Genomic DNA, 56424 nt, shown 5'->3' with positions numbered 1-56424 from the left:
CGTGAACATGGTGCGGCGCGGACCGACGTGTTCGAGCCATTTGCCCGCGAATGCCGCCGACAAACCGAGGAACACGATCGCCAGCGAAAAGATCCAGCCTAGCGCGGTCAGCGACCAGTCATCGGGCGCGGACTGCGTGATGCCGATCACTTTGGTCAGCGGTCCGTTGAATACCGAGAACGCATAGGCCTGACCGATGCACAGATGCACGGCCAGCGCTGCGGGAGGCACCATCCAGCGCGAAAAGCCGGGCTGTGCGATGGTGGCCTGCTTGGAAAAGAACGGGGCTGAACCGCGTTGGCTGCCCGGCTCGCTGATGCTGCTCATAAGTGGGTCTCCTTACAGTTGTTCTGTTTATCGGCGCTTCGTGCATTTACCTGAGGCGGCGGAGTGTAACTTGCGCAGACCGGTCCGTCGTCGCTATATGTATTTTTATTTCATATGATTCGGTCCCGCGCACCCGGAATCGTGCCTGGCTCGACAATAGGACGTGGACGATGGCTTCGCAATATGAAGCGCGCGGACATAAGGTGTGATCCTGGTCGAACGCGGGTTGTTCTTCACACGATCGAGCACCTCGTGGGAAGCGCCGGGCTCATTGCTTCGAACTTCCGACTAGAGGCACTATACAAAGCCAGCAATAAACAAGCCGCGCACGACGCGCGGACACAAAAAAACGGGCCGGCGCGGCTTCTTCGCCGCGTCGGCCCGTCGTGTATGGACGGCGAATCCCGCTGGTGTCAATCGATCTTGCGTCCGGTCTTCATGCGTGCCGCGACGAGCACCGAAATCAGACAGCCGATCGCCAGATATGCCGCCACCGGATGCCACGAGCCGCCGGCGAAGCTGACCAGCGCGACCGCGATGAACGGCGTGAAGCCGCCGCCGACCACGCTCGCCACCTGATAGCCGACGCCCGCGCCGCTATAGCGGTACTCGGTGCCGAACAGCTCGGTGAACATCGGCTGCTGCACGCTGACGACCATGTCGTGCGCGATGTTCGCGAGCAGCACCGCGAACACGACGATCCAGACCGTCGAACGCGCTTCGAGCGCGAGGAAGAACGGCACCGCGCTGAACACGCCGACCAGCGCGCCGATCATATAGATGCGACGGCGGCCGAAGCGATCCGCGAGCCACGCGAAGCACGGAATCGTCACGCAGCTGAGCGCGCCGACGACGAAGCCGATCGTCAGGAAGAACTCGCGCGGCATGTGCAGGTTCGCGGTCGAGTAGCTCAGCGCGAACGCGGTCACGATGTACATCGTGAACAGCTCGGCGAGCCGCAGCGCGATGATCAGCAGGAAGGCCTTCGGATGACGCAGCAGCGCTTCGACGATCGGCAGGCGCACGCGGCGCTCGCCATGCTGGCCAACTTTTTCGACGAACTCCTGCGATTCCTCCATGCTCGAGCGGATCCACAACGCGATCAGCACCAGCACGACGCTGAACAGGAACGGCAGACGCCAGCCCCAGCTAAGGAACGCGGCGTTATCCATCGAGCGGCTGATCAGCGCGACGAGTCCTGTCGACAATACGAGCCCGACGCCGTAGCCGACCTGCACGCCGCTGCTGTAGAAGGCCTTCTTTTTCGCGGGCGCGCTTTCGACGGCCATCAACGCCGCGCCGCCCCATTCGCCGCCGACCGCGAAGCCCTGGATCGCGCGCAGCGTGACGAGCAGCACCGGCGCCAGCCAGCCGATCGTCGAAAACGCCGGCAGCAGACCGATCGCGGCCGTCGACAGACCCATCATCATCACGGTGAGCACGAGCATGCGCTTGCGTCCGAGCCGGTCGCCGTAGTGGCCGAACACGAAGCCGCCGAGCGGGCGGAACAGGAAGCCGACGCCGAAGGTCGCGAACGCGGCGAGCGTGCCCATCGCCGGGCCGACGTTCGGGAAGAACTCGGCGTTGAACACGAGCGCGGCGACGATGCCGTACAGCAGGAAGTCGTACCAGTCGACCACGGCGCCGATAAAGCTGCCGAGCGCGGCCTTGCGAGCCTGACTGCGCGCATTGCGGTGAGTGGCCACGGTGGCCTGCGGGTGGGTGGTGCTCATCGAGTCTCCTTCAATGTGGCGGGTGCTTTAGCCGATCGCGCCGCGCCGGCTGGGCATTCGACGCGGTCGATCCGCGGCAGGATGTCCGGAAGATTAATGACGCGAGCGGGATTTCACAATCCGCGAGACGGTGAAAATGCGCGATCATCGCACGCAGATGCGCGAATAGCGCGCGTTTTGCGTGTTTACACCGAGCGCGTTCGGCGATCATCGCGAGCAATGTCGTGGGTGAACCCACGCAGCCCGCGGCGTGCTAACGTGAAAGTAATCTTGAAAACAACAGGTATTGATATACTACATACCGAATATTGAAAAATGCGGCGTTGCAGCATATGATTGAGGAATTCATCTCCTCAATCGTTCGGAGTTACACGTGGAATTCGTGCCTCTCGCGCTGTTCGCCGTTGCCGTCGTAGGGTTGGGCTGTGCCGCCACCGTTCTGCTGACCGACTGGATTCCCGAATCGGTCGCGGCGCTTGCATCGCAACATGGCCGCTTCGTGGGTCTGGGCGAGCAGCGCGGCAAAACGGCGGCGCCGAATCGCGCGCGTGTTCAAGCAGAGGCGATGAATGTCGTCAGAACTTCCAACTGAGACAGTGGCCACCCCGTTGACCCTGTCGTTGCAGCCCATCGGCGCGAGCGCGAGCTTGCGCGATCAGGCGTATGCGATGCTGCGTCAGGCCATCGCCGACGCGGATATCTACCAGAATCGCGAAGAAATCCGTCTCGACGAGCGCGTGCTCAGCGAATCGCTCGGCGTGAGCCGCACGCCGGTGCGCGAGGCGATGACGCTGCTCGAGCAGGAGGGTTTCCTGCGCATGGTGCCGCGGCGCGGCATCTACATCGTGCGCAAGAGCAAGCGCGAAATCGTCGAGATGATCCAGATGTGGGCCGCGCTCGAAAGCATGGCCGCGCGGCTCGCAACGCTGCATGCGACCGACGAGGAAATCGGCCGCCTGCGCCATATGTTCGACAATTTCCGCGACTCGACGCCGGCCGAGCATATCGCCGAGTATTCGGACGCGAACATCGCGTTTCATCAGGCGATCGTCGAGCTGTCGAAGTCGCAGATCATTCTCGACACGATCAAGAACATCTTCATCCACGTGCGCGCGATCCGGCGCATGACCATCTCGCAGAGCGACCGGGCCGCGCGCTCGATCGTCGATCATCTGCGCATCATCGAGGCGCTCGAGAAGCGCGATACCGAACTCGCCGAGCGGCTCACTCGCCAGCATTCGCTCGATCTCGCGGCGTTCGTCGAAGCCAATTGCGATTTCCTCGATTGATGGCGGCGTAGACGCCTGATTGCCTGCTGATTTCGAAAAGCCCGCGGTGTGCAAGCACCGCGGGCTTTTTTGCGCGCGCGCGGCCCGCGGGGTGCTGTGCTCGCGCGTCGGCGAATAGAAGAAAACGAGGTCGCCGCCGCGCTGCGGGATAAACCGTGCTTGACGGTCTCAAAAATATGGTATGTGATATATCAACAATGACCGTCGCGCGCTGCGACTCGGTGTTTTCCCTTGAAACAACTGCCGCAAAGCCTTGCAGATTCGGCGCAAAGCTGCGACTGGCAAGCTCGAGCAGCACGAACTTCGCGCCGTTTACGTCTCGAAATTGGCCTTGAATGAATGTGATATATCACATACGGTATCTTCGAAGCCGTGAGACGTCGGTGCAGCCGGACGTATATCGAAGCGCAAGCGTCCGTCGATAACCCGTTGCACATCCGATAGATGAGGAGATGACCATGTCTGCAGTTGTTTCATCCCTGAGTCCGGCCACGGCCACCGCCACCACGACCGCCGACGACACCCTCAAGCAGAAGACCCGCGACGCGGGCGTCGTGTCGGGCGGCCATCTGGTCGCGAAGGCGCTGAAAAACGAGGGGGTCGACACGATCTTCACGCTGTGCGGCGGTCACATCATCGATATCTACGACGGCTGCGTCGACGAAGGCATCCGCATCATCGACGTGCGCCACGAGCAGGTCGCCGCGCATGCGGCCGACGGCTACGCGCGCCAGACCGGCAAGCTCGGCTGCGTGGTCACGACCGCCGGCCCCGGCTGCACGAACGCGGTGACGGGCATCGCCACCGCGTTCCGCTCGGAAAGCCCGATCCTGCACATCGGCGGGCAGGGCGCGCTGACGCAACACAAGATGGGTTCGCTGCAGGACCTGCCGCACGTCGACATCATGGCGCCGATCACGAAGTTCGCCGCGAGCGTGTCGAGCACCGAGCGCGTCGCCGACATGATCTCGATGGCCGCGCGCGAATGCTTCAACGGCGCGCCCGGTCCCGCCTACCTGGAGATTCCACGCGACGTGCTCGACCGCGAAGTCGACGCGACGCGCGCGATCGTGCCGCAGCCGGGCCGCTATCGCGCGTCGACGAAATCGATCGGCGATCCGCGCGACATCGAGAAACTCGCTGACCTGCTCGTCGATGCGCAACGCCCCGCGATCCTGTACGGCCAGCAGGTGTGGACCGCGCGCGGTCACGAGGAAGCGATCGCGCTGCTGCGCGGCATCGAGATTCCCGGCTATTTCAACGGCGCGAGCCGCGGACTGCTGCCGCCGGGCGATCCGCATCATTTCGATCGCACGCGTTCGCAGGCGTTCGCGAATGCCGACCTGCTGATCGTGGTCGGCACGCCGTTCGATTTCCGCATGGGTTACGGCCGACGCATCAGCAAGGAATTGACGCTGGTGCAGATCGATATGGACTACCGAACCGTCGGCAAGAATCGCGATATCGACCTTGGCCTCGTTGGCGATCCAGGCGCGATTCTCGCCGCGGTGCTGCAAGCCGCGAGCGGCCGTATCAAGGACGACAAGCGTCAGGCGCGCCGCAAATGGATGGCGCAGTTGCGCGACGCCGAGATCACCGCGACCGAGAAACTGATGCCGCTGTTCCGCTCGAACAGCACGCCGATTCATCCATATCGCGTCGCCTACGAACTCAACGAATTCCTGTCAGACGACACCGTCTATATCGGCGACGGCGGCGACGTCGTGACGATCTCCGCGCAAGCGGTGCGCCCGCGCCGCCCCGGCCAGTGGATGGACCCCGGCGCGCTCGGCTCGCTCGGCGTCGGCACCGGCTTCGCGCTCGCGGCGAAGCTCGCGCATCCGCACAAGGAAGTGCTCTGCTACTACGGCGACGGCTCGTTCGGCATGACCGCGTTCGACATGGAAACCGCGAACCGCTTCGGCGCGCCGTATCTTGCGGTGATCGGCAACAACTCCGCGATGAACCAGATCCGCTATGGCCAACTTGCCAAGTACGGCGAGGAGCGCGGCAACGTCGGCAATCTCCTCGGCGACGTGCCGTTCAGCAAATTCGCCGAAATGCTCGGCGGCTATGGCGAGGAAGTGCGCGATCCCGCGCAGATCGCAAGCGCGCTACAACGCGCGCGCGAAGCGATTCATCGCACCGGCCGCTCGGCGGTGGTCAACATCTGGGTCGACCCGCGCGAATACGCACCGGGCACGAAGAACCAGACCATGTACAAATAACCTTCATCGTTCAGGAGATACGACATGGCCAAGGCACTCGACGGTGTGCGCATCCTCGATTTCACGCATGTGCAATCGGGGCCGACCTGCACGCAATTGCTCGCATGGTTCGGCGCGGACGTGATCAAGGTGGAGCGGGCAGGCGCGGGCGACATCACGCGTGAGCAACTGCGCGATATTCCCGACGTGGATAGCCTGTACTTCACGATGCTCAATCACAACAAGCGCTCGGTCACGATCGACACCAAGCATCCGGAAGGCAAGCAGGTGCTCGAAACGTTGATCCAGAAATGCGACGTACTGGTCGAAAACTTCGCGCCGGGCGCGCTCGACCGGATGGGCTTCACGTGGGAGCGGATTCAGGAATTGAATCCGCGCATGATCGTCGCATCGGTGAAGGGCTTCGGTCCCGGTCCTTACGAGGACTGCAAAGTCTATGAAAACGTCGCGCAATGCGCGGGCGGCGCGGCGTCGACCACCGGCTTCGACGACGGGCCGCCAGTGGTGACCGGTGCGCAGATCGGCGATAGCGGCACGGGGTTGCATCTCGCGCTCGGCATCGTCACCGCGCTCTATCAACGCACGCATACCGGACGCGGCCAGCGCGTGCTCGCGGCGATGCAGGACGGCGTGCTCAATCTGTGCCGCGTCAAACTGCGCGACCAGCAGCGGCTCGACCGCACCGGCGTGATGAAAGAGTATCCGCAATACCCGAACGGCACGTTCGGCGAGGCGGTGCCGCGCGCGGGCAATGCGTCGGGCGGCGGGCAGCCGGGTTGGATTCTGAAGTGCAAGGGCTGGGAGACCGACCCCAACGCGTATATCTACTTCATCACACAGGCGCCCGTGTGGGCGAAGATCTGCAACGTGATCGGCAAGGAGGAGTGGGCCACGGACCCCGACTATGCGACGCCGCCCGCGCGCCTACCGCGACTGAAGGAGATCTTCGCCGAAATCGAACGCTGGACGATGACCAAGACCAAGTTCGAGGCGATGCAGATCCTGAACAAATACGACATTCCGTGCGGCCCGATCCTGTCGATGAAGGAAATCTCCGAGGAGCCGTCGCTGCGCAAAACCGGCACGATCGTCGAAGTCGATCATCCGCAGCGCGGCAAGTATCTGACGGTGGGCAATCCGATCAAGCTGTCCGACAGTCCGACCGACGTTAGACGCTCGCCGCTGCTTGGCGAACATACCGACGAGGTGATGGCCGAGCTCGGTTATTCGGCCGAGCAGATCACCGCGCTGCGCACGGCTGGCGCGATCTAGGAGCGAGGCATGCAAACGTGGATGCGGTTCATGTCGGGCGACGGCGGCATCGTGTTCGGCCGTGTCGAAGGCGCCTATCTGCACGAGTACGAAAGTCTCGCGCAGCCGGTGCCGACCGGCGCGGTACTGTCGCTGCGCGCATTGACGCCGTTGGCGCCATGCGCGCCGGGCAAGATCGTCGCGTTGTGGAATAACTATCACGCGCTCGCGGCGAAGCTCGACAAACCCGTGCCCACGCATCCGCTGTTTCTGATGAAGCCCGCGGAGTCGGTGATCGGCGCGGGCGAGCCGATCCGCCGGCCGCGTCATTACGCGGGCAAGATCGTCTACGAAGGCGAGCTCGGCATCGTGATCGGCCAGCGCTGCCGCGATGTGGATGTGCAGCAGGCGGAGGCGGCGATCTTCGGCTACACGCTCGTCAACGACGTCACCGCCGCCGATCTGCTCAACGAGAATCCGCATTTTCCGCAGTGGTGTCGCGCGAAGAGCTTCGATACTTTCTGTTGCCTGGGTCCGGTCATCGTCTCGGGTTTCGACTGGCGGGCGGCGCGTCTTTCGACGACGCTCGACGGCGTCGAGCGCCAGAACTATCCGCTCGCTGATATGGTTTTCTCGCCGGCCGAGCAGGTGAGCCTGATTTCGCAGGACCTGACGCTCGAACCTGGCGACGTGATTGCGTGTGGCACCTCGGTGGGCGTGGGGTCGATCAAGGACGGTGCAACGGTGTCGATCACGATCGATGGGATCGGCACGCTGACCAATACCTTGAGCGTGGCCGAGCGCGACGAGCCACAGCGATTGGGCGATGCCGCGAACGTAGGTTGACGAGGGCAGGCGTCGCCGCTCGTGCCTTTTCATCGCATCACGGAGGATCACGCATGCTGCAAGCCTGTGGGAGTGCCGTGTGGATGGACCTGTTGTTGCTGCTCGTCGTGACCGTCACCGCTGCGTCGATTGCGGCGCTGACGTTAGCGTTGGCCGCGCTCTTGCGACGGTTCGGCCGGCATTCGGTGCATCGACGCGCGTGTGTGCGCGAACGCGATCCGACACGCAGGTCAAGGCTCGTTGCATTGCTTGGCAGCGGCCTTGGTTTGACGGTCGCGTCGATAGGCTTTGCGCGCTACCTGTCGGCAGCGGCGCGCGAGAACACTGAACGCATCGAACTATTTGCAGCCGTGTTGATCGGCACGCTGCTCTTCGCGATCTCCGCGATTGCGTTCTGCAAGCTGCGCGGCGCATTGCAATCCGAGGCGGTCGCGCGGCCGGGTCATCGCGTCGTCATTCTGTTTGCGCTGCTGTTATGCGGATGGCTCGGTTATAACTTCGTCACTGAACAGGCACAGCCATTCGGACTCGCGGCATTGCTCGCGACGGGCGGGCTGGCGTTGGCAATGGGCGTGCATCTGATGCTGAGTCGCGAGTACTCGGACGATTTCGCTCGAGCGGCGAATCGCGACGGTTGCGTACCACGCATGCACTCCTTTGCCGCGCGTTGCGATGGCCTGGCGATCGGCAAGCCGGGCCTGCTCGCGAACATCGAGTGGCATGGCGGGGAAGAGCAGAGGTGGGCGCTTCGCGATGTCGCGCCGGCGATGATGCGCGTGAGCGCTTGTGCGGATCGTCGCGATGGGCGTGACGGTAGACGTGGCAATGGCCGCTACCGCGACTGCTCACGCAAATGCACGCCCCAGCGGCCGCTTCATTTCACTACGCGCCGCTAATCGATGACGCGCGCGCCGCTAATAGACCCGATCGCCAATAGCGAAGACGGCGGGACGATGATCCCGCCGCCCGAGTTTTTTTCAATGCTTCTATTCACCAACCACCGCGGCGAATTCGCTGTAGTACTGCGTCTTCCTATGCAGAATCAGTTGCGCGAGAAAATCGGCATCGTACGCGCGATGCAGATGGCTGTGATAACGCTCGATATAAGCGGTGATTCTCGCCTGCTCGCCATTGAACTCTTTGAGCATGTCGAGCGTCCCACGATCCCAACGAAACCGCAGCCCCAGATCGCTGAACGCGGCATTGTAGGCGCTCAGATGCGCATCGTCGCGATGGTCTTCGTGATCCGCCGCCGCTGTGCGAGCGTTGCGCGTACTGATACGGGATTCAACCGGAGCGTGGTTCATGATCGGCCTCCTCGGCTCGCAAGTGAAGGAACTCGCTTGCAGCATAGAAGTCGCGATCGATTTGCAATAGTTAAAGTTTTATTGGCTTTCCATAGCCTACGGCTTATGTACGCTCAGTTCCTTCACGCGCGTGATCTTTTCGATCAGATCGGCGCCTTCCTCCATCAGGAAGCGTTTGAAGGCGACGGCAACCGGCGGCAGACGCTTGTTCTTCCGATGCACGACGTACCAGTTGAGCATGACCGGAAAGCTCTCGACGTCGAGCACGACCAGATGACCCAGTTGCAATTCGAGGCTGATCGTATGGGCGGACAGAAACGCGATGCCCATTCCGGCAATGACCGCCTGCTTGATCGTTTCGGTGCTCTTGATCTCCATCGCGATCTTCAGATTGGACAGACGGCCTGCAAAACCCTCTTCCATCGAATTCCATGTATCCGAGCCGCGTTCGCGCACGATGAACGCCTCGTTCGCGAGTTGACTGAAGCGGATATTGCGCTTGTGCGCAAGCGGATGAGTGGGCGCCGCCACGATCACGTATGGATGCGGCGCGAACGGTTCATTGGTCGCGTCGGTTTCGTGCGGCGGACGTACCATGACCGCGAGGTCGGTCTGATTGGTCGCCAGTTGATGCAGCAGTTCTTCGCGGTTGTGCACCGCGAGATTCAGATCCACACCCGAATAGCGACGTGTGAATTCGGCGAGAAGGCGCGGAAAGAAATAGTCGCCGGCACTGATCACGGCGACATTCAGCTTGCCGCCGGAAACACCCTTCAGCTGACTCATCGCTTCGTCGACTTCATGGAACTGCTGCATGATCGCGCGGCTGTAGTGGAGCATTTCGGTGCCGGCCGGCGTCAGGTAGATCTTCTTGCCGAGTTGCTCGAACAGAGGCAGCCCCGCATGTTCCTCGAGTTGCCGGACCTGGGTGGAGACGGCCGGCTGAGTCAGATGCAATTCCTCGGCGGCGCGCGAAAAACTGAGGTGGCGCGCCACCGTTTCAAAGACCTTCAGTTGCCGCAGAGTTGCATTGCGCATCGTCATGGTCGATGTATAAGGAAACGTGAATCCACATAATAACAAACTTTAATTATGAGTAATTCAGCAATGACCCTAGCATGAAACGTATAACAAGCCGAATAGCCGCTCCTGCAATACGCGGGTTAACGCATAGATATGTGGTATGGCGGACTCAATAGTGGGAAATAAGCTGCAATGCTTACCGTCTCAAGCGTGGTTTCTGGTCGGAATAGAGCAAGAACTTTCATCGAAAAAGAAGTTCGGGGGAGTTGCGGAAAAGCACGAAAAGCATCGACTTCGAGATTTCCCGAATAGCGAAGTTCTCAGGCCATAACGATAAGGCGGTACGCATCCAGCACGGCGCGTAAGCCGGCTGCACTAAATAAATAGTGGAGACAAGGCTCATGGACGATATCACCCGGCAATCGACGGCCCGCATGTCCTGGCGTAACCGATGGGGGCAACTCGTCATCGGCATGGTGTGCATGGCGCTGGTGGCGAATCTGCAATATGCATGGACGTTATTCGTGGCCCCCATGCATGCGCGGCATAACTGGAGCGAGGCGTCGATCCAGCTCGCATTCTCGATCTTCATTCTGACCGAGACATGGCTCGTGCCGTTCGAGGGCTGGCTGGTCGATCGATTCGGGCCGCGCCCGGTGGTGGCAGCCGGCGCCGTATGTGCGGGTTTATCGTGGATACTCAATTCGTATGCGACGACGCTGGGCATGTTGTATTTCGCCGCAGTGATCGGCGGGATAGGCGCGGGCGGTGTGTATGGAACATGTGTCGGCAACGCGCTCAAATGGTTTCCCGACCGGCGTGGTCTCGCCGCGGGTTTGACGGCCGCGGGCTTTGGCGCCGGCGCGGCGCTGACGGTGATCCCGATTGCGAACATGATTGCGCGCCGCGGCTATGAAGAGACGTTCCTGTTCTTCGGCATCGTGCAAGGCGTCAGCATTCTGCTGCTCGCAATGCTATTGACGCGGCCGATCTTGCGTCAGCAAGGGGTACGCAAGAGCCGCTTCGCGGTGTCGAAAGTCGATTTCACCTCGCGCCAGATGATCCGATCGCCAGTGTTCTGGGTGATCTATGTGTCGTTCGTCGCGGTCGCGGCGGGCGGTTTGATGGCGACCGCGCAGATCGGCCCGATCGCGAAAGACTGGGGCATAGCGCGCATTCCGATGTCGGTCTTCGGCATGACGTTGCCGCTGTTGACCCTTACGCTGTCGATCGACAATATCTTCAACGGCTTGACGCGTCCGCTGTGCGGCTTCATCTCCGACAAGATCGGCCGTGAAAACACGATGTTCGTGATCTTCATCGGCGAGGGGCTCGCGTTGCTCGGCATGATGCAGTTCGGCAGCAATCCTTATGCGTTCATGGTGTTCGCCGCGCTGATCTTCCTGTTCTGGGGCGAGATCTTCTCGATCTTCCCGGCGATTTGCGCCGATACGTTCGGCAGCAAGTACGCGGCCGCCAATGCCGGCACGTTGTACACCGCGAAGGGCACGGCTTCGTTGCTGGTGCCGATCGCGTCGGTACTCGCGGCCACCGGCGGCTGGAACCTCGTGTTCATCGTCGCCGCGGTCGTCACGATCGCAGCCGGCATTTCCGCGAAGTTCATCCTCGAGCCGATGCGCGCGCGTTGGATCGAATCGCACAATCAACCTCAGGGCGCGCTGGCCGTTGCGGCCCATGGCAACGGCAACGCGTCGCGAATGAGTCACTGGCCCGAACAGAGCGGCGAATAACGTGAGCGTCGCGCGCCCGGAATCGACGCCATGAATGTTTCGCTGCAGCAGCTCAAGGTATTCGTCGCGGTCGCGCGCGAGCGGAGTTTCACCCGTGCTGCGCGCGAGTTCGATCTGACACAGTCGGCTGTGAGCCGTTGCGTGCGTGAGCTGGAAGACGCGGTCGAATTGAAGCTGTTCGATCGCACGACACGGCAGGTCGAACTGACGAATGCGGGGGCGAGTCTGGAGAGAAGAATTGGCCGTCTGCTGGACGAAATCGAATTGACGCTGCTCGAAGAGCGGGCTGCTTATGACGGACACACGGGCGTCGTCTTATTCGCGAGCAATCCGGTGTTGTCATCCAGCTGGGTGCCGCGGGCTTTATCGCAGTGCGCGTCGGTCTTTCCCGAGCTGGTCGTGTCGGTCAAGGATCAGCCTCAAAGCAGCGTGCTGGCCAGTGTCGAGCAGGGCGAGGTGGATTTCGGCGCAGTTTGCGTGACCGCACCCGTCGATAGTTCTGTATTGCATGCTCAGGTTCTTTTCACCACGCCACTGCATGTGGTGCTTCCAATCACCCATCCGCTGGCGCGGCACGACAGCATCGGATGGCACGCATTGCGCGAATGTCCGCTGATCACGCTGAATGCCGATGCTGGCGTGCGCGCCGCGCTCGAACCGGTACTCGCCGCGAACGAATTGACACGCCGGCCGTTGCAGGAACTCGGACACGTCGCGGCGGTAGCGCGCATGGTCGAATTGGGCCTTGGGGTCGGCGTCTTGCCTGTCGATGCGTATTGGCCTTCACCTGGCGCTTCGTTGGTGAGTCGTCCGCTGATGCCCGAAACGACATTGACGACCGTGCTCGTGCACCGCAGGAATCGCTCGCTTCGTCCCAATGCGGCTGCTGCGTGGGCGCAGTTCGTCGCGTCGACGACCGATCATTCCCGGATCGCGCACGCAGTACCGGCCGATGCGGCGGCGCAATCTTTCAACTTGCGATCCGTGCGGGAAAGCCTGTTGCCAGAACCTTAGATAGGGGGCGACCGAAAAGCTCGCGCAATGCGCGGAATTCGATCGATGCGCCACCCGTCAGCCACATCACGTCCTACTCAAGGAGCTTCATGATGGAAATCCAGACCGACCTCAGGCACCATGATCTGCTGATCGACGGCAAGCGCGTGCCGCCAGGCACCGGGGAATATTCCGTCGATATCAACCCCGCGACCGAAGAGCAGATTGCACTGGTCGCGCAGGGCAGCGCCGCCGACGTCGATGCGGCGGTGCGCGCCGCGCGCGGCGCGTTGAAAGTATGGAATTCGATTCGGGCCGCTGAACGCGGCCGCATCCTGCAGCGCCTCGCTGGCCTGATGCGCGAGAACATGGAAGAACTCGCCGCGCTCGAAAGCCTCGACGGCGGCAAGCCGATTGCCGCGGTGATGCGTCAGGACGTGCCCGCCGCGATCGATACCGTCGAGTACTACGCAGGCTGGTGCGACAAGATCAACGGCCAGGTGGTGCCGACACGTCCCGATGCATTGACCTATACGTTGCGCGAGCCGGTCGGCGTGGTCGCCGCAATCGTGCCGTGGAATTTCCCGCTGATGATCGGCATGTGGAAGATCGCGCCCGCGCTCGCATGCGGTTGCACGCTGATCGTCAAGCCTGCCGAGATCACACCGCTCACGGCGTTGCGCATCGGCGAACTGGCGCTCGAAGCTGGCGTGCCGCCGGGCGTGCTCAATATCGTCACCGGAAAGGGCAGTGTGGTGGGCGACGCGCTGGTGTCGCATCCTGGCATCGACAAGGTCACGTTCACCGGTTCGCCTTCGGTTGGACGGGGCATTCTGCAGGGCGCGGCGGGCAACTTCAAACGCGTGACGCTGGAGCTCGGCGGCAAGTCGGCCAACGTGATCTTTGCCGACGCGAATCTCGAGAATGCGGTGCGAGCCGCGGCGTCCGGCATATTCTTCAATACGGGCCAGGTGTGTTCCGCTGGCTCGCGGATACTCGCGCATCGCGACGTGTACGACGAAGTGGTCGAGCGTCTTGCCACGCGCGCGAAGTCGATCAAGGTCGGCGATCCGTCGCTGCGCGAAACGTCGATGGGACCGCTGATTTCGGCCGCGCAGATGAAGACCGTATTGAGTTATGTCGACACAGGACGCTCGGAAGGCGCATCGCTCGTGACCGGCGGCGCGCGGGTCGGCGATCGCGGCTTTTTCGTCGAGCCCACCGTGTTCGCGAATGTCGAGCACGAAATGCGCATTTCGCAGGAGGAGATCTTCGGTCCAGTGGCGAGCGTAATCCGGTTCGACGACGAAGCGGACGCGATCAGGATCGCCAACGGCACGTCGTATAGTCTCGCGGCCGGGGTGTGGAGCGCGGACCTGAGCCGCGTGCATCGCGTGGCGCGCGATCTGAAGGCGGGCACGGTGTGGATCAATACCTACGGCTATACCGACGTGCGTTTGCCTTGGGGTGGTGCCGGCGATTCGGGTTTCGGTCGCGAGCATGGCGATGTTGCGATCGAGAACTTCACGGAACCGAAGGCGGTGTGGGTGGCGATCGATCAATAGCCGCCAATGAGAAAAAGGATCGGATGCATGGCAGCCGATCCTTTTATTCATGTTGCAAGACGAAACAGGAGCTTGCCAGTACCTTCTCAATTGCCCTGCAAAGCCATCTTCTCGCGCAGTTTGATCAGCGCCAGCACGACGTCGATCGTCGGCGTCGGTTCCGCAACGAGTCGGCCCATTTCCTGCACGACGGTCAATAAAGGGTCGATTTCCATCGGCCGGCGGTTCTCCAGATCGACGAGCGTCGATGTCTTGTGCGCACCGACCGCACCCGCGCCATCAATCCGCTTTTCCACATCGACGCGAAAATGCACGCCGAATTGATCCGCGATGCGCTTTGCTTCGAGCATCATCGTGCGTGAGACCGCGCGCGTGCCCGGGTCGCTCGTGAGTACATCGAGCGTTGCATGCGTCAATGCGCTAATCGGGTTGAAGCACAGGTTGCCCCACAGCTTGAGCCAGATCTCGTCGCGAATGTTGTCGCGAATCGGGGCTTCGAATCCGGCTGCCTGCATGATCTCGTGCAATTGCTGAATGCGCGGGGTACGCTCGCCACTCGGTTCGCCAATCGGAAACTTCTTGCCGTACACGTGTTTGATCACACCCGGTTCGACGATTTCCGCGGCCGGATAGAGTACACAGCCAATCGCGCGTTCGGGTCCGAGCTTGGTCCATTGCGAACCGTCGGGGTCGACACTCGTGAGGCGAGTGCCGGCAAAGCGTCCCCCATGCTGATAGAAGTACCAATAGGGAATGCCGTTGACGCCGGTAACGATCGCCGTGTGCTTGCCGAGCAGCGGCTGGATCGTATCGACCACGCCAGGCAATGAATGCGCTTTCAGCGTGACGATGACGAAATCCTGGACGCCGAGTTCGCGTGGATCGGACGTGCAACGCACCGGCGCGCTAAAGGTTTCGCCGTCCATGATGAGGCGCGCGCCGTGTTCACGCATAGCCGCCAGATGCGGACCGCGCGCAATGAAGCTGACGTCCGCGCCGGCGCGTGCCAGTTGCACGCCCATCAAACCGCCAATCGCTCCCGCTCCGAAGATGCAGATCTTCATGATGTCGCTCCGTGACGATGAAAAAGCCGTTCGCCCAATGCCGCATTGCACTGCTTCGCGGCCGGTCACGGTTCGAGCATAAGGTGGAGCGACGAATGCTGATAGTTAAAGTTTCTCGGTCGATGTATTAGCTATTCGTTATGAAAGACCGCGAGGCAAATGCGGCTTTGACTGCCTGAAAGCTTCGCTACATTACCCGCGCCGAACCAGCAGAAAACTCACGCCGATCGCCGCGAGAAATCCACCGCAGCAGCGATTGAACCAGCGGCGGATCTTCGCGCGCATCAGCCACTTGCCGAGATACATGCCGGCCCACGAATACACTGCAATCGCGACCCATTCGAGTACCAGAAAGCTTGCGCCGAGCGCGGCGAATTGCGGCAGTATCGGCTGCGCGACGTCGACGAATTGCGGCAGGAACGCCGTAAAAACCAGAATCGCCTTAGGATTGCCCGCCGCGACGAAAAACTCGTGCCGTGAAATGCGCGTGAGCGCGGCCTCTTCGGCTTGCGACGTATCGATAGCGGGTGCGTCGCTGCGCCACAACTGGATCGCGAGCCAGATCAGATACGCGGCGCCCGCGAGCTTGATCGCGAGGAAGATCCACTCGGACGCATGCAGCACGACGGCGAGGCCGGTCGCGGCGAGCGCGAGCATCATCGCGAAGGCGAGCAGCCGGCCGCTGCCGCCGACGAATGCCTTCATGAAGCCATGACGCGCGGCCACGTTGATCGAAAGCAGGTTATTGGGCCCGGGTGCGAGGTTGATGGCGAAGCAGGCGGGCAAAAAGAACAGCCAGGCAGTGAGGGACATGACGGTTTGCATTCCGAACGGGAGGTCACGTGGCATCGCGGCGGATCACGCGCGGTGCGTTACCGGGATTGTAGCGAAATCCCGCCGCGCCTCGGCCGGCCGTGTGCTCAGTTCACCGCCTTGATAAAACCGGGATCGCCGATCAACGTATCGACGCTGAGCTTGACCGTGTCTTCGATCGCGATCGTATTGCTGGTGAATTTTGGCGACTTCTGCTTCACGGTACGCGTGGTCGTGTACATGACTTTCTGGGTCGCCGCATCGACGACCACGTAGTGCATCCTGAGCGTCCACAGCGCCGGCGAGCGCGTATCGTCCACCGTGAACGTTTCGATGCTGCCGCTGAGCACGCGTTTGTTGTCGTCGATACGGAAACCGGCCACTCGCAGGCTATTCGCGACGCCATTGCGCACGACGAGGTTGATGTCTTCCTTCAGCACGAGCCCGGTCATGCCGGTGTTTTCGATGCGGTTCGGGGAGATGTGACCTTCGCGCGCGGGCAGATACGCGAACTCGTTCGCGGGGGCGACGCTGAGCGAGCCGGTGCCGTGGGTTTTCGCGTGCGTCGCGCTGGCGCTGCTGTTCAGCCCGAACCATGACCACGAGCACGCGGACAGCAGCATGGGCAGCAGTACGGCGCCGCAGCCCTTGAGCACGACGAATCTCAACGGCGAACGGGTAGCAGCCATGCGGGAGAGAGCGGCGGTCGAAGTCAGAGGAGTTGCCCTTTCAAGTGGAGTCATCCCGGTGGAGAACAGCATGGTAGCAGCGAACCGGACCGTCGAACCCTCAAACGGGCTCTGGGCGGTTCCGGGCCCGCTGAGCCCGGCCATCATAACGGGCCGCGCTAGCGAGCGATATCGGGGCTACGCCCGAAGGACGCTCGAGCCGGGCTTGCGCGCATGACGATAACCGTTGCAGATGAGAACAATGTGAAACCCGATCGCTCGCACCGCACGTCCGAGCCGTTGTCGGAATTCTCCCGCGTCAGGCTCGGACTGGAGCCGCTCAGAAAAAGCCGGCCTTTCCCTGCGTGATATCGATCAGCGTTGCCTTGGCGTCGTCGAGTGCATTGGCGGGCACGCGCATCGTCATCTTCACCAGCATGCTGTAGGCGCTGTCCACGAGCGGATAGCCTTCGATGTCCATCCATCGACGGACTTTGGCCTCATCGGCGTAACTGACTTCGACGCCCAGCGAGACCTGGGCAATCTTTTCGACGCGCGGCGCGTCGAGCAGCGCGGACGCGATCGCATCGGTGTATGCGCGCACCAGACCGCCCGCACCTAGCTTCACGCCGCCGTAGTAGCGCACGACGGCGGCGAGCACGCCATCCAGATCGTGATGCCGCACCACTTCGAGGATCGGCCGGCCCGCGGTGCCGGAAGGCTCGCCGTCGTCGGACATGCCGGATTGGCCGCCCGCGAGCAGTGCCCAGCACACATGCGTCGCGGCCGGATGTTCGTCGCGCAGACGCTGAAGTTCGGCCATCGCGGCATCGCGATCGGCGACCGGGATCGCGTACGCGATGAAGCGGCTCTTGCGAATCTCGAGTTCCGCGCTCAGCGGCGCGGGCAGGGTATAGGTGGGCAAGGCGGGACTTCGGTGGATGAAAAGAGGCACGCGGTACGCGGTGCGATGTCCGTCATGGTAACGGATCGTCCGGGCCAGCGAAGCGCTGAGAGCAGGTTCGCGGGTTCGTCTACAATGGTCCGCTGAACGCGCATCCAGAGGTTCGATCCCGCGCGTCGCAAGGAGACGACATGCTTGACCTATCCACGTTGGGGACTTTCGTTGCCGTCGTGCTCGGACTCTTTCTGATTCCAGGGCCGGCCGTGTTGCTGGTTTTGACGCGCACCATGCACGGCGGGCGCAAGGTCGGCATTCTGACCGGCCTCGGTATCGCAGCCGGCGATTTCGTGCACACGCTGGGCGCCGCGGTTGGCCTCTCCGCGCTGCTGATGACGTCCGCGCTGGCCTTCAATGCGGTGAAATTCGTCGGTGCCGCGTATCTCGTCTATCTGGGTATTCGCGCGTTGCGCGAAAAGCAGGCGAGTGCGCATCTGCCGGTCGTCGCGCCGGTGTCGGGTTCGAAGGCGTTCTTGCAGGCGATTCCCGCCGAAGTGCTGAACCCGAAGACCGCGCTGTTTTTCCTCGCGTTTCTGCCGCAATTCGTGCGCCCCGAACACGGCTCGACGTTTCTGCAGTTCGCGACGCTCGGGCTGATTTTCGTTGCCATGAGCGCGCTTTATACGACGCTGATCGTGCTGACGATGCGACCGTTGGGCAAACTCGTGAAGCGTTTGACGTGGTTGACGCGCTGGCAGAACAAGATCATCGGCGTACTGTTCATTTCGCTCGGCCTGCGCGTGGCGGTGCAGACACGCTGAGTCTCGAAGCGCGAGTTCAGGACAGCGCGAGCAGGATTAGCGACGCAACGACGATGATGAAAAGACAGGTCGCGATCAACATGTCGTACGGATCCCTCATGGTGTGGCCGGCAAGCGCGCAAGGAGAAAGCGGCGATCATAGGCAGAACCGCTCGATGCGACTGTTAAGCATTGCAAGGCTGCGATGCAGTGGCGCGCGATTCAGGAGGCGGTGATGAATGAAGATGCAGCTTCGACAGCGCCCGCAATCGAGTTCTGGTTCGACTTCGGCAGCAACTACAGCTATCTGAGCATGATGCGCATCGAAGCGTTGGCGGCGGCGCGCAATGTGACGATCGTCTGGCGGCCGTTTCTGCTCGGCCCGGTATTTCGCCAGCTCGGTTTCGACAACTCGCCCTTTGTGTTGCAGAAAGAAAAAGGCGCGTACGTGTGGAAAGACATGGAGCGTCAGTGTCGCAAATACGGCATTGCGCTCACGCGTCCCAGCACGTTTCCGCGCGCGGCGCTTCTCGCGATGCGCGTCGCGTTGCTGGGTGCGAACGAGCCGTGGATCGGTGCCTGGAGCCGCAAGATCATGCAGTTGAATTTCATCGACGACCGCGACATCGGTTCGATCGACGTCGTCAGTGACGCGCTCGACTCGATCGGCTTGCCCGTGCAGAGCGTGATCGACGCCGCGCAAAGCGACGCGAACAAGCTGCGTTTGCGCGAGCAGACCGAACTGGCCATCAACAAGGGGATCTTCGGTGCGCCGACGTTTTTCGTCGGCGGTGAGATGTTCTGGGGTAACGACAGGCTGGAGGACGCGTTGGACTACTGCGACGCGATCGCGGCGCGCCAATGAACGTCAAACCTGGCGCTCAATCAGCCTGCTGACAGAAGCGCCGGCCCGGCACGTGAGAGACCACGGCCTGGGCGATTTCGAGTGGAGTGCTTTCGGCGGGAACGACGCGACGGCTCGATTCGGGCGCGTGCTTCATCGTCCATTCGACGAGCCGGTATGAACGGCCCCAGGGCGGTTGCAGCGGATCGGAGACCTTGCAGGAATGAATCTGACGAGTCCAGTCATGGCCGGGCATCGTACGCAGGTGTTCGACTACCATCTCTTCAACCATGATTTCCCTCCGTCTTCTTGTGCGCGTGACTGTTTGCGGCCGCGTTTCTGGCACCCCTCAAGAAAAAGCGCCGCCGATGTTCTGGCGGCTCAACAGGGGATGTACTACATACTTGCAGGCAACAATTAAGCGAGCCTTAAGAACCGGAATCATTACGCAAACGGATCTCGCCGCGTGTAAGCGAGTGCAAGCGAATGCAAGCGCAAGCCGACAATAATGGGCACGAACGCCCGCGTGCCGACCAACACGTCGCGTGCCGGGCCTCAAGACCTCGGCGCAGCGGCCGTTATCAGTAGAGTTGGGGCGTCGACCCCGCTTCGCCTTCGGGCCCGCCTTGCTGATACCGTGACGAATCTCGCCCAAACGCCGCTCTCCGAGCGCCTTCGCTCGCTCGTCGACACCGTGCAGCACAACGAGCGCACCTTGCGCCGCTTCCAGAGCGTCGAGTTGCGTCTGATTGGGGCGCAGGATTTCGCGTCATTTCTCGATACCTTGTTCAGTCATCTGCCGCGGGAGTTCGCTCTCGCGAACGTCGTGCTGTGGCTCAACGACCGCGCGCCGATGCTGCTCGAACTGCTCGAGCCGGGTAACCTGAACGCGCTTGACTACGCGCAGTTGAAGACATCGCACGACGGCGGTCTCGCCGCGCGACGCCTGTGCGAGGACAATCGGCCGTGGCTGGGCCGTCCCGGCGAACTCGACGACGACACGCGCCGCGCGTTCTTCGGCGCCGCTCTGGACCACGTGCCGGCCAGTGCGATCGTGCTGCCGCTCGCTGCGGGCACGAGCGTCAGCGGCTATCTTTGCCTCGGCAGCGACGACCCCGCGCGCTTCGGCGCGGGCATGGCCACCGATATTCTCGAGCGCTTCGCGAGCATCGTCGCCGCGAGTCTCGACAACGTCGCGCATCGCGAGCGGCTCAAGCAACTCGGCATGACCGACTCGCTGACCGGCCTCGCGAATCGCCGCTATTTCGACGAACGGCTGCGCGAGGAGTTGATGCGCGCGGTCCGTTATCACGCACCGGTCGCATGTCTTTTCATCGATATCGACGGCTTCAAGCGCATCAACGATAGCCATGGCCATCAGACCGGCGACCGCGCGCTCGCGGCGGTGGCGGCCTGTGTGCGACAGCAGGTGCGGCTTGGCGACACCGTCGCGCGATATGGCGGCGAGGAGTTCGCCGCGCTGCTGCAAGGCGATCGCAGCGACGCGCTGACCGTCGCCGAACGCGTGCGGCTGGCGGTCGAGAATCTCGACGTGCGCGACGAGCGCGGCGAGCGCATTGCGTTGACCGTGTCGATCGGCGTGGCCGCGCGCGTGGTCGCTGGCAGCTCGGCCGACGCGATGTCGCTCGGTCAGGCGATGATGGACGAGGCCGATCGCGCGATGTATCAGGCCAAGCGCAACGGCCGCAATCGTATCGAGGCCCAGATCGATGCTCTCGATGAGCAGGGCTGATCGACCGTAACCAACACTAACTACGCGTCACACCCCTGCCGCATCCGGCGGCACCCCAAGCAACTGCAACGCACCGCCCATCACACCGCTGAACACCGGTCCGGCGACCGTGCCGCCATAGAACGCCTTGCCGGCCGGGTCGTCGATCATCACGGCGACGATCAGGCGCGGATCGCTCATCGGCGCCATGCCGACGAACAGCGCGCGATAGCGGTTCTTCGCGTAGCCCGCGCCGATCTGCTTGCGCGCGGTGCCGGTCTTGCCGCCGACACGATAGCCGGCGACGGTCGCGGCGCGTCCGGTGCCGCCTTCTCCCGTGGCCATTTCGAGCATGTTGCGGATCGCGCGCGCGGTGCCCGGCGTCGTGACCAGCTCGCTGCGATCGCCGAACGACGCGGGGTCGTCCGCATCGAGCGGCTCGCGCAGGAGGCTTACGCGCTGCAGCGCGCCGTCGCCGGCATAGGCGGTGTAGACCTGCGCGATCTGCAGCAGCGAGACCGACAGCCCGTAGCCGTACGCCATCGTGGCCTGCTCGATCGGGCGCCAGCGCTTATACGGCCGCAGCTTGCCGGCGGCCACGCCCGGGAAGGGCAGCTCCGGCTTCATGCCGAGCCCGTATTGCCGGTACTTGGTCCAGATCGTCTCGGCCGGCAGGTTCAGCGCGAGCTTCGCGAGCGCGATGTTGCTCGACTTCTGCACCGCCTCGGCGACCGTCATCGCGCCGTGATTCGACGTGTCGTGAATCACGGCCGGCCCGATCCGATACCAGCCCGGCGCCGTATCGATGATGCTCTGCGGCCGCACCTTGCCTTCGTCGATCGCGAGCGCGACGACGAGCGGCTTGATCGTCGAGCCCGGTTCGAACGTATCGATCACCGCGCGGTTGCGCAGCTGCCGGCCGGACAGGCGCGTGCGATCGTTCGGATCGAAGCTCGGGTAGTTGGCGAGCGCGAGGATCTCGCCGTTGCGCGCATCGAGCACGACCACGCTGCCCGCTTCGGCGTGGTGCTGCGCGATCGCGGCTTTGAGTTGCGTGTGCGCGAGTTGCTGGATGCGCCGGTCGATCGTCAGCTGGATGGTCGCGCCGTTGCGCGCGGGCACGAGCGGCCGGGTCTCCGAGATCACGCGGCCGAGCCGGTCGCGGATCACTTCGCGTTGGCCGGGCACGCCTTGCAGCTGCGCGTCGGCGGCGAGCTCGACGCCTTCCTGGCCGTTGTCCTCGATGTCGGTGAAGCCGACCACGTGCGCGGCCGACTCGCCCTCGGGATAAAAGCGCTTGGAATCGGCGATCTGCGTGATGCCGGCGAGCCCGAGGCGCGACAGATGCGCGGCCGTGTCGGCATCGACCTGGCGCTTGAGCAGCACGAAGCTGCGCTCGCCGGCGAGGCGTCGACGCAGTTCCGCGAGCGGCAGATCGAGCAGCTTCGCGAGCGGCGCGTACCCGCTTTCGCCGACGAGCTTCGGCGTGGCCCAGATTTCGTAGGTGGCGAGGCTGACCGCGAGCATCGAACCATTGCGATCGACGATCCGGCCGCGTGTCGCATCGAGTTCGAGCAGGCGCTGATAGCGCTTCTGCCCCTGGTCGACGTAGAAGTCCCGATTCACGACCTGCACCCAGAACGCGCGGGCCGCGAGCGTCGCGAACGCGCCGAACACGAGCAGCACGATGAACCTGGAGCGCCACGCGGGCAGTCGCGCGTCGAGCAGCGGGTTCTTCGCGGCTGATGCGTAGGGATCTTGCGATGGTGGTTTTTTCTGGCGGATCATGGCGGCGGGCAGCGGACGTTACGTACCTTCGATTGCACGAGGCCGCCAGAAAAACGAGGCTGGCGGCAAGGACTGTCGCTAGGCCGATTGTAAATAAAACGTAATTTAAATGCGAGGATCGTGAAAGCTGACGCGTTCAGGTTGGAGCAATGACGAATCGAGCGGAAGCTCAAATGCGAAAAGCCGCGCGGACTTGCAAAATCCGCGCGGCTGATTCGTTCGATTGATGCGTCGACACCGACGCGGCGTGTTGAAGAGGCGCTCCCCGCCTGTGGAGCGCCTCCTTTTTTGCGCGCCCGTCGCGGGCGCGGTGAAGCAGCGTCAGGCCGGCAACGCGAAACTCGCAATCGCGTCGCGCAACCCGCCGACCTGGTCCTTCAGCGAATGTGCGGCGGCCGCGGCCTGTTCGACGAGTGCCGCATTCTGCTGCGTGACCTGATCCATCTCGCCGACCGCGCGATTGACCTGCTCGATGCCCGCGCTCTGCTCGCGCGACGCGTGGCTGATCTCTTCGAGAATCTCGTTGACGCGGCGCACCGACTGCACGATCTCGCCCATCGTCGCGCCCGCGTTGGCGACCAGCGACGCGCCGGTCTCGACGGTGTCGGTCGAGGTTTCGATCAGCGCCTTGATCTCCTTGGCGGCCGTCGCCGAGCGCTGCGCGAGGCTGCGCACTTCGGCCGCGACCACCGCGAAGCCCCGACCCTGTTCGCCGGCGCGGGCCGCCTCGACGGCGGCATTCAGCGCGAGGATGTTGGTCTGGAACGCGATGCCGTCGATCACGCCGATGATGTCGCCAATCTGCCGCGAGCTCGCGGTGATCTCGCCCATCGTGCGCACCACGTCGTCGACGACACGGCTGCCGCGCGTCGCGACGTTCGCGGCGTCGCTCGCGAGTTGCGCGGCCTGGGTTGCGCTGTCCGCGTTCTGCTTCACGTTGACCGTCATCTGATCCATGCTCGATGCGGTTTGCACGAGCGCCGCCGCCTGTTCTTCGGTGCGCTGCGACAGGTCGGTGTTGCCCGCCGCGATTTCGTTCGCGCCGACGTTGATGTTCTCGGTGCCCTGGCGCACGCGCGAGACCGTGTCGACGAGTCCCGCCTGCATCGTGCGCAGCGCATGCAACAGGCTGCCGTTGTCGTTCGTATCGATCGGCACCGGCGTCGCGAGATTGCCTTGCGCCATCAGCCGGGCGTGCCTGACCGCCACTTCCAGATCGCCGCCGAGCGAGCGGCGGATGCTGCGCAGCACGGCCAGCATCACGACGGTGGAGAGCGCGCCGAGCGCCACCGTGATCGCGAGCCAGCGCAGCAGGTTGCGGTAAAACGCGCTTTGCACGTCGTCCATGTACATGCCGGTCACGAGGTACCAGTCCCACGGCGCGAAGTGCATCGAGTAGCTGGTCTTCGCGACCGGTTGCTCGCTGCCCGGTTTGGCCCACAGATAATCGACGAAGCCGCCGCCGTCGTGATTGCCCGCGTTGACGATATCGACGAACAGATGATTGCCGGCCGGATCGGTGAACTGCGCGAGGTTCTTGCCGTTCAGTTCGGGCTTGATCGGATGCATCAGCATGACCGGCTGCGAGTCGTTGATCGACAGGTAGCCGTCCTTGCCGTAGCGCATCGCGCCAAGCGTCGCGAGCGCCTGCTTTTTCGCGTCGTCCTCGGACAGCGCATGCTGCTGCGCGAGCGTGTAGTAGTGGGCGGCGACGTGGTTCGCCTCTTCGATCAGCGAGCGCAATTGTTCGCGCCGGTCCGAGATCATCGACGCGCGGTTCTGCCACGCACCGAACGCGCCGATCAGGATCAGGCCGACCCACAGAACGGCAATCATCGACGCCAGTTTTCGGTTCAGAGTCATAGCGATGGGAATAGGCTTTTGGCCAGTAAGGTCCATTGAATTGCGGTCGGAGGCCGCTCGCTGTGTTTACGGCGCGAAATCGCATTGATCGAGGCAGGGGAAACCCGCTGTTCGACATCGCCAATCGTCTGAGTAATAAGCGGATTTATCGAGTGTTTTAGGCGCGTGATAAGCGCACAACTCGAAAAAAGACTTTTCGAATTATTCGGGAATCTGAATTAATCGGCGATTTTCCGTAAATCGTGGTGATTGAGAAATTCGCACGAAAATCGACATAAAAATCGCCAGCGTCGAGCACCCGACAAGCTGCCGGGCCAAAACCAGCAAAATTCACATCGACATCACACAAAACGCGGGGCAGGGAGGGCTATCGGCGCAGCTGTTCCCGATCTCGACGCTGGGCAACATCCACGCGGCCGACATCGACTGCCTGCTGCAGGGCTCCGGCGACTTGATACGCTGATGCCGCCCGGCGCGCCGTGCCGCAACCGCGCGGCTGCGCTACACCGGATCTTTGTCCGGCGGCCCGTCAGGCCGCTGCGGCTCCTCGACATGATGGCCCGGCGACGGCGGCACCAGCGGGTCGGCTTCCGGGTCGCGGTTCGGATCGGCGTTCGGGTCGGGAATCGGGCTGGTGTGCATGTCGTAGCTCATTGCGTCACCCTTGCGGTTGAAATGCGCGGGTCCGGCGTGGGAGGTCGTTACCGCCGATCCCCGCCGCGTCGGCTATCTGTCTTCAAGCGTAGGCGCTCGGCGCGCTTCCTGCTCGCTACTTTTTGCTATCTCCTCGCGCGTTTGCGACCGACGTTGAGCTCCCAGTAGCGCTCGGGCGCGAACACGTCGTCGTAATTGCCGGCGCCGAACGCGCGCAACTGGCTCGTGTAAGCGTTGACCGCTTCGCGTTTCAGGTCCGCGCGGCGCTGCACGTCGATCGTGTGGCCCGCGCTCGGCATGGCCGGCGTCGCGACGATGCCGCGCTGCGCGAGATCGGCGAGCCGCGACTGCACCGCGCCCGGCGTGAGCCGGTGAATCGCTTCCTCGTAAGCGAACCAGTTCAGATGCGTGAGCCGCGGCAAGATTTCGCAGCACGCTTCGAACACCCGCGCGTGATCTTCGTGATGCAGGCCGAGCGGCATCAGCAGCGTGTTCGCGGTCGTGCGGTAGATCGTTTCCTCCAGCGCCGCCGCCATCTGGCTGATCGACGGCGAATCGGCGTACTGGCTGTCGCGAAACGGCATGCGCAGCGGGATCGCGTCGAGCACTTCGAGCGCGAGGTTGTCTTCGATCGTGCGTTCGCGGACCGCTTCATGGGCGTTCGCGAAACCCGCTTTTTGGTCCCACTCGGTGTGCATGTCGTGTTCGGGCGGCGCGGCGAACACGGTGCAGACGGCGGCGTCGGGATGGGCGGCGAGCAAGGCGCCGCAGCTGAAGACGGCGTCGTCGAAATGGGGCGAGACGATGAAAAGGCGTGGAGTGGTTTCGCTCATGGGCTTGCGGGTGGGAGTTCGAGGCGGGGCGGATGAGGCGTCGAGGCTGCCCGTCGTCACGGCGCCGCGTGCGAAAAAAATGCGGCGTCACCTCAGCTTAGGCGCAATCGGCGTGGCTTGCGCGCGAAACTTGCGATGCGCAAATCGCATGCCTGAAAGGGAGCGGATCGCGTCCTCGATCTGATCACCCCGCGACGCTCGCCGCTTTGCGGCCCGTCGCGCGCTGTCGTCACGGCCCTTGAAGCGCGGGTTTATTGCGTACTTCGCGAATTCTCCGCACACTGTCCTTGCGCCTCCCCCGTTCAGGGGATGGTCGCCCCTCGCGACCGCGCCGATCATTTGCTGATCGGGAAGACCCCGCGGGACGAGACTGTCGGCCACGCAGCAATGAAGCCCTGCTTGCCCGCGACCCATCCAGTTCAGGACTCAAGGAGACTCAGATGCGGGACAACGCCACGGCCGCCGCGCCCTCGGCCTACGCTTATCCATTGCTGATCAAGCAACTGCTGCACACGCCGTTGGTTCAGGCGCAGGACCAGGAAATCGTGTACCGCGGCCAGCTCCGCATGACCTATACGACGCTGCGCGAACGCATCGCGCGGCTCGCGAATGGGCTCTCCCGGCTCGGTGCGCGGCACGGCAGCACCGTTGCGGTGATGGACTGGGACAGTCATCGTTACCTTGAATGCTACTTCGCGGTGCCGATGATGGGTGCCGTGCTGCAGACGGTCAACGTGCGCCTGTCGCCCGATGAGATCGCATACACGATCAACCATGCCGGCGCGCAGATCCTGCTCGTCAACAGCGACTTTCTGCCGCTCGTCGAGTCGATCAAGGGACAGCTCGAAACGGTGCGGACCTTCGTGTGGATCGACGAGGAAGGCAGCGAAGTCGCTGCGCACTCGATTCCGTTCTCGGCGGAATACGAAGCGATGCTCGAAGAAAGTTCGGATCGCTATGAGTTCCCCGACTTCGACGAGAACACGCGCGCGACGACCTTTTACACGACCGGCACGACCGGCCTGCCCAAGGGCGTCTACTTTTCGCATCGCCAGCTGGTGCTGCACACCATCACCGGGATGGCGGCGTTGGCGAGCCCCGAAGCCGGGCAACGCTTTCACCGCGGCGATGTCTACATGCCGCTCACGCCGATGTTTCACGTGCACGCCTGGGGCATGCCCTACATCGCCACCATGCTCGGCGTGAAGCAGGTCTATCCGGGCCGCTATATGCCGGACCGGCTCGTGAAGCTGGTGCGCGACGAAGGCGTGACGTTCTCGCATTGCGTGAGCACGATCCTGCACATGATGCTCGGCTGTGAACAGGCGCGTTCCGTCGACTTGAGCAAGTGGAAGATCGTGATCGGCGGCGGCGCGCTCACGCACGGACTGGCGCGCGCCGCGCTCGAGCGCGGCATCGACATCTTCGCCGGCTACGGCATGTCCGAAACGTGTCCGTTGCTGAGTCTCGCGCAACTGCCGCCGGGCGCCGAGGCGCTGGACGCGGAAGAGCAACTGCGCCTGCGTTGCACGACCGGACTGCCGGTCCCGCTCGTCGATCTGCGCATCGTCGATGAAAACATGGAGGAGGCGGCCCACGACGGCAGCGCGTATGGAGAAATCGTGGTGCGCGCGCCCTGGCTGACGCAAGGCTATCTGAACAATCCCGAGGCGTCCGTGCAACTGTGGAGCGGCGGATATCTGCACACGCAGGACATCGCGACGATCGCCCCGACCGGCAGCATCCAGATCACCGACCGTCTGAAGGACGTGATCAAGTCAGGCGGCGAATGGATTTCGTCGCTGGAAATCGAGAGTCTGATCTCGCTGTACCCGGGCGTATCGGAAGTCGCGGTCATCGGCATTCGCGACGAGAAATGGGGCGAGCGGCCGGTCGCGCTGGTGGTGCCCTGCGAAGGCGCCGCGCTCAGCGAGGACGACATCAAGCGTCACGTGCTGACGTTCAGTGAGTCGGGACGGATCTCGAAGTATGCGGTGCCGCAGATCGTCAGGTTCGTCGACGCGCTCGAAAAGACCAGCGTCGGCAAGCTGAACAAGAAGTGGCTGCGCGCGCAGTTCGCCTGATAGCGCGACGGCCTCACTAGCCGTTGCGCAGCAGTCCCAGCGCTTGCGCGCGCGACACGGCATGCGCGCGCTTGTCGACCTCGAGCTTCACGAAAATGCTCTTCACGTGCGACTTGACCGTCTCGGGCGCAATGCCGAGACTGCGCGCGATTTCCTTGTTCGACTGTCCCTGCGCGATCAGCCCGATGATTTCGCTCTCCCGCGCGCTCAGCGCTTCGCGCTCGGCTTCGCGCCCGGCATCGTGCTGGGTGTGGCTGTCGGGCTGATAAAGCGCACGCCAGCCGTCGCAAAGACGGTCGATGTACTGCGCCGCGTCCTTCGTTCGCACGGCGCTTCCCGCGACGCTGCGCGTCTCGTCGCGCAGCGCTTGCAGCAGCATTCCGATCTCGGCGCCCTGGTCGAGAATCGACTGATAGATGCCGGCGGGCGCGGCGACCTTGACGACCTCGCCGAACACCTCGATCGCCTCGCTCACCTGGCCCGCGCTCATCCACGCGAGCGCGAGCGTGGTGCGCAAGCGCAGCGCGAGGTAGTCGCCGTGACGGCTTTGCGCGCTGCGCCGCGCGGCGCTCAGGTGGTCGACGGCCTCGCGCGTGTGGCCTCGCGCCATCGCCACGCAGCCAGCGGCAAGTGCGCGATAGTCGTCGATTTCCGCCGGCACGGGTGTCGACGAATGCGGGTCGCTCGCCGCGACTCCGTCGAGTTGACGAACGCATGCGGCGGCTTCGGTCATTCTTCCTTCGGCGATGAGCAGCCGCGTGCGCTCGACGAGCCCCGCGGCAATCAGACGCTGCCAGCCTCGCCGATGGCCGAGGTCCAGCGCGTGGTCGAGCAGCGCATAGGCATGCGCGGGGTTCGAGCGCGCCATTGCGATGCGGATCAGCACACGATATGCGATCAGCACGCTATCGAGCAGCACGGCCGCATCGACGATCGGCATCAGATCGAGCAGTAGCGCTTCAGCTTCGTCGAGGCGGCCCTGCTCGTAGCGGATCTGCGCGAGCATCGGCGCACATAGCGCGGCGGAGATCGACTGCGGGCCCGAGTAGCGCTCGGCCAGATGCATCGACCTGATGAAATACCGCTCGGCCAGCATGAAGTGCATCTGCTGCATTTCCGCGTGTCCGAGCAGGCACAGCCGGTACGTGGAGGAGAACACGTTGCGCTGATCGTCATCGATCGAATTGGGAATCCACGGGGTCGCATACAGCGCTTCGAGCCGGCCCGCTTTCCAGTGCGCGAAGCGCACGACGTTGGACAGCACGTTGGCGGTCCACGCATCGGCCGACGGATTCTCGAGACAGGCCTGCGCGATCGGCAGCGCGCGTTGCGGGTCGTCCTGCAATGCCGCGAGCACCGCCCGGATGGCCTGACACTCCCAGCGCATGCGCGCGGTTTTGGCGCCCGTGTCGATTGCGGTGTCGCGCTCTAGCGCATCGAGCATCGTCAGCGCGTCGTCGAAGCGCAGTGCCAGCGCCATGCCCCACGCGAGCGCGAGCCTGACCTGCATCTGCCCGTGCATCAGATGCGCGGGGAACTGGCGCTGCCAGCCGAGCAGCGTCAGCAGATCGCCTTTCGTGACGAGCGACATCGCGCAGCGGCCCATCAGCGCGATCGCGTCGTCGGTCGCGCTCGCCGCGATCGCGTGGCGCACCGCGTCCGTCCATTGTTCCTGCTGCGTGTACCACCGACACGCGCGGCGATGTACGTCGGCGACTTCGTGACGATAGCGGGATTCGAGCCGCTGGCACAGGTAGTCGCGCATCAGATGGTGATAGCGGAACGCGTGTCCTTCGACGTCCAGCGGTTCCAGCAGAAGCTGACGCGCGGCGATCGCCTCCAGCATGCGCTGGCTGTCCTCGACGCCCGTCACCGCCTCGCACAGCGATGCGTTGAGCCGGTCGAGTATCGAGGTACGCAACATGAAGTCGACCATCTCCGCCGGCAGATGTTTGAGCATGTCTTCGAGGTAGGCGGCGAATGGCCGCGACGCGCCCGATGGCGTGTCGGCTTCGGCGCCGGGCGGACGTTCGTCGCGTGCCAGCACCGAGGCCGAAATGCGCAGCGCCGCGGCCCAGCCCTCGGTGCTCGCGAATAGCGACTTGACGGTGGACAGACCCAGGCCCGGACATTCACGTTCGATGAAGCACTGCGTTTCGTCGAAGCTGAAGCGCAGCGCCGCCGCGTCGATTTCGAGCAGTTGGTTGCTGGCCCGCAAGCGCGCGAGCGGCAGCGCGGAATCGACCCGCGTGCAGACCACCAGGTGCACACGCGACGGCATGTGCTCGATGAAGAACGCGACGACGTCGTGGATGACGGGCAGGCTGATCAGGTGATAGTCGTCGACGAACAGATAGACCTCGTCGTCGACTTCGACGAGTTCGTTGATCAGCGTTGCCACGATCGACTGCGCCGGCACGAGGGATGCCTCGGCCGTCAGGCCGATCGCCGACGCGCCGACGTCGCCGCACGCGTGTCGCAACGCCTGCGCGAGATAGTGCAGGAAGCGGGCTGGCTCGTCGTCGTCCGGGTCGAGCGACAGCCACGCCACGTGCGCGCCGCCGGCGCGCAGCCGCGCGAGCCACGCGAGTGCGAGCGAGGTCTTGCCGAAGCCCGCGGGCGCCTTGATGACGATGAGCCGTTTGTGTTCGGCCTGGGCCGTCAGCTCGAGCAGTCGCGGCCGCTCGATCAACCCGGATGGCAAGCGCGGCGGCACGAGCTTGGTGGCCAGAAGCAGGGAGGGTTTGCCTCGCGATGTCACGTCGATTATTTGCATTGGCGGCTCCGCAGGCCCGGGGCGACCCTGGCGGTCCCCCGCGCATGCGAGCGCGGTCCCTTCTGCGGCGGATCTTGCACAGCGCCACGCCGAGTCACTATGGATTCCATCGCGGAGATCGAAGCGCAGCCGGACAACGGTTCGGGGAACTCATTTGATGATACGCCCCGCGGCCTGCAACTCGGCCAGCAATGCTTCGCCCGACCACGCGGGACGCACGTCGGCCCGCTCGGCTTGCCGGACCAGTTCGCAGAGCCGCGCGTTGACCGGCGCGGCTTGGCCAAGCCGTTCGGCGAGGCGCACGACCTCACCGTTGATCCAGTCGATTTCGGTGGCGCGGCCGGCCGCCAGATCGTCGGACATCGACGAGCGTGCGAGCGGATCGATCGTCAGCATCGCGCGGCCGAGCCGTTCGAACCACGCATCGGGTACGCTGAGCACACGCGGTATCCACGGGGACGGCAGCGGCGTCACTCTTGCTGGCCGTATGGCGGCCCGCTTCAGCAGCGCGAGCGCTTCCTTTTGCGCCATGGCGAGGCACAGGCGGTACGCGCGTTGCGACAGCTCCTCCTTCAAAGGCCGGTTCGCCAGCGCGTTGATGGCGTTGTTCAGATTCAGCAGCAGCTTGGCCCACTGCACCGGCAACATGTCCTTGTGCTGGATCAGCGGCAGACCCGCTCGCCTGAACGCGTCGACGAACGGCCGCATGGCCGGCGTAAGCCGGATTTCGAGCTCGCCTGCCGAGCCCTGATGAAACGCGCCGGGTCCACGCTCGACCACGTTGAAGGGCACCATGCCTTCCAGCACCGTGTGCCGCGGCAGCGCGGCGCGCAGTACGTCGGCATTGCCTACGCCGTTCTGGAAGCTCACGACGATCGCGCCGGGACGCAGCACACTCGCCAGCTCCGCCGCGGCCGCCGCCGTCGCGGCGGACTTGACCGTGACCAGCACGAGGTCGGCGTCGGCCGCGGCGGCCGCGTCGGTCGACACGTCGGCTCGCTGCGGCGGCACATACCAGCGGCTATCGTCGTGCCGCGACAGCGTGATGCCCTGGCTGCGCAACTGCTCGGCGATGCGCGCGCGTCCGATGAAACGCACGTCGCTGCCGCTGGCCAGCAGCCGTCCGCCGACATAGCAACCGATCGAGCCGGCGCCATAGATATAGATTTTTGCCATACAGATGTTCACATCGCCTACCGGTTGCACCCGCGTTGCGTCGCATCGGCAACGCGGTCCATGATGCTTCGCGTGACGCGCGGGCTTCTAGTCGGCAAAGCCGGGGTTACGACGATCGAGTCGGCGCAGCAGCCCCGGCCACACGAGCGCGCCGGGCGTCGCACCCTTCGTCACGAGCTTGATCTGCTCCTTGATGTTCTCGAGAATCGATGGCGCGATGGGCAGCAGCTTGCCGCCGCCCGCCTGCGCGCGCACCTGAATCATGCAGGCCGCCTCGAAGAAGTACATCGCGACGAACGCGTCCGCCGGCGTCTTGCCGACCGTCAGCAGCCCGTGGTTGCGCAGCATCAGATTCGTGTTGTGTCCGAGGTCCTGAACGAGGCGCGGCTTTTCGGCTTCGTTGAGCGCGATGCCCTCATAGTCGTGATAACCGAGCGACGCGAGCACCCCGAGCGACTGCTGCGACAGCGGCAACAAGCCCTCCGCCTGGGCCGAGACGGCCACGCCGTTCACGGAGTGCGTGTGCATCACGCACAGCGCGTCTTCGCGTGCCGTATGGATGGCGCTATGAATCGTGAAGCCGGCAGGATTGACGTCATACGGCGATTCGCTGACCTTGCGGCCGTCGAGGTCGATCTTGACCAGCGACGACGCGGTGATCTCGTCGAACATCATGCCGTACGGGTTGATCAGGAAATGATGCTCGGGGCCCGGCACGCGCGCCGAGATGTGGGTAAACACCAGATCGTCCCAGCCGAACAGCGCGGTGAGCCGGTAGGCGGCCGCGAGATCGACGCGTGCCTCCCATTCGGCCGGGGACACGTCGTTCTTCAGAGTGGTTGCGGATGAGTTCACGTCGATACTCCTTGTTTGAAGAGGCGAGTCCACATGATGTACTCGAAGCCGCCTAAAATCTGTCAGATACACGACAGGGCGATGCGCCAATGGAATCCAGCCTGCACCGCTACCGGTCGCAACTCGAAACGACGCCGTGGTACCGGGGTCTGCCCGTCGAGTTGCGGGACGGTCTCGTCAACCATGCCGTGCTGGTCACGCTCGACAAAGGCCAGGCGCTGTATCGGTGCGGCGACCCGGCCGATGGTCTGTATGCGGTGCTGGGCGGCGCGCTCGCGATCGGTTCGGTCGGCATGGACGGGAAAGAGGCGTTGCTCGCGGAGCTCGGGCCCACCGCGTGGATCGGCGAAATCTCGCTGTTCGACGGGCTGCCGCGACCGAACGACGCCACCGCGGTGAGCCGCACGCTGTTGCTGCACGTGCCCGAAGCCGCGCTGCGGGATCTGCTCGACGCCACACCGCGCTATTGGCGCGACTTCGCGTTGTTGATGGCGCAAAGACTGCGCGTTTCGTTCGAGAACACCCAGGCGATGACGTTGTTGCCCGCCGCGCAGCGCGTGGCGAACCGCTTGCTGATGATCGCCGGCGGGTATGGCGGTCTGAACGCGTCGCAAACGAGGATACGGGTCTCGCAGGACAGCCTGGCTTCGATGGTGTCGCTGTCGCGACAGACCACGAATCAGTTGCTCAGGACGCTCGAAAGCCAACGCATCGTGAGCCTGAAATCCGGCGAAATCGCGATTCTCGATTTCGACCGGCTGCGGGCTGCCAGTGTCGGCGAGACTGAGCCTGGCCGCTAGAGCGCGCGCAAATCGTCCGGCGTATCCACGTCGCGCAGAATGCCGGGATCGTCGACATCGATGCGCGTCAGCGCCGGTGACTTGAGCAGCGCTTTCGCGCCGGTGTCGCCGTCGAGCGCGAGCAGCGCGTCGCGATGCTCGATGCCGAAGCCGACCGGATGGCCGCGCTGGCCGTCGTAGAACGGCGCGACGAGCGGCGCGCCGTCGTCGAGCGCGCGGGCTACCGCTTCGATCGTCGGAACCGCGATGCGCGGCATATCGGCGAGCGCGACGATCCAGCCTTCGGCGTCGTCGCTCGCTTCGATGCCGGCGGCGAGACTCGCGCCCATGCCGCGCTCGGCGCTCGCCGCAAACACGACGTCGCAGCCGGCATCGTTCAGCACGCGGGCGAGCGCGTCGGACCCCGGCCGCACCACGGCGAGCACCCGCGTGACGACCCGCAGCAGCCGATGCGCGGCTTCATGCGCGACCGGCGTGCCGTCGGGCATGCGTGCAAGCAGTTTGTTGTGCAGCCCGTGCGGATCGAAGCGTGAGCCGAAACCGGCGGCGAGCAACACGCCGGTGGCGAGCGAGGCGTAGGCCATCGGCGGATACCGGTAGACAGGAATGCCCACGATTGTGCGATGCGACGGGGCGGGAGGCAAGCGGCAAGCGGCAAGCGAGCCCGATGCAAGCCGCGCGCCGCTCCCGCTTTCGCTCCCGTCCCGGCGCTGCCGCCGGTTCAGGTCCGCACCACCTTGTCCAGCGTGATCGGCAGATCGCGCACCCGCACGCCGGTCGCGTTGTACACCGCGTTCGCGATCGCGGGCACCACGCCCGTGATGCCGATCTCGCCGATGCCGCGCACGCCGAGCGAGTTGATATACGGATCGGGCCGGTCGAGGAACGTAATGTCGAGCGTGCCGATATCGGCATTCACCGGCACGTGATACTCGGCGAGGTTCGCATTGGTGAAGCGCCCGTAGCGTTCGTCGAGCGTGCTTTCCTCCTGCAGCGCCGCCCCGATGCCCCACACGATGCCGCCCAGCATCTGGCTGCGCGCGGTCTTCTGGTTCAGCACCCGGCCGACGTCGTACACCGCGACCACGCGCGGCACGCGGATCGTGCCGAGCTCGGCATCGACGTGGACCTCGACGAACACCGCGCCGAACGAGTGGAACGAGTACTTCTGCTTCTCGTCGCCGGGCTTCACGGTCGCGCTCGCCTCGATCGGCTTGCCGCCCGCGCGCGCGATGATCGCCGCGGCCGGATCGCGCCGGTTCGGTTGCGACCGGCTCACGACCCAGCCGCTTTCGACGGTGACGTCGTCGAGCGGCAGACCGTGCACGGGCGAGCCCGCGTCGGCGAGCGCCAGCGCGATCAGCTGGCTGCGCGCCTGGCTGGCCGCATCGCGCACCGCGGACGACACGCTGGCCGCCGACTGCGAGCCGCCCGAGACCGGCGCGCGCGGCAGCGACGAATCGCCGAGCGCGAAGTGGATCTGCTCGGGCGTGAAGCCGAGCGCGTCGGCGGCGACCTGGGTCATCACCGTGTAGGTGCCGGTGCCGAGATCCTGGGTGCCCGATGCGACCACCGCGGTGCCGTCCGGCAGAATCTGCGCGAGCGCCGACGCCTCGCTGCGATTGGCCGGATAGGTCGCGGTCGCCATGCCATAGCCGATCAGCGTGTTGCCGTCGCGCATCGAGCGCGGCGCGTGCGGGCGACGCGACCAGCCGAACTTCTCGGCGCCGATCTGATAGCACTCGCGCAGCGACTTGCCCGACCACGGCTTGTGCTCCTGCGGATCGCTGTCCGCGTAGTTCTTCAGGCGCAGCGCGAGCGGGTCCATCTTCAGCGCGACGGCGAGTTCGTCCATCGCCGATTCGAGCGCGAACGAGCCGGTGGTCTCGCCCGGCGCGCGCATGAAGGTCGGCGTGCCGACATTGAGCTGCACGAGGCGGTGCGTCGTCACCTGATTGGGCACCGCGTACAGCATGCGCGTGACCATGCAGCAGGTCTCGGTCCAGTCTTCGATCATCGAGGTGTTCGAGATGCTGTCGTGACGCATCGCGGTCAACGTGCCGTCATGCCGTGCGGCGATCACGAAGTGCTGCTCGGTGCGCGGCCGCGCACCGACCGGGCCGAACATCTGCGGGCGTTCGAGCGCGAGCCGCACGGGGCGGCCGGTTTGCCGCGCGGCCATCGCGCACAGCGACACGTGCGACCACGACGAGCCCTTGCAGCCGAAGCCGCCGCCGATCAGCGGTGAAATCACGTGCACGTCGGACGCAGGGATGCCGAACGTCTTTGCGAGCACCTGCGCGGCGCCGCTCACGCCCTGCGTGGAGTCGTAGACCGTCAATTGCGGGCCGTCCCATTGCGCCATCGTCGCGTGCGGCTCCATCGGGTTGTGATGCTCGATCGGTGTCGTGTAGATGGCCTCGATATGCACGTCGCCGCTTTGCATGCCGTCCTCGAAGCTGCCGCGCTGCGTGTCGGTCTGGCGGCCCTGCGGCCTGTCCGGCGCGTGCGCGTGCGCCTTCGCCTGGGTGAAGTCGAGCGCCGCGGCGCCCGGCTGGTAGACGATGCGCAACTGGCGCGCGGCATCGGCCGCATGTTCGAGCGTGTCGGCGACGACCACCGCGACCGGCTCGTTGCTGTAGTGCACTTCGTTGTCCTGCAGAAGCGACAGACGCCGGCCGGCCGGCGGCGAGAGCGCGGGTCGGCCGCCATTGGGCAGGCGCGGCGCGTTCTGGTACGTCATCACGAGCAGCACGCCGGGCACGGCTTCGGCGCGGCTCGCGTCGATCGACGCAATCGTGCCGGCCGCGATCGTGCTGGTTACGAGCACGGCGTGCGCGAGGCGCGCCGCGGGGAATTCGGCTGCATAACGCGCGTCGCCGGTCACCTTCAACAGACCGTCGACGCGATCGAGCGGTTGTCCGATCAGATTCATGCGACACCTCCCGCCTTACCGGCAGCCTGGTTGACCGCGCGCACGATCGCGCGTTGCGCGAGCTGGACCTTGAAGGCGTTGTCGTGGCGCGGCTGCGCGCCGCTCAACGCGGCCGCGGCGGCGTTCTTCAGCGTGGCCTGGCTGAGCGGCTGGCCGCTCAGCATCTGCTCGGCCGCACTCGCCCGCCATGGTTTGTGCGCGACGCCGCCGAGCGCGATGCGCGCGCTCTGCACGCGCTCGCCGTCCATCTGCAACGCGGCCGCGACCGAGACGAGCGCGAACGCATAGCTGGCCCGGTCACGCACCTTCAGATAGTGCGAATGCGCGCTGAAGAGCGGCGGCGGCAGATCGACCGCGGTGATCAGCTCGCCGGGCTGCAAAGTGGTATCGACATCGGGCCGATCGCCCGGCAGCCGATGGAAGTCGGCGATCGCGATCGTGCGCTCGCCGCTCGGGCCGCTCACGCGCACCAGCGCATCGAGCGCGGCCAGCGCCACGCTCATGTCCGACGGGTTGACCGCGATGCATTGCGGGCTCGCGCCGAGGATCGCGTGCGCGCGGTTGTGGCCGTCGAGTGCCGCACAGCCGCTGCCGGGCATGCGCTTGTTGCACTGTGTGAACGCAGTGTCGTAGAAGTATCCGCAGCGGGTGCGTTGCAGCAGATTGCCGCCGACCGTCGCCATATTGCGCAACTGCGCCGACGCGCCCGCGAGCAGCGCCTGCGACAGCAGCGGGTACTGCTCGCGCACCAACGCGTGATTGGCCGCGTCGCTGTTGCGCACCAGCGCGCCGATGCGGATGCCGCCGCCGGGCAGCGTCGTCACCGAGTCGAGGCCGCCTATGTGCGTGATATCGATGAGCCGCACCGGTCGCGCGACGCCGCCCTTCATCAGGTCGAGCAGGTTCGTGCCGCCGCCGATGAACACCGCGCCCGGCTGTTGCGCGGCGCGTATCGCGCTGGCGACGTCGCCGGCGCGTTCGTAGGAGATCGCATCCATGTCGGTCTCCGTTAGGCGTTGTCGTGCGCGGCGCGGACCGCGGCGACGATGTTCACGTACGCGCCGCAGCGGCAGATGTTGCCGCTCATGCGCTCGCGGATTTCGTCGTCGGTAAGCGCGGCGGGGCGCGCGCGCACGTCGGCGGTGACGGTGCTCGCGGTGCCGTTGCGGAATTCGCTTAGCAGGGCGGTGGCCGAGCACAATTGCCCGGGCGTACAGTAGCCGCACTGGAACGCGTCGTGTTCGATGAACGCGGCCTGCACCGGACTCAACGCGCCGTTGCTCGCGAGTCCTTCGACGGTCGTGATGTTCTCGCCTTCATGCATGACCGCGAGCGTCAGACACGAGTTGATGCGGCGGCCGTCGACGAGCACCGTGCAGGCGCCGCATTGACCGCGGTCGCAGCCTTTCTTCGTGTCCATCAGTCCCGCGTATTCGCGCAACGCATCGAGAAGCGTCACGCGGGCTTCGAGTTGCAGCGTGTAAGCGCGGCCGTTGACGGTCAATATGACGGGTCGCGGCGGCACCACGGGGTTGCTTTGCGGCGCGGGTGAAGCGGGCGACGGCGCCTGCGTTTGCGCGCGCAGATGCGGCGCCGCACCGATCGTCGCGGCGGCCGCGGCCGATTGCAGGAAGCGGCGGCGTGACGGTAGAGAAGGCGTGGCGGTGGGCTCGGCGGTGGACTCTGAAGCGGGGGCGTTCCCGCAATGCTGACATTCTGTAGGCGTGGTCATGACGATCTGTTGACTCCATTGAAAGGTCAATGCAGGCTGACGACGCGTCGATGTCCAACGCATCGCGTTGAAACAAAACCATTGCGCAGCAATTTCAATGCCGTTGCCGTTGCAGCTAACACGGTATTAAAAACTTGCTGCAAGCGCAAAGCCGTTCTGCGCAATAACGGCAGTTCAATATGCGCAATGAACGGGATGGAGGCCGGCTGGAGCGACGCGCGACCTTGTCGGAGCTGAGCGAGGCTCGGGGGGGAAATGCAAATCCCTGAAATCGACCTCCGGCTCAACGAGCCCGGCAGGCCGCCAGGATGCCTCGCAGCAAATCGACCGGCTGCGGCGGACATCCGGGGATCGTCACGTCGACCGGCAAGATCGATGAAACAGGGCCGCACACCGCGTAACTGCCGGCAAAAATGCCGCCCGTGCACGCGCATTCGCCTGCGGCAACGACGAGTTTCGGGCCGGGTGTCGCCTCGTACGCGGCGAGCAGGGCCGCTCGCATATTCAGCGTCACCGGTCCGGTCACGAGCAGCAGGTCGGCATGCCGCGGACTCGCGACGAATTTGATTCCAAGCCCTTCGATGTTGTAGTACGGGTTGTTCAGCGCGTGGATCTCCAGTTCACAACCATTGCATGAACCCGCGTCGATCTGGCGGATGCACAGAGCCCGTCCGAGCAGATCGAGAATGTCCTCGCGAATGCGCCGCTCCTCGTGATGCCACGCATCTTCCGCCGCCGGCGCAGGTTCGCCGGGAAAATCGGTGCGCGCGAATTGCCGGATCAGTTGCCACATCAGAGATCGTGCCCCGCGTAGTTCAGGTTGAACGACTTGTTGATCAGCGGGAAATCGGGAACGATGTTGCCGATGATCGCGTGCTCCAGCGCCGGCCAGTTCTGCCATGACGGATCGTGGCAATGGCATCGGGCGATGACGTCGCCCGGCGCGATATCGAGTGCGACGAATACGTCCCCTCGCCAACCTTCCACCCAGCCAACGCCTTGCGCGGGTGCCGTTGCGGGTGCCGTGGCGACGACCACGGGACCATCCGGAAGATCGGCCAGCAGCGCGCGGATCAGGCGCAGGGATTCATCGATTTCGGCGAAACGCACGGCGACGCGCGCGGCAACATCGCCGCGCGTATCACTTGCCGCATTGACCGATACGTCGTCATACGGAGCAGGCCGCAAGTTGGCGCGAACGTCGAACGTTCGACCGCTGGCGCGGGCGGCCATGCCACGCACGCCAAAGTGCTCGACTACGGCGGGGGTCAATCGGCCCGTGCCGAGGAATCGATCCTGCAGCCCGGACTGGTCGTCGTAGACTTTGCGCATCACGTGGACCTCGCGCTCGATGCGTTCGCACTGCTGCGCCAGCACCGTAGCGTCGTCGCGGCGAACGTCGACCGATACACCGCCCGGCACGATCCGATCCATCAGGTACCGATGCCCGAAGGTGCGGGCGTTCGTCCGTATCCAGTCCTCCTTGAGCCGCGAGAACTGCGCGAGCCCGAAGCCGAACCCGGCATCGTTCCCCAGCGCGCCGAGGTCGCCGAGGTGGTTGGCCACACGCTCGCGTTCCAGCAGAAGGGCGCGCAGATACAGGCTGCGCTTCGACAGTGTCGTGCCGCTGGCTTGCTCGAGCGCCATGCAAAAGGCCCACGAGAACGCGACGGTCGAGTCGCCCGCGATCCTGGCGGCAACCCGATGGCCAAGCGAAGCAGGAGTACGTTCGAACAGCCGCTCGACGCCACGGTGCGCGTAGCCGAGACGTTCTTCAAGGCGCAGCACCTTCTCGCCGACCACCGAGAAGCGGAAATGCCCCGGTTCGATGATGCCCGCATGAATCGGCCCGACGGCGATCTCGTGCACGCCATCGCCCGCAACCTGCACGAATGGATAGTCCGCCTCGCTCGACTCGAAGGTTTCGACACCGCTCGCCAGCCTTTGCAGCGGGAAATAATCATCGGGCCAGTTGCCGTGATTTAGCCACGGCCGCGTGTCCTCGGCACCGCGTGCCCGCAGGCCTATCAGATCGAAGATCGCCCGTTGCATGCGAGACGCGTACGGGAAAACGGGGACGAGATCGGGATAGTCTCCACCGGCATCCTGCTTACGCCCGATCGGCAGGCGCACCCACAAGATGCCGTCATCGCTTTCGTACGCGGCGTTCACTGAGAAACCGTGTTCGACGGCTTCGCTGCCCCACATGGCAATGAGGCGCCGCTGCTCTGATCGCACGATGCGCGCAACCTCGAGCCACGCTGATTCGTCGGCGCTCACCACAGTTGCTGAAATATGGCCCGCACGGTGCGTGAGGCGGGTGGCGGCAAGATCCATCGATTCGAGTCGCATCCGTCACCCCGCCAACATCGTTGCGGCCTGGCGATACCACGTCGCGAGGTACGGCGGCACGTAGAGCCCAAGCATCAGCCCCAGACCCAGATGCACGAATACCGGCAGCGGCGCGGGGCGATGCTCGAGCGGTTTCGCTGTCGTCGTCTCACCGAACACCATGTGCTGCACGCGCGCGAAGATCGCTGCGAATGCGACGGCGAGGCCGAGCAGCAACAATGGCGCTGTCCACGGTAGCGTGTTCATCGCGGTGGTCAGGATCAGGAATTCGCTGGCAAACACGCCGAACGGCGGAAGTCCGAGAATCGCGAGCGCGCCGAGCATCAGGCCCCAGCCGACCATCGGGCTGACCTGCAGCAGCCCGCGAATGCCTTCGATCGCCTGTGTGCCTGCCTTCTGCGCTGCGTGGCCGACCGCAAAGAAGATCGCCGACTTGACGAGGGAATGGACGGTCATGTGCAGCAGACCGGCGAACGTCGCGACCGGGCCGCCGAGGCCGAACGCGAACGTCATCAGTCCCATGTGCTCGATCGACGAATACGAGAACAGCCGCTTGACGTCCTTCTGCCGAAACAGCGAGAACGACGCGATCAATACCGACACGAGCCCGAACCCGACCAGCAAGCGCCCAGGCAGTCCATTGCCGAGCGCGCCGTCCGCCAGCACCTTGCAGCGCAGCACCGCGTACAGCGCGACGTTCAGCAGCAGCCCGGAAAGCACCGCTGAAATCGGTGTCGGGCCTTCGGCGTGCGCGTCCGGCAGCCAGTTGTGCATCGGCACGAGTCCGACTTTGGTGCCGTAGCCGACCAGCAGGAACACGAAGGCGATCGACACGATGGACGGATCGAGGTGCGTCCTGACGGCGGCAAGGCTCGTCCACAGCAGCGCATCGCCGTCGGACAGTTGCCGGCTCGCGGCGAGGTACAGCAGGATCGTGCCGAACAATGCCTGCGCGATGCCGACACCGCACAGGATGAAGTACTTCCACGCGGCCTCCAGGCTCGCGGCGGTCCGATAGACGCTGACGAGCAGCACGGTCGCGAGCGTCGCGCCCTCCATCGCGACCCACAGCACGCCGAGGTTGTTGGTCAGCAGCGCGAGCAGCATCGCGAACATGAACAGCTGGTACATGCTGTGATAGAGGCGCATGCGCGTCGCCGTCATCCGGCCGCGCGCCTCTTCGACCTGCATGTACGGCCGCGAGAACAGCGACGTCGTCCAGCCGACGAAGGCGGTCAGCGCGACGAGGTACACGTTGAGGGGATCGACGAAGAATGCGCGTTCGAACGCGAACGACGCTCCATGGTCAACGGTACGCGCGGCGAGCACCAGCGTCGCCGCGAACGTTGCGAAGCTGAAGCCTGCGTTCAGGTTGCGCGCGATATGAGCGGGTCGCACGGCCGCAAGAGATGCGGCGGCCACGAGCGGAATGCCGAGCACGGCGAGCACGACGTGGGCGTCATTCATCTTTGAGCGTCTCGAGGTGATGGATTTCCAGGCTGTCGAACTGTTCGCGAATCTGGAACATGAACACGCCCAGAATCAGCATCCCGACCAGCACGTCGAGCCCGATTCCGAGTTCCACTATCATCGGCATGCCATTGGTGGCGGCCGTTGCGGCGAAGAACAGCCCGTTTTCCATCGACAGGAAGCCGATCACCTGGGGAATCGCCTTCGCGCGCGTGATCATCGCCATGAACGACAACAACACGCATGCAAGCGCGATCCCGAGCGTGCCGCGCGCGGCCGACGTCGCGAGCTGGCTGATCGGCGCCGCGACGTTGAACGCGATGATCACGAGCACGATGCCGATCAGCAGCGTCGTCGGTATGTTGATCAGCGGCTCGACGTCGGCCTGGATGTCGAGCCTGCGCACGAGGCGATACAGGATCCACGGAATCACGCCGACCTTCAGCACGAGCGTCAGTCCGGCCGATACGTACAGGTGCGGATCGCCCGTCACGAAACCGAGGATCAGGTTCGCCAGAACGAGCGTGACACCCTGCAGCGTATAGAGGTGGATCAGCGACAGGATGCGGCGCTGGCTTAGCATCGCGAACGACAGCATCAGCAGCACGGCCGCGAGGAAATTGATCAGTTGCGTCGCGTAGGCGTGCATTCATGCTCCCAGCAGCAGGTGGACGAGCATGCCGATCACCGCGAGCAGGAAGGCGGTCGCAAGGAACTCCGGGACCCGGAATATCCGCATCTTCGCGTTGGCGGTCTCGACCACGGCCAGCGCGGCGCCGCCCACCATCAGCTTGACGAAGAGTGCCGGCACCGCGAATACGAGCGCGAGCGGATTACCCGCCGCGGCGATCCCCCACGGCATGAACAGTGCAATGCCGATGCACGAGTAGGCGAACAGCTTGAGGCTGGCCGCCCATTCCATCAGCGCGAGGTGCCGCCCCGAATATTCGAGGATCAGCGCCTCGTGGATCATCGTCAGTTCGAGGTGGGTGGCGGGGTTGTCGACGGGCAGCCGCGCATTTTCGGCGAGCGACACCAGCGTGAAAGCGATGCCGGCAAACGCCAGGCTCGGATAGATCGTCAGTTCGCTGTGTCCGAGCGTCGCGACGATGCTCGTGAGCAGGGTCGACTGCGTGATCAGCGAGGCCGACAGCAGCACCATCAGCAAGGCCGGTTCCGCGAGGAAACCGACCAGCATCTCGCGGCGGGCGCCGAGCGTGCCGAACGCCGTGCCGACATCCATCGCCGCGAGCGACAGCGCAACGCGCGCGGATGCAAACAGGCCGACCAGCGCGATCGCATCCGCGGCGGGAGATAGCGGCAATTCGGTCGACAGCGTCGGCACGATTGCACAGGCGAGCGTCATCGCCGCCCACACGACATAGGGCGCGCCACGGAACACCGGACTTGCGCCATCGGCGACGACCGACTCCTTGTTGAACAGCTTGTGGAGCATCCGGTACGGCTGCCAGATGCTGGGCGCGCGCCGGTTCTGCAGCCACGCGCGGCACTGGTTGACCCAGCCCGTCAGCAGTGGCGCGGCGGCAAGCGCCACGACGATCTCGAGGGTTTGCGACAGCACGCCGGATACAGTCACCATCGTCTCACCAGCATCAGGAGCAGGATCAGCACGGCGAAGCTGTAGGTCAGGTACACGGCAATCCTGCCCCTCTGCAGCCGGCCCGCCCATTGCGCCGCACGTTGTGTGAGTGCTGCGATACGGTCGTAGAAAATGGACCACGTGCGGTCGGCGACCGAGACCCGGTAGGCCGGCTGCGCGTCGAACGGCGACGGCAGTTGCCGCTCGATGCGCAGCAGCGGCGCGAAGATCTCCCGGATCGGTTGTCCGAAGCCTTCCGCCGTGTCCTGCATCCGCGCGGTCGTGAACGGGAAGCCGCAACTCCACGGCGCGGACCGTCTCAGCCGGCCGTGGTAGAAGCGTCGTACCAGCAGCCACGCGAGGCCGCAGCAGGCGACGAAAAACAGCATGAACACGACGGGCATGTAGCTCGCCCGCGCGGCCGACACCGGCACGAAGATCAGCCAGCCATGATTTTCCGCGCCGATTCCGGCACCGACTAGCACGCGCGTGACCCGGTCCAGCACCCTGACGAACTGCGCGGGCATCAGGCCGAGCAGCACACCGGCCGCCGCGAACCAGCAGAACGCGAGCCGTTCCCATGTATTCGCGTCGTGTGCGCGACTCAGTTTCGCTTCCCTCGGCTGCCCGAGGAAGACGATGCCGTAGAACTTGACCATCGTGTAGCCGGCGAGAGCTGCGGTCATCGCGACGAGCGCGGCCGCGATCGGCACCGTCATCGCCAGCACGGAATTCGGCAAACCCGGCGTGAACAGGAAGCCTTGCAGCAGGAGCCACTCCGCAACGAAGCCGCTCATCGGAGGCAAGCCGGCGCTGGCTGCGACGCCCGTGAGCACTGCCCACGCGGTCCACGGCATCACGCGGATCAGGCCGCCGAGCTTGCCGAGATTGCGCTCGCCGGTGGCGTGCAGGACGGCCCCGGTGCCGAGGAACAGCAGGCTCTTGAAGGCCGCATGCGCGACGATCTGGTAGAGCATCGCGGTCAGCGCAAGCGCGGACAGGGCCGGCATCCCGTAAGCGCGAAACAGCACCGCGAGCCCGAGTGCGACGATCATCAGGCCGACGTTGTCGATCGACGAATACGCGAGCAGACGCTTCATGTCGACCTGGATCGTGCTGAACACGACGCCGAGCAGCGCGGTGCCGATACCCAGCACGAGCAGCAGCACGCCCCACCAGGCGATCTGCACGTGCAGCAGGTCGAACACGGTGCGGATCAGGCCATACAGGCCGACCTTCAGCACGAATCCGCTGAGCAGCGCCGACACGGGGGACGGCGCCGCGGGATGCGCATCCGGCAGCCACACGTGCAACGGGAACACGCCGGCCTTGGCACCGAATCCAATCAACGCGAACAGGAATGCGAGCGATGCCCAGAACGCGTCGGGCGACTGCGCGCGCAGGTTGGCAAACGTGTAGTCGCCGGTGCGCGCCTGCAGGATGCCGAAGCAAAGCAGCAGCGCGAGCGCGCCGACGTGGGAGATCAGGAAATACAGGTAGCCCGCGCGGCGGATCTCGCCGATCCGATGGTTGGTCATCACGAGGAACGTCGCGGACAGCGTCAGCGTCTCCCAGGCGACCATGAACACATACGCATCGTCGGCGATCAGCACGAGCGCGATGCTCGCGATGCAAACGTGATACTCGAAGCAGATGAGTCCCGGCGCGGACCCTTCGCCTTTACGGAAATAACCGGCGGAAAAAGCGCCGATTCCCGCGCTGACGACACCCAGCACGAACAGGAAATAGCCGGATAGCGCATCGACGCGGAGATGGAACGGCAAGCCGGGCAGCCCGATCGGCAGCACCGCGGTGGACGGTTCAGTGAAGATGCCGGCGAGTCCCGCCGCACCCAGCAGCAGCCCTCCCAGCGCGCCGAGCGGAAACAACCCGTGTGCAACGAAGCGCGTGCGATGCAGAACCCCGAGACCCAGCGTGCCGATCGCGAGCCAGGCGGCCGCGACCAGCAGGACGAAATGGACGACCGGGAAGGGTGCCATCCGGAATGTCTCCAGTACGCTCGGATTGGACGAAGCATGGAATGAGCTCCGGCTTGCCGGGCTCACTCGAATTGCATTATGTCACTATGACACTGGAAGGCCAATCCGGATAACAGAGTATGATAATAGCGTTATCATATGAACCACATGTTCGGCGGAATCGGGCGGTCCTGCGCGCAGTTCGCGTGCATGCGGGGCGCGAAGCGTCTATCCGCCAAGTCTTTGCCGTTGTTCCGAGCGATTGAGTGAAGAGCCTATGCCTGCGCAGTACTTTCGAAGCCTGACGGGAAAACACCGCAGTACGAGCGCAAACCGTCAGCTCGGGTTTTCTCTTGCCTTCGTCGCCGGCGCCACCAATGCCGGCGGCTTCCTCGCGGTCAGGCAATACACGTCTCACATGAGCGGCATCGTGTCGGCGATCGCAGACCAGGCGGCGCTCGGGGACATCCGGCTCGTGCTGGCTGGCATCGGTTCGCTGGCATCGTTTCTGGTCGGAGCAGGGTGCTCGGCGGTGCTCGTCAACTGGGGACGCCGCCAGAGCCTGCAAAGCCAGTACGTGCTGCCGTTGGTGGTCGAGGCCGCGCTGCTGCTCCTGTTCGGTCTGCTCGGCAGCCACCTCGCGCTACGCGAAGCGTTCTTCGTCCCGGTGACCGTGATCCTGCTGTGCTTCATCATGGGGCTGCAGAATGCGATGATCACCAAGCTGTCGGGCGCGGAGATCCGTACGACACACATGACCGGCATCGTGACGGACCTCGGTATCGAGTTGGGCAAGCTGTTTTACTGGAATCGATTGGCGCTCATTGACGACGCTCAAGCGGTCATCGCAAACCGCGCGAAGCTGAAAATCCACGGCACGATGCTCGCGTCGTTCTTCGTTGGCGGCCTGATCGGCGCAATTGGTTTCAAGCACGTCGGCTATGTGTCGACCGTGCCGCTCGCGGGCGTACTCGTCACGCTCGCGATCGTGCCCGTCGCCGATGATGTGCTGACCTGGCTGTGTCGGTTCGAGCGCAGGCACTGACCTCGAGCCAGGCGGGGCGAATGCGGGCCCGCAAGGCCGGAGAATTCCTGTGCGAACACCGGGTTCGTGTCGGCCGACGCCCGGGTTGGAACGAACACCTCTCTGCGCTCCTGGCAGCAACGACATCGCGCTGCGCCAACGAGATCGACCGCGCCGCTTTCAGGTGTGCCAGGCACGCACCGCGATCGGCGCAGCGACGCCTTTTCGCCGTGCCGTCGAAGGCAAATGCATTATAATTTGGTTAGCATATTTGCCGACCCGTCCTCGCAATGGAAACGAAAACCGCACGCCTGACCGTCCTGATCGACCCCGCCAAGAAAGAAGCATTTGAAATGCTCTGCTCGGCGCAAGATCTGACGCCGTCACAAGTCGTCCGCCAACTGATCCGCGAGTATCTCGAGCGTCACGGCGTGACCTACAAGACCAAGAGTCCACTCGCCAAGCGGGGCAAATGACGCCCAGGTTGACGCCTCGTGCCGGTCAACCGCCGATTTCCCAATGCCCTTGCCCTTGCTCTCGCGCATGCCAGACCAGCCGCTGCGGATCGAGGCGCTCGCCCTCTTTCAGGTGGCGAGCAGTGGCGGAAAGCTTGAGCTCGCCTGCAAAGGCAAACGAGAGGGCGCGCTCGACCAGGACTTCTCTGGGCGGCAAACGATGCCCGCTTTTCCAGGCGAACGTGACGAAGTTGCTGTCGTCGCCGCACCGAACGATCGCATAGGAAGCGCCAAATACGGATTTCAGCCGCTCGAGGTGCTGCGGTATGGCCGGATCATCGTCCGTCAAGTTGATGACGAGGACACCCGTCCCGGTCAAACGCTCGCGACAGGCGGTGAAGAATGCGATGTCCGCGCATCGGTTCGCCATCCCGTCCGCGCCAAATGCATCGAGCAGGATCACATCCGTGCGGATGTCATCCTTCATCAAGTAGTCCGCGCCATCCGCGCAAACCACCTTGAACCGTGCGTCGTCCGCCGGAATCCTGAACACGTCACGCAGCGCGATCACCTCGGGGCTGATCTCGACTGCGTCGATCGCGACCTCGGGCAGATGCCGATAGCAATACTTCGCCAGCGATCCCCCACCTAGTCCGATCATGCAGATGTGCGTGGGAGCGGGCTGCAGCAGCAGAAATCCCATCATCGCGCGGGTATAGCCGAGCGCGAGCCTCTCCGGATTCCTGAGCGACATGAAGCTCTGCGTGGCGAAATGATCGAAGTGCAGCGACACCGCGTGCTGCGTCTCCAGCACGAACGGTTGCCCAGCGCTGATCGGCGTGGCCATGAATTCGATGAATGCGTCGTACGATGTTCGATCCTCAGCCATTCCCGATATGCCCGTTAGACCTTCTTCAGAAAGCAGGCCTTCAGCATGAAGCTGCCCGCGTCCGTCTTGCAGTCGATTTCGTGATCGCCACCGACGATCCGGATGCTCTTCACCTTGGTGCCCATCTTCAGCGTGATCGACGAGCCCTTGACGCGCAAATCCTTGATCAGCACGACCGCATCACCGTCCGACAACACGTTGCCGTTCGCATCCTTGACGACGTTGCCCGCCGGTTCATCGCTCGCGTCGGCGCCATTGGCGGCCGACCATTCGTTGCCGCAGTCCGCGCACACGTACAGCGTGCCGTCAGGGTAGGTGTTTTCCATTGCGCATTGCGGACATGAAGGGGCAGCGTTCATTGCAGCTTCCATTGAAACGGATTGGAGTGAGTCAGTAAAAAAGCAGGCGAGCAACCCGCATCGCCCGAGTCGGCCGTTGTGCCGGCGGCCGATGGGCGCACGACATTATAATGGAATACACATACGCTTACCGTGAAATTACCATCCGACTTTCAACGCCATTGATCAGACTTAGAGGTGGCTTCGCAGCGGATGTCGACAGGTTTGAGGCGGATGGAATGGTATTCGCTTGGCGGATGATAGATTTGGCGCGGGCCAAGACCAGGCCAAAATGGGGTCGTTGCTCCGAACGAATCTGCCGGGCGTGACCGCCTGATTGCCGCGCGCATTCGTCGCGCATTCGTCGCGCATTCGTCGGCGACCGAGGGGAACGACGTCGCGGTGCAATAGGCGAGGGAGGGATGATCATGGCGAAGCTGCGCATTGCGACGTTCAACATCAACGGAATCCGCTCGCGGCAGGCAGCGCTATTGCAATGGCTCGAGCGCGAGGCGCCGGACGTCGTCTGCCTGCAGGAACTGAAGGCGGTCGATAGCGCGTTTCCGGTCGACGCGTTGCGCGACGCCGGATATGGCGCCGTATGGCAAGGTCAGAGCGCATGGAACGGCGTGGCGATTCTCGCCAAAGGCGACGTGCCGCTCGAAACGCGGCGCGGTCTACCAGGTTTCGAAGAGGACACGCATAGCCGTTACATCGAGGCCGCGGTCGCCGGCGTGCTGATCGTGTGTCTGTACTTGCCGAACGGCAATCCGCAGCCCGGCCCCAAGTTCGATTACAAACTCGCGTGGTTCGATCATCTGATCGCGCATGCGGCACGGCTTTACAAGAGCGGCCACCCGGTCGTGATCGCGGGCGACTTCAACGTCGTGCCGACCGACGAAGACATCTACAACCCGCGCTCGTGGCTCAAGGACGCGCTGCTGCAGCCGGAAAGCCGCGAGCGTTATCGCAATCTGCTCGCGCAAGGCTGGACCGATGCGCTGCGCACGCATTTCGGCGACGAGCGCGTGTACACGTTCTGGGATTATTTCCGCCGTCATTGGGACACCAACTCGGGCCTGCGCATCGATCATCTGCTGCTGAGCGCCGATCTCGCGCCGCGCCTGCGCGATGCGGGCGTCGACCGCTGGGTGCGCGGCGAACCGCATGCGAGCGACCACGCGCCCACATGGATCGAACTGGAAATGGGCGCGGGCCGCAAGAAAAAGAGTGGCCAGTGAAGCTGCGCGATCCGCCTGGGGCCGATCGCCCGCTTTGTGCGACTGCCTCGCCCCGTTGATCGGCGCCGTCGATCCGGCGCCGTGCCTGCGTCAATCGTAGTCGCGACCGCCGCGCGACCACAGCGCGCCCATCACGAACCCGGCGAGCGCGACGACGGCCAGCGTCGTGAACGGGTTTTCGGCCGTCGTGTCGCGCACGAGGCTCGTCGTATTCGCGCACAACTGCTGCGCCTTGCCGCTCAATTCGCGCGCCTTGCCCGCCACTTGCGCGCTGGTGTCGCCCATCGCTTCGCCGACCGCGCTTTGCACCTTGCCCGCGACTTCCTTCACCGCGCCTGCCGCTGAATTCGTATCCATATGCATCGCTCCTGTTGTCATATTTACGTGCGGGCGCGCCGCATTTGCAACGCGCCCGCACAAGGGCGCCGCGCAAGCCGAGCCATGGTGGCGTCAGCCTGCGTCAGTGACGAAAGGGCCGCAAGAAGTGCGCCCGCCAACAGGGCGCAATGCATCCGCTCGACCGGAATCTGCTGCGAGATCATCGTCGGCGCCTGAAATTGATGCCGACGAACACGGCCAGCAGCATCAGAAAGCCGCCGAACAGCAGCGCGGAATTGACGAGCACCTGGCGCAGCCCGAGCGTTTCGATGTCGATGAACGGATACGGATAAAAATCCGACAGGCTGCCGCGCCAGAACGTAATGCCGAGATAGGCGAGCGGATAGACGAGCCACAGCAAAGCGTGGCGCAAGCGCAGATGAAAGCGCGGCACGAACAGCACCCAGTAGAGCGCGGCGAGCATGGGCAGCACGCTGTGCAGCGACTCGTTGAGCAGGCGCCGGTAGGGTGACAGCGGCCACATTCCGCGCAACAGCACGTTGTACGCGATGCCGACGAATACCATGTACGCGACCACCGCGGTCACGACGGTGGGCTGCCGGCAAAAGCGCACGAGCGGCGAGCGGTGCTTCCACAGCGCGATGCAGGTGAAGCACAACGCGCTGGCGAGCACCGTCAGATTGGTCAGATAGCTGCTCATGCGCGCGAGCGCGTCGAACACGGTGAGCCCGCGCGCGAGCGTGCGATCGATCGTCAGGTCGGCTTGCGCGAGGATCGCGATCCACGCGATCAGCGCAATCACCGCCGCCAACGTCAGCGACGACACACTGGGCGTATGCAGCGGCAGCTCGGGCTCGCGCTGCGGAACGAAGGTAGGGCGCATGCGTTCGATTCTACGCGCGGCCGCACGGCCTTTCGTGCTCAGGCGAACGTGGTGGCGAAAATACTACGGTGTACTACGGGTGCCGGTGGCGGGTTGGGTAGCAGGCTGCGAGGCGGGTTGCGAAGCGGGTTGCGAAGCGGGTTGCGAAGCGGGTTGCAGCCGCGCCGCCACGGCCGGAAGCGCCGCGCTCGCCGGCGACGATTCATCGAGCGTGGTGCGGCCGCCGTCGTGGAAGAACGCCTGCTCCGCGGCCTTGTTCAGCACGAGGATGCTGATGCGCCGGTTGGTCGGCTCATCGGCGACGTGGCTGTTCAGCGGCAGCGCGTCGGCGAGGCCGCGCACCTGCAGCAGCTTTTCGCCGTGCATCCCACCGGCAACCAGCGCGCGGCGCGCGGCATTCGCGCGTTCGGACGACAGTTCCCAGTTCGAATAGCCTTCGGGGCCGGCCGTGTAGGGCACCGCGTCGGTGTGACCCGCGATCGAAATGCGGTTGTCCACGTCGTTCAGCGCGGCGCCGATCTGCGTGAGGATCGTCACCGCGTACGGCTGCAGCTTCGAACTGCCGGACGCGAACATCGGCCGGTTCTGCGAATCGACGATCTCGATGCGCAGGCCCTCGTTCGTGATCGAGATGCGGATCTGGTCCTTGAACGTCTTCAGCACGGGGCTCTGCTCGATCAGCGCGCTGAGCTTCGCCTTCAGCTGCTGCAAGCGCTCGGCATCCGCCGGCGTGACGGCGGGCGTCGCGGCACGCGGCGGCGTCGGCTCGGTCTGGCTCTTCGTGCCGACGCCGGGCCGCGTATCGGAGAGGTCGCGCCCGCCACCCTGCACGACGCTCGGCCGCGCCGCGGCGGTGCCTTCGTTGCCGCCGAGCAGGCTCGACAGCGGCGTGTTGAAGTAGTCCTCGATGCCTTGCTTGTCGTACTTCGACGTGGAGCCGAGCAGCCACATCAGCAGGAAAAACGCCATCATCGCGGTGACGAAGTCGGCGTAGGCGATCTTCCAGGCGCCGCCATGATGCGCGCCGTGCTCGTCGCCCTTCCTCGAATGACGCACGATCACCGGCGCGGGCGCCGCCTCCTGCGACGCGCGCGATCTTCTTTCGCTCATATTGCCGCTCCGGTTCAGGCCGACTTCGGCATCCTGGTTGCGCGCACGGCGTCGTCGAGTTCCTGGAAGCTCGGGCGGTCGGCGGTGAACAGTACCTTGCGGCCGAATTCCACCGCGACCGGCGGCGCGTAGCCGGACAGCGACGCGAGCAGCACCGCCTTCACGCACTGATACGGTTTGGCTTCGGCGCGGCCCTTCGCGGTTAGCAGATCGGCGACGGGCCCGATGAAGCCATGCGCGAGCAGAATGCCGAGGAAGGTGCCGACCAGCGCGCCCGCGATCATCTCGCCGAGCACGGCGGGCGGCGCGCCGACCGAGCCCATCGTGTGCACGACGCCCATCACCGCGGCGACGATGCCGAACGCGGGCAGGCCGTCGGCCATCTTCTGGATCGCGTTGGCCGCCACCGACGCTTCCGCGTGATGGGTGGCCAACTCTTCGTCCATCAGGTCCTGCATCTCGTGCACGTTGACGTTGCCGCCCGACATCATGCGCAAATAGTCGACGATGAAATCGAGCAGGTGTTGATCCTCGAGCACGTGCGAGTACTTCTGGAAAATCACGCTGTCCTCGGGGTTGGAGACGTCGCTTTCGAGCGCCATCATCCCTTCCTTGCGCGCCTTTTGCAGCAGTTCGTAAAGAAGGGCGATCAGCTCCAGATATTTTTCTTTCGTATAGCCGCCGCCCTTGAAGCATGAGGGCAGCGCCTTGATGGTTTTCTTCAGCGTCGAGGTCGGATTGCTAACGACGAATGCGCCGATCGCCGCACCGAAAATACATAGCAGTTCGAACGGCTGTACGAGCGCCGGCAGATGTCCGCCGATGCCAACGAAACTTCCGATCACAGAACCGATTACGACGACCCAGCCGATTGCGACAAACATGCTTTCTCCGTTTTTCCTTGCGCGACGCAGGTTCATGCACAGTGCGGAACGGGCCCTTTTTCAAGGGCTTTTCGTGCGTCGTGAAAATCCTTATGGATGGGTATACGGCGCGCTTCGCATTTGCTGAAGTGGATGGTGCGACGAAAATTGAATTTTTCACCAACCGGTTAGTTTTCGAAGAAGCACGTCGGTAAGTTTGTCCGCTTTTGGCCGCGATTCGGGCGAGCGTGAGGCGGTGACAGCACCAGAACATTTTTACCGATGTGGTGTTCCGACCCGTTATGATCGCGACTGCAGCCCTCGGTTCAACGACGCCATGCGCGCGAAGCAGTCTCTGTCACCGCCGGTTCAAGACTTGCCAAACGGAGAGAAAGCATGAAAGCCAGCACCATTGCCGAACGGGAAGCGCGCGGCCGCGCCGCGCGCGAGCATTCGAAACGATCGAGCCATCGGGCGGTCGGCGAGTTGCACCGCGATCCGATCGAACTGCTGAAACAAAGCAGCGCGGAGCGCGTCGAGAGGCTGGTGCCGCTGCGCTATGGGCGCATGGCCGTGTCCCCTTTCACGTTCTTTCGCGGCAGCGCGATCCTGCAGGCGCACGATCTGAGCAAGGTGCACGATACCGGCCTCAGCATGCCGATCTGCGGCGACGGTCATCTGATGAATTTCGGCGGCTTCGCGACGCCCGAGCGGCAACTGATCTTCGACCTGAACGACTTCGACGAAGTCGCGATCGGCCCATTCGAATGGGACCTGAAGCGCCTGTGCGCGAGCCTCGTCGTGGCCGCGCGCCATATGCGGCTGAGCCGTGGCACCGCCGAGAGCCTCGTGATGACCGCGGCCGGCTCGTATCGCGATCGCATCGCGCAATATGCGCAGTTCGGCGCACTCGAGTTGTGGTACGACCGCATCACGTTCGACCGCATGGCCGAGATCGCGCTGACGCCCGAGGGCCGTCGCGCGGTGCGGCGCGGCATGGAAAAGGCCGCGACCCGCACGCACGAAAATCTGCTCGAAAAAATGGCCTCGTTCGACGGTAACCATTGGAAGATCCACGACGCGCCGCCCGCGTTGTTTCACATACTCGGTGCGAACACGCTGTTCACGGCCGAGGAGACCGAAACCTACCGGACCGGCAACGTCGACAAAATGGTCGAGCAGGTGTGGAACGAATACCGCAAGTCGCTGGCGCACGACCGGCGCGAACTGCTCGATCACTTCACGAGGCACGACATCGTGTTCAAGGTGGTCGGCGTCGGCAGCGTCGGCACGCGTTGTCTCGTCGTGTTGCTCGTCGATCACATGGGCAAGCCGTTGTTCCTGCAGCTGAAGGAGGCGCGGCCATCGGTGATCGCGCAGTTCTACAAGTCGCCGGCGCTCAAGCATCAGGGCGAGCGCGTCGTGCAAGGACAGCGGATGCTGCAGGCCGCGAGCGACGTCTTCCTCGGCTGGGGGACGGGGCCGCTCGGGAATCATTTCTATTTCCGCCAGCTGCGCGACATGAAGCTGTCCGCGAATATCGAGCTGTTCGATAGCGAACTGCTCGACGGCTATGCGCGGCTATGCGGCTGGATCATGGCGCGCGCGCACGCGAAGGCGAGCGGCCAGGCGATCGAGATCAGCTCGTACATCGGCCGCGGCGATCAGTTCGCCGAAGCGCTGGCCGGCTACGCGAGCGCGTACGCGGATCAGGTCGAGCGCGACTATGACGTGTTCATGAAAGCGTGCCGCGGCGGCAAGCTCGAAGCGCGTACCGATGAGGATATGGCGGCGGATTTCCGCATTTAGCGCCGTGCGCGCGGTGTTACTTCACGCGCATCGTCACTCGTCGACGCGCGCTTCGCGCAGCGTGACGAAACGCAGATGCCGCTCGCGTACCGCTTCGATCACGCTCGGCAGCACCGCGAGAATCAGCGGCTGGCCTTCGATCGTCAGCGCAGCGTTGCCATCGTGCAGCAGCAGGATGTCGCGCGCGGCGAGGCCATCGAGCAGCCGCCGGGCGACCACATGAGGGTCGCGCTCGCGCGTATCGTAGCCGCGCCGCGTCCATGCCGCGAGACGCAGATCGAGCTTGCGCAGCACCGGCTCCAGGAAGAGGTTGCGCAGGCCGGCGGGTGCGCGGAAAAACATTGGCCGCGCGCCGCTGACGGTTTCGAGCGTGCGTTGGGCGGCGGCGATCTCGCGCGTCAACGCGTGCGGAAACGTGACCGAAAACGTGTGCACGTGCACCTGCGAATGATTTTCGAGCGCATGACCACGCGCGACGATCTCGCGCGCGAGCTGCGGATACCGCTCGACCCTCGAACCGATGCAGAAGAACGTCGCGCGCACGTCGAACGCGTCGAGCAGATCGAGCACTTGCGGCGTGACGACGGGATCGGGGCCGTCGTCGATGGTCAGCGCGATCGCATCCGCGTTGTGCGAGCTCGCGGGCAGGCGGGTCCAGTTGGGCCCGAGCAGCGTCGTGCGCGGCAACAGTCCGGTGATCGTGAACAGCGCGTGGTTCGCGACGATCGCGGCGAGCCACCAAGGCCACGCGGCGGGCGCGACGGCCACGCCGATCAGCACGATCACGTGCCAGCCGATCGTGCCGTTCAGCAGTGCGGAGTTGCGGCTACGCGGCCAGCGGCGCGGCGGGTTGGGAAATTCATTCATCAAACGTGCTTCCAGTACGCCTTCGTCCATGCAGGGAAGGCCGTGAATCGTGCGCGATGCGCAACCGCGAACGATACCACCGTTGCGCTCCTCGACGTGCCGCGTCCGGCGGCCCGGATACCTGGTGAAAGCGCGCTGAAAGACGTTGCCGCGGTTTGCGATCGCCGATTCGCTGTTGTATGGTGCGCGTCGCAACCCAATACAACAGGAGATGCGTGATGTCGGAAACAGAAAACGGAAAAGTGGCGCTGGTGACGGGCGCGGGCAGCGGCATCGGCCGCGCGTGCGCCCTGACGCTCGCGAAGCACGGCTATAGCGTAGTGCTCGCAGGACGCCGCCAGGCCGCGCTCGATGCAGTCGCGCAGGAAGCGCAGGCGCTCGCGGGCGACGCGCTCGCGGTGTCGTGCGACGTCACCGACGCCGCCAGCGTCGCTGCGCTGTTCGACACGATCCGCGCGCGCTTCGGCCGGCTCGACGTGCTGTTCAACAACGCGGGACGCAACGGCTCGCCGGTCGACCTCGACGAAGTGAGCATCGACGAATGGCGCTCGATCGTCGACACCAATCTGAATGG

52 protein-coding genes and 1 pseudogene (2 of these 53 running past the window's edge) are annotated in these 56424 nt (G+C 64.3%); 20 read left to right on the top strand and 33 right to left on the bottom strand.

Annotated elements, in window-relative coordinates; all coding sequences use genetic code 11:
• Both L0U84_RS31310 and shiA read right to left on the bottom strand, forming a co-directional pair.
• Window positions 1-327, bottom strand: the start of a protein-coding gene (locus L0U84_RS31310) for an L-lactate MFS transporter (protein ID WP_233855932.1). 1077 nt of this gene lie to the left of the window's left edge; the window shows 327 of its 1404 coding nt (coding positions 1-327); it begins with the start codon at window positions 325-327; its stop codon lies beyond the left edge, outside the window.
• A gap of 413 nt (window positions 328-740) precedes the next feature.
• Window positions 741-2060 (bottom strand): shikimate transporter, encoded by a 1320-nt coding sequence (shiA, locus tag L0U84_RS31305; RefSeq protein WP_233855931.1) that lies wholly within the window; start codon window positions 2058-2060, stop codon window positions 741-743.
• Window positions 2061-2433: 373 nt separating this feature from the next.
• On the opposite strand from shiA, the gene L0U84_RS31300 reads away from it, so the two are divergent.
• From L0U84_RS31300 to L0U84_RS31275, 6 genes are all read left to right on the top strand, one after another.
• Window positions 2434-2652 carry a hypothetical protein gene (locus L0U84_RS31300; protein ID WP_233855930.1) on the top strand — a complete coding sequence of 73 codons (219 nt, stop codon included), beginning with the start codon at window positions 2434-2436 and terminating at the stop codon, window positions 2650-2652.
• On the top strand, window positions 2630-3349 hold the full coding sequence (locus L0U84_RS31295; RefSeq protein ID WP_129961609.1) for a GntR family transcriptional regulator: 720 nt from the start codon (window positions 2630-2632) through the stop codon (window positions 3347-3349). The genes L0U84_RS31300 and L0U84_RS31295 overlap by 23 nt, the downstream gene beginning before the upstream one ends.
• A 458-nt stretch (window positions 3350-3807) precedes the next feature.
• Complete coding sequence (locus L0U84_RS31290; RefSeq protein WP_129961610.1) at window positions 3808-5577, top strand: thiamine pyrophosphate-binding protein; 1770 nt, start codon at window positions 3808-3810, stop codon at window positions 5575-5577.
• A gap of 24 nt (window positions 5578-5601) precedes the next feature.
• Window positions 5602-6849 (top strand): formyl-CoA transferase, encoded by a 1248-nt coding sequence (gene frc, locus L0U84_RS31285; protein ID WP_233855929.1) that lies wholly within the window; start codon window positions 5602-5604, stop codon window positions 6847-6849.
• A gap of 9 nt (window positions 6850-6858) precedes the next feature.
• Window positions 6859-7674 (top strand): fumarylacetoacetate hydrolase family protein, encoded by an 816-nt coding sequence (locus L0U84_RS31280; RefSeq protein WP_233855928.1) that lies wholly within the window; start codon window positions 6859-6861, stop codon window positions 7672-7674.
• Window positions 7675-7727: 53 nt separating this feature from the next.
• Window positions 7728-8570: an NAD(P)(+) transhydrogenase (Re/Si-specific) subunit beta gene (locus L0U84_RS31275; RefSeq protein ID WP_233855927.1), complete on the top strand. Its 843-nt coding sequence runs from the start codon at window positions 7728-7730 to the stop codon at window positions 8568-8570.
• Between the two features lie 90 nt (window positions 8571-8660).
• On the opposite strand, the gene L0U84_RS31270 is transcribed toward L0U84_RS31275, so the two are convergent.
• Window positions 8661-8981: a hypothetical protein gene (locus L0U84_RS31270; RefSeq protein WP_233855926.1), complete on the bottom strand. Its 321-nt coding sequence runs from the start codon at window positions 8979-8981 to the stop codon at window positions 8661-8663.
• 96 nt (window positions 8982-9077) lie between these two features.
• Window positions 9078-10025: a LysR family transcriptional regulator gene (locus L0U84_RS31265; RefSeq protein WP_129961614.1), complete on the bottom strand. Its 948-nt coding sequence runs from the start codon at window positions 10023-10025 to the stop codon at window positions 9078-9080.
• A gap of 380 nt (window positions 10026-10405) precedes the next feature.
• Between L0U84_RS31265 and oxlT the strand changes: the two genes are divergently transcribed.
• From oxlT to L0U84_RS31250, 3 genes are all read left to right on the top strand, one after another.
• Window positions 10406-11755 (top strand): oxalate/formate MFS antiporter, encoded by a 1350-nt coding sequence (gene oxlT / locus L0U84_RS31260; RefSeq protein ID WP_233855925.1) that lies wholly within the window; start codon window positions 10406-10408, stop codon window positions 11753-11755.
• Window positions 11756-11785: 30 nt separating this feature from the next.
• Window positions 11786-12769, top strand: a complete 984-nt coding sequence (locus tag L0U84_RS31255) for a LysR family transcriptional regulator (RefSeq protein ID WP_233855924.1) — start codon at window positions 11786-11788, stop codon at window positions 12767-12769.
• 92 nt (window positions 12770-12861) lie between these two features.
• Window positions 12862-14313, top strand: coding sequence for an aldehyde dehydrogenase family protein (locus L0U84_RS31250; RefSeq protein ID WP_233855923.1), 1452 nt, complete (start codon window positions 12862-12864; stop codon window positions 14311-14313).
• Window positions 14314-14399: 86 nt separating this feature from the next.
• Here L0U84_RS31250 and L0U84_RS31245 read toward each other — a convergent pair whose 3' ends face one another.
• The 4 genes from L0U84_RS31245 to L0U84_RS31230 all read right to left on the bottom strand — a co-directional run bounded on the left by L0U84_RS31245 (window position 14400) and on the right by L0U84_RS31230 (window position 17783).
• Window positions 14400-15377, bottom strand: a complete 978-nt coding sequence (locus tag L0U84_RS31245) for a 2-dehydropantoate 2-reductase (protein WP_233855922.1) — start codon at window positions 15375-15377, stop codon at window positions 14400-14402.
• Between the two features lie 192 nt (window positions 15378-15569).
• Complete coding sequence (locus tag L0U84_RS31240) at window positions 15570-16190, bottom strand: LysE family translocator (RefSeq protein WP_233855921.1); 621 nt, start codon at window positions 16188-16190, stop codon at window positions 15570-15572.
• 107 nt (window positions 16191-16297) lie between these two features.
• On the bottom strand, window positions 16298-16879 hold the full coding sequence (locus L0U84_RS31235) for a hypothetical protein (protein WP_233855920.1): 582 nt from the start codon (window positions 16877-16879) through the stop codon (window positions 16298-16300).
• Between the two features lie 319 nt (window positions 16880-17198).
• Window positions 17199-17783 (bottom strand): IMPACT family protein, encoded by a 585-nt coding sequence (locus tag L0U84_RS31230; protein ID WP_233855919.1) that lies wholly within the window; start codon window positions 17781-17783, stop codon window positions 17199-17201.
• A 170-nt stretch (window positions 17784-17953) separates the two neighbouring features.
• Between L0U84_RS31230 and L0U84_RS31225 the strand changes: the two genes are divergently transcribed.
• Window positions 17954-18580 (top strand): LysE family translocator, encoded by a 627-nt coding sequence (locus L0U84_RS31225; RefSeq protein WP_233855918.1) that lies wholly within the window; start codon window positions 17954-17956, stop codon window positions 18578-18580.
• A gap of 214 nt (window positions 18581-18794) precedes the next feature.
• The gene (locus L0U84_RS31220) at window positions 18795-19424 is read left to right on the top strand and encodes a 2-hydroxychromene-2-carboxylate isomerase (protein ID WP_233855917.1); all 630 of its coding nucleotides are present in this window, start codon (window positions 18795-18797) and stop codon (window positions 19422-19424) included.
• Between the two features lie 16 nt (window positions 19425-19440).
• Here L0U84_RS31220 and L0U84_RS31215 read toward each other — a convergent pair whose 3' ends face one another.
• Complete coding sequence (locus L0U84_RS31215) at window positions 19441-19695, bottom strand: DUF2866 domain-containing protein (RefSeq protein WP_233855916.1); 255 nt, start codon at window positions 19693-19695, stop codon at window positions 19441-19443.
• 345 nt (window positions 19696-20040) lie between these two features.
• On the opposite strand from L0U84_RS31215, the gene L0U84_RS31210 reads away from it, so the two are divergent.
• On the top strand, window positions 20041-21156 hold the full coding sequence (locus L0U84_RS31210) for a GGDEF domain-containing protein (protein WP_233855915.1): 1116 nt from the start codon (window positions 20041-20043) through the stop codon (window positions 21154-21156).
• Window positions 21157-21183: 27 nt separating this feature from the next.
• Here L0U84_RS31210 and L0U84_RS31205 read toward each other — a convergent pair whose 3' ends face one another.
• The gene (locus tag L0U84_RS31205) at window positions 21184-22923 is read right to left on the bottom strand and encodes a peptidoglycan D,D-transpeptidase FtsI family protein (RefSeq protein ID WP_233855914.1); all 1740 of its coding nucleotides are present in this window, start codon (window positions 22921-22923) and stop codon (window positions 21184-21186) included.
• Between the two features lie 321 nt (window positions 22924-23244).
• Window positions 23245-24786: a methyl-accepting chemotaxis protein gene (locus L0U84_RS31200; RefSeq protein ID WP_233855913.1), complete on the bottom strand. Its 1542-nt coding sequence runs from the start codon at window positions 24784-24786 to the stop codon at window positions 23245-23247.
• Between the two features lie 352 nt (window positions 24787-25138).
• On the opposite strand from L0U84_RS31200, the pseudogene L0U84_RS31195 reads away from it, so the two are divergent.
• A pseudogene (locus tag L0U84_RS31195) lies at window positions 25139-25249 on the top strand (2-aminoethylphosphonate aminotransferase); the annotation flags it as partial.
• Window positions 25250-25287: 38 nt separating this feature from the next.
• On the opposite strand, the gene L0U84_RS31190 reads toward L0U84_RS31195, so the two are convergent.
• Window positions 25288-25440, bottom strand: a complete 153-nt coding sequence (locus tag L0U84_RS31190; protein WP_008921009.1) for a hypothetical protein — start codon at window positions 25438-25440, stop codon at window positions 25288-25290.
• A gap of 125 nt (window positions 25441-25565) precedes the next feature.
• Entirely contained in the window at window positions 25566-26273 is a 708-nt protein-coding gene (locus tag L0U84_RS31185; RefSeq protein WP_233855912.1) for a PIG-L family deacetylase, read from the bottom strand.
• Window positions 26274-26713: 440 nt separating this feature from the next.
• Between L0U84_RS31185 and L0U84_RS31180 the strand changes: the two genes are divergently transcribed.
• Window positions 26714-28357: a fatty acid--CoA ligase gene (locus L0U84_RS31180; RefSeq protein ID WP_233855911.1), complete on the top strand. Its 1644-nt coding sequence runs from the start codon at window positions 26714-26716 to the stop codon at window positions 28355-28357.
• A 16-nt stretch (window positions 28358-28373) separates the two neighbouring features.
• Here the strand turns inward: L0U84_RS31180 and L0U84_RS31175 are convergent, their stop codons facing one another.
• The 3 genes from L0U84_RS31175 to L0U84_RS31165 form a co-directional block, all read right to left on the bottom strand.
• Complete coding sequence (locus L0U84_RS31175; protein WP_233855910.1) at window positions 28374-31133, bottom strand: LuxR C-terminal-related transcriptional regulator; 2760 nt, start codon at window positions 31131-31133, stop codon at window positions 28374-28376.
• A 150-nt stretch (window positions 31134-31283) separates the two neighbouring features.
• Window positions 31284-32309, bottom strand: a complete 1026-nt coding sequence (locus L0U84_RS31170) for a 2-dehydropantoate 2-reductase (protein ID WP_233855909.1) — start codon at window positions 32307-32309, stop codon at window positions 31284-31286.
• A gap of 87 nt (window positions 32310-32396) precedes the next feature.
• Complete coding sequence (locus L0U84_RS31165; RefSeq protein ID WP_233855908.1) at window positions 32397-33164, bottom strand: class II aldolase/adducin family protein; 768 nt, start codon at window positions 33162-33164, stop codon at window positions 32397-32399.
• Window positions 33165-33253: 89 nt separating this feature from the next.
• Here L0U84_RS31165 and L0U84_RS31160 point away from each other — a divergent pair, with 89 nt between their 5' ends.
• Window positions 33254-33964, top strand: coding sequence for a Crp/Fnr family transcriptional regulator (locus L0U84_RS31160; protein ID WP_233855907.1), 711 nt, complete (start codon window positions 33254-33256; stop codon window positions 33962-33964).
• Here the strand turns inward: L0U84_RS31160 and L0U84_RS31155 are convergent.
• The 10 genes from L0U84_RS31155 to hyfB form a co-directional block, all read right to left on the bottom strand.
• Entirely contained in the window at window positions 33961-34548 is a 588-nt protein-coding gene (locus L0U84_RS31155) for a nucleotidyltransferase family protein (protein ID WP_233855906.1), read from the bottom strand. The two genes, L0U84_RS31160 and L0U84_RS31155, sit on opposite strands and share 4 nt — an antisense overlap.
• Before the next feature lie 137 nt (window positions 34549-34685).
• Window positions 34686-36899, bottom strand: a complete 2214-nt coding sequence (locus L0U84_RS31150; RefSeq protein WP_233855905.1) for a xanthine dehydrogenase family protein molybdopterin-binding subunit — start codon at window positions 36897-36899, stop codon at window positions 34686-34688.
• Window positions 36896-37897: an FAD binding domain-containing protein gene (locus L0U84_RS31145; protein WP_233855904.1), complete on the bottom strand. Its 1002-nt coding sequence runs from the start codon at window positions 37895-37897 to the stop codon at window positions 36896-36898. Before L0U84_RS31145 ends, L0U84_RS31150 begins: the two co-directional genes overlap by 4 nt.
• 11 nt (window positions 37898-37908) lie before the next feature.
• Window positions 37909-38631 (bottom strand): 2Fe-2S iron-sulfur cluster-binding protein, encoded by a 723-nt coding sequence (locus L0U84_RS31140; RefSeq protein ID WP_233855903.1) that lies wholly within the window; start codon window positions 38629-38631, stop codon window positions 37909-37911.
• A 283-nt stretch (window positions 38632-38914) separates the two neighbouring features.
• On the bottom strand, window positions 38915-39424 hold the full coding sequence (locus L0U84_RS31135; RefSeq protein ID WP_233855902.1) for an NADH-quinone oxidoreductase subunit B family protein: 510 nt from the start codon (window positions 39422-39424) through the stop codon (window positions 38915-38917).
• Window positions 39424-40983, bottom strand: coding sequence for a hydrogenase large subunit (locus L0U84_RS31130; RefSeq protein WP_233855901.1), 1560 nt, complete (start codon window positions 40981-40983; stop codon window positions 39424-39426). The genes L0U84_RS31135 and L0U84_RS31130 overlap by 1 nt, the downstream gene beginning before the upstream one ends.
• Before the next feature lie 3 nt (window positions 40984-40986).
• Window positions 40987-42450 (bottom strand): hydrogenase 4 subunit F, encoded by a 1464-nt coding sequence (locus L0U84_RS31125; RefSeq protein ID WP_233855900.1) that lies wholly within the window; start codon window positions 42448-42450, stop codon window positions 40987-40989.
• A complete protein-coding gene (locus L0U84_RS31120) occupies window positions 42443-43102 on the bottom strand; it encodes a formate hydrogenlyase (RefSeq protein ID WP_233855899.1) in 660 nt (219 codons plus the stop codon). Before L0U84_RS31120 ends, L0U84_RS31125 begins: the two co-directional genes overlap by 8 nt.
• Window positions 43103-44053 carry a respiratory chain complex I subunit 1 family protein gene (locus tag L0U84_RS31115; RefSeq protein ID WP_233855898.1) on the bottom strand — a complete coding sequence of 317 codons (951 nt, stop codon included), beginning with the start codon at window positions 44051-44053 and terminating at the stop codon, window positions 43103-43105.
• Window positions 44047-46053, bottom strand: a complete 2007-nt coding sequence (hyfB, locus tag L0U84_RS31110) for a hydrogenase 4 subunit B (RefSeq protein WP_233855897.1) — start codon at window positions 46051-46053, stop codon at window positions 44047-44049. Before hyfB ends, L0U84_RS31115 begins: the two co-directional genes overlap by 7 nt.
• A 256-nt stretch (window positions 46054-46309) precedes the next feature.
• Here hyfB and L0U84_RS31105 point away from each other — a divergent pair, with 256 nt between their 5' ends.
• Both L0U84_RS31105 and L0U84_RS31100 read left to right on the top strand, forming a co-directional pair.
• Window positions 46310-47077 (top strand): YoaK family protein, encoded by a 768-nt coding sequence (locus tag L0U84_RS31105; protein WP_233855896.1) that lies wholly within the window; start codon window positions 46310-46312, stop codon window positions 47075-47077.
• 269 nt (window positions 47078-47346) lie between these two features.
• Window positions 47347-47532, top strand: a complete 186-nt coding sequence (locus tag L0U84_RS31100; RefSeq protein ID WP_090809355.1) for a CopG family transcriptional regulator — start codon at window positions 47347-47349, stop codon at window positions 47530-47532.
• Between the two features lie 25 nt (window positions 47533-47557).
• Here L0U84_RS31100 and L0U84_RS31095 read toward each other — a convergent pair whose 3' ends face one another.
• The gene (locus tag L0U84_RS31095) at window positions 47558-48400 is read right to left on the bottom strand and encodes a spermidine synthase (RefSeq protein WP_233855895.1); all 843 of its coding nucleotides are present in this window, start codon (window positions 48398-48400) and stop codon (window positions 47558-47560) included.
• A gap of 14 nt (window positions 48401-48414) precedes the next feature.
• Window positions 48415-48759 (bottom strand): zinc ribbon domain-containing protein YjdM, encoded by a 345-nt coding sequence (locus L0U84_RS31090; RefSeq protein ID WP_233855894.1) that lies wholly within the window; start codon window positions 48757-48759, stop codon window positions 48415-48417.
• Between the two features lie 407 nt (window positions 48760-49166).
• Between L0U84_RS31090 and xth the strand changes: the two genes are divergently transcribed.
• On the top strand, window positions 49167-49979 hold the full coding sequence (gene xth, locus L0U84_RS31085; protein ID WP_233855893.1) for an exodeoxyribonuclease III: 813 nt from the start codon (window positions 49167-49169) through the stop codon (window positions 49977-49979).
• Window positions 49980-50069: 90 nt separating this feature from the next.
• Here xth and L0U84_RS31080 read toward each other — a convergent pair whose 3' ends face one another.
• From L0U84_RS31080 to motA, 4 genes are all read right to left on the bottom strand, one after another.
• The gene (locus tag L0U84_RS31080; protein ID WP_129963649.1) at window positions 50070-50336 is read right to left on the bottom strand and encodes a CsbD family protein; all 267 of its coding nucleotides are present in this window, start codon (window positions 50334-50336) and stop codon (window positions 50070-50072) included.
• Window positions 50337-50517: 181 nt separating this feature from the next.
• Window positions 50518-51201: a Pr6Pr family membrane protein gene (locus tag L0U84_RS31075; RefSeq protein WP_233855892.1), complete on the bottom strand. Its 684-nt coding sequence runs from the start codon at window positions 51199-51201 to the stop codon at window positions 50518-50520.
• A 63-nt stretch (window positions 51202-51264) separates the two neighbouring features.
• Window positions 51265-52311, bottom strand: a complete 1047-nt coding sequence (gene motB, locus L0U84_RS31070) for a flagellar motor protein MotB (RefSeq protein WP_233855891.1) — start codon at window positions 52309-52311, stop codon at window positions 51265-51267.
• 14 nt (window positions 52312-52325) lie between these two features.
• Window positions 52326-53195, bottom strand: a complete 870-nt coding sequence (gene motA / locus L0U84_RS31065) for a flagellar motor stator protein MotA (protein ID WP_233855890.1) — start codon at window positions 53193-53195, stop codon at window positions 52326-52328.
• A 375-nt stretch (window positions 53196-53570) separates the two neighbouring features.
• Here motA and L0U84_RS31060 point away from each other — a divergent pair, with 375 nt between their 5' ends.
• Window positions 53571-54983 (top strand): DUF2252 domain-containing protein, encoded by a 1413-nt coding sequence (locus L0U84_RS31060; RefSeq protein ID WP_233855889.1) that lies wholly within the window; start codon window positions 53571-53573, stop codon window positions 54981-54983.
• Between the two features lie 33 nt (window positions 54984-55016).
• Here L0U84_RS31060 and L0U84_RS31055 read toward each other — a convergent pair whose 3' ends face one another.
• Window positions 55017-55850, bottom strand: coding sequence for a polysaccharide deacetylase family protein (locus tag L0U84_RS31055; protein ID WP_233855888.1), 834 nt, complete (start codon window positions 55848-55850; stop codon window positions 55017-55019).
• Between the two features lie 218 nt (window positions 55851-56068).
• On the opposite strand from L0U84_RS31055, the gene L0U84_RS31050 reads away from it, so the two are divergent.
• Window positions 56069-56424: the start of an SDR family oxidoreductase gene (locus L0U84_RS31050; RefSeq protein WP_233855887.1), read on the top strand. The gene runs 409 nt beyond the window's last position; 356 of the gene's 765 nt are visible here — the first part of the coding sequence; the start codon lies at window positions 56069-56071; the stop codon falls past the right edge of the window.

The organism is Paraburkholderia sp. HD33-4, from assembly GCF_021390635.1.
GTDB lineage: Bacteria > Pseudomonadota > Gammaproteobacteria > Burkholderiales > Burkholderiaceae > Paraburkholderia.
The sequence above is the reverse complement of the archived record's forward strand: the minus strand, read 5'-3'. Positions and strand labels throughout refer to the sequence as shown.

Excerpts from the sequence above, each read along its gene's own strand:
- L0U84_RS31265 (WP_129961614.1), bottom strand. The coding sequence starts at position 10,025 with ATGACGATGCGCAATGCAACTCTGCGGCAACTGAAGGTCTTTGAAACG.
- L0U84_RS31190 (WP_008921009.1), bottom strand. The coding sequence starts at position 25,440 with ATGAGCTACGACATGCACACCAGCCCGATTCCCGACCCGAACGCCGAT.
- L0U84_RS31170 (WP_233855909.1), bottom strand. The coding sequence starts at position 32,309 with ATGGCAAAAATCTATATCTATGGCGCCGGCTCGATCGGTTGCTATGTC.
- L0U84_RS31115 (WP_233855898.1), bottom strand. The coding sequence starts at position 44,053 with ATGGTGACTGTATCCGGCGTGCTGTCGCAAACCCTCGAGATCGTCGTG.
- L0U84_RS31185 (WP_233855912.1), bottom strand. The coding sequence starts at position 26,273 with ATGAGCGAAACCACTCCACGCCTTTTCATCGTCTCGCCCCATTTCGAC.
- L0U84_RS31255 (WP_233855924.1), top strand. The coding sequence starts at position 11,786 with ATGAATGTTTCGCTGCAGCAGCTCAAGGTATTCGTCGCGGTCGCGCGC.
- L0U84_RS31120 (WP_233855899.1), bottom strand. The coding sequence starts at position 43,102 with ATGCACGCCTACGCGACGCAACTGATCAATTTCCTCGCGGCCGTGCTG.
- L0U84_RS31290 (WP_129961610.1), top strand. The coding sequence starts at position 3,808 with ATGTCTGCAGTTGTTTCATCCCTGAGTCCGGCCACGGCCACCGCCACC.
- L0U84_RS31200 (WP_233855913.1), bottom strand. The coding sequence starts at position 24,786 with ATGACTCTGAACCGAAAACTGGCGTCGATGATTGCCGTTCTGTGGGTC.
- L0U84_RS31105 (WP_233855896.1), top strand. The coding sequence starts at position 46,310 with ATGCCTGCGCAGTACTTTCGAAGCCTGACGGGAAAACACCGCAGTACG.
- L0U84_RS31180 (WP_233855911.1), top strand. The coding sequence starts at position 26,714 with ATGCGGGACAACGCCACGGCCGCCGCGCCCTCGGCCTACGCTTATCCA.
- L0U84_RS31135 (WP_233855902.1), bottom strand. The coding sequence starts at position 39,424 with ATGTGGCAACTGATCCGGCAATTCGCGCGCACCGATTTTCCCGGCGAA.
- L0U84_RS31080 (WP_129963649.1), bottom strand. The coding sequence starts at position 50,336 with ATGGATACGAATTCAGCGGCAGGCGCGGTGAAGGAAGTCGCGGGCAAG.
- L0U84_RS31155 (WP_233855906.1), bottom strand. The coding sequence starts at position 34,548 with ATGGCCTACGCCTCGCTCGCCACCGGCGTGTTGCTCGCCGCCGGTTTC.
- L0U84_RS31215 (WP_233855916.1), bottom strand. The coding sequence starts at position 19,695 with ATGGTTGAAGAGATGGTAGTCGAACACCTGCGTACGATGCCCGGCCAT.
- L0U84_RS31150 (WP_233855905.1), bottom strand. The coding sequence starts at position 36,899 with ATGAATCTGATCGGACAACCGCTCGATCGCGTCGACGGTCTGTTGAAG.
- shiA (WP_233855931.1), bottom strand. The coding sequence starts at position 2,060 with ATGAGCACCACCCACCCGCAGGCCACCGTGGCCACTCACCGCAATGCG.
- L0U84_RS31220 (WP_233855917.1), top strand. The coding sequence starts at position 18,795 with ATGAATGAAGATGCAGCTTCGACAGCGCCCGCAATCGAGTTCTGGTTC.
- L0U84_RS31075 (WP_233855892.1), bottom strand. The coding sequence starts at position 51,201 with ATGCGCCCTACCTTCGTTCCGCAGCGCGAGCCCGAGCTGCCGCTGCAT.
- L0U84_RS31225 (WP_233855918.1), top strand. The coding sequence starts at position 17,954 with ATGCTTGACCTATCCACGTTGGGGACTTTCGTTGCCGTCGTGCTCGGA.
- L0U84_RS31090 (WP_233855894.1), bottom strand. The coding sequence starts at position 48,759 with ATGAACGCTGCCCCTTCATGTCCGCAATGCGCAATGGAAAACACCTAC.
- frc (WP_233855929.1), top strand. The coding sequence starts at position 5,602 with ATGGCCAAGGCACTCGACGGTGTGCGCATCCTCGATTTCACGCATGTG.
- motB (WP_233855891.1), bottom strand. The coding sequence starts at position 52,311 with ATGAGCGAAAGAAGATCGCGCGCGTCGCAGGAGGCGGCGCCCGCGCCG.
- L0U84_RS31125 (WP_233855900.1), bottom strand. The coding sequence starts at position 42,450 with ATGAATGACGCCCACGTCGTGCTCGCCGTGCTCGGCATTCCGCTCGTG.
- L0U84_RS31095 (WP_233855895.1), bottom strand. The coding sequence starts at position 48,400 with ATGGCTGAGGATCGAACATCGTACGACGCATTCATCGAATTCATGGCC.
- L0U84_RS31175 (WP_233855910.1), bottom strand. The coding sequence starts at position 31,133 with ATGCAAATAATCGACGTGACATCGCGAGGCAAACCCTCCCTGCTTCTG.
- L0U84_RS31275 (WP_233855927.1), top strand. The coding sequence starts at position 7,728 with ATGCTGCAAGCCTGTGGGAGTGCCGTGTGGATGGACCTGTTGTTGCTG.
- L0U84_RS31130 (WP_233855901.1), bottom strand. The coding sequence starts at position 40,983 with ATGCGACTCGAATCGATGGATCTTGCCGCCACCCGCCTCACGCACCGT.
- L0U84_RS31250 (WP_233855923.1), top strand. The coding sequence starts at position 12,862 with ATGGAAATCCAGACCGACCTCAGGCACCATGATCTGCTGATCGACGGC.
- L0U84_RS31100 (WP_090809355.1), top strand. The coding sequence starts at position 47,347 with ATGGAAACGAAAACCGCACGCCTGACCGTCCTGATCGACCCCGCCAAG.
- L0U84_RS31145 (WP_233855904.1), bottom strand. The coding sequence starts at position 37,897 with ATGGATGCGATCTCCTACGAACGCGCCGGCGACGTCGCCAGCGCGATA.
- xth (WP_233855893.1), top strand. The coding sequence starts at position 49,167 with ATGGCGAAGCTGCGCATTGCGACGTTCAACATCAACGGAATCCGCTCG.
- motA (WP_233855890.1), bottom strand. The coding sequence starts at position 53,195 with ATGTTTGTCGCAATCGGCTGGGTCGTCGTAATCGGTTCTGTGATCGGA.
- hyfB (WP_233855897.1), bottom strand. The coding sequence starts at position 46,053 with ATGGCACCCTTCCCGGTCGTCCATTTCGTCCTGCTGGTCGCGGCCGCC.
- L0U84_RS31280 (WP_233855928.1), top strand. The coding sequence starts at position 6,859 with ATGCAAACGTGGATGCGGTTCATGTCGGGCGACGGCGGCATCGTGTTC.
- L0U84_RS31245 (WP_233855922.1), bottom strand. The coding sequence starts at position 15,377 with ATGAAGATCTGCATCTTCGGAGCGGGAGCGATTGGCGGTTTGATGGGC.
- L0U84_RS31140 (WP_233855903.1), bottom strand. The coding sequence starts at position 38,631 with ATGACCACGCCTACAGAATGTCAGCATTGCGGGAACGCCCCCGCTTCA.
- L0U84_RS31205 (WP_233855914.1), bottom strand. The coding sequence starts at position 22,923 with ATGATCCGCCAGAAAAAACCACCATCGCAAGATCCCTACGCATCAGCC.
- L0U84_RS31295 (WP_129961609.1), top strand. The coding sequence starts at position 2,630 with ATGTCGTCAGAACTTCCAACTGAGACAGTGGCCACCCCGTTGACCCTG.
- oxlT (WP_233855925.1), top strand. The coding sequence starts at position 10,406 with ATGGACGATATCACCCGGCAATCGACGGCCCGCATGTCCTGGCGTAAC.
- L0U84_RS31060 (WP_233855889.1), top strand. The coding sequence starts at position 53,571 with ATGAAAGCCAGCACCATTGCCGAACGGGAAGCGCGCGGCCGCGCCGCG.
- L0U84_RS31270 (WP_233855926.1), bottom strand. The coding sequence starts at position 8,981 with ATGAACCACGCTCCGGTTGAATCCCGTATCAGTACGCGCAACGCTCGC.
- L0U84_RS31055 (WP_233855888.1), bottom strand. The coding sequence starts at position 55,850 with ATGAATGAATTTCCCAACCCGCCGCGCCGCTGGCCGCGTAGCCGCAAC.
- L0U84_RS31235 (WP_233855920.1), bottom strand. The coding sequence starts at position 16,879 with ATGGCTGCTACCCGTTCGCCGTTGAGATTCGTCGTGCTCAAGGGCTGC.
- L0U84_RS31160 (WP_233855907.1), top strand. The coding sequence starts at position 33,254 with ATGGAATCCAGCCTGCACCGCTACCGGTCGCAACTCGAAACGACGCCG.
- L0U84_RS31240 (WP_233855921.1), bottom strand. The coding sequence starts at position 16,190 with ATGTCCCTCACTGCCTGGCTGTTCTTTTTGCCCGCCTGCTTCGCCATC.